The organism is Pseudomonas sp. ACM7 (assembly GCF_004136015.1).
GTDB classification, from domain to species: domain Bacteria; phylum Pseudomonadota; class Gammaproteobacteria; order Pseudomonadales; family Pseudomonadaceae; genus Aquipseudomonas; species Aquipseudomonas frigoris.
Window position 1 is genome coordinate 5,695,211 of record NZ_CP024866.1, and the last position, 56,139, is coordinate 5,751,349.

Here is a 56,139-nt window from a genome sequence, read left to right on the forward strand (position 1 = left end):
ACGATGGAATAGAAGCAAGATCAAGATCAAAGGATCGCTGCCTTCGGCACTCGCCGAATCGGCTGGGCCACACACGTTTTTCAGCCGTTTCCATCACGCCGCCGCCACTGATCAACCGGGTTTTCCAGCCTGCGAAACAGACAATGAGTACCTCTTAACCCTCATTGAATCTGTGCCCATGCAAACCACCAATACCGTTTTGATGATTCGCCCGACACGTTTCTCCTTCAATCAGGACACGGCGGCGAACAACCGTTTCCCCATTCGGAGCTGTGTTCGCTGTTTCTGCATGCCGATCACCGCAGCGGTCTGAACGGGCGTTTGCTGTCCAAGGCGCGGTTCCTGTTTCGGGCGGAATTTCGTCAGCATTTCGGGGAGAAGGTGATCGCCGAGATGCGCGGCTACTCGGACGAAGAGGGCGTTTCACCGTTCTGGGAAGGTCTGGGGCGGCACTTCTTCAAGATGGATTTTGCCGATGCCGACTACCTGACCGGGCTGGGTAACAAGACCTTCACCGCCGAGCTGATGCCCAAGTTTCCGCTGCCGACTTGCCTGTTGCCTGAAGCCGCAAGAACCGTCATCGGTCGCGTTCATCCCAACACCGAACCGGCGCTGGGCATGCTCAAGGCTGCATAACGCGATCCGTAGCAGCTGCCGAGCCTGCGAGGCTGCGTTCGGCGGCGAAGCCGTCGTGAAATCAAGCAGCGTGGTGTATCAGGAAGACCGTGCATGCGGGGTTTACGACGGCTTCGCCGCCGACCGCAGCCTCGCAGGCTCGGCAGCTGCTACAAGGACCGTGGTGTTGTCAGATTCTGCGGCTCAGTACTTCACCAATACTGCGCCGTTTGGCATGCAACTCACTGGCATGGATCAACTGTTCGAGGTCTTCGGGGGTGACGTCGAAGAAGGCTTCCATGTCCGCCAGGGCCAGTTTCAGGTCCTGGGCGGTGATCGCCTGGCTGTCGGTGGGCGGGTGGTCGGCGGGCACCCTGGACAACGGTTCGCTGGCGCGTTTTGGGTAACGAATGCGCGTCAGGTTGTTGTAGGCCAGGGCGCTGAGCAACATGGCCGATGCACCAAGCATCACCGGGCCGAGGGCTTTCCAGCCCAGGGCAATGGTCGCCGGGTCTGCCAATACCAACAGCAACGCCAAGGCCCCGGCCGGTGGATGCAGGCAACGCAGCCAGCACATTAGAATCAGCGCTATGCCAGCCGCCAGGCAAGCGCTGCCGAGGGTTCGTCCGAGAACGTGAGCGACCAGCAGTGAAACCACCCCGGCGCTTAGATAACCGCCAAGAATCGACCAGGGCTGGGCGAGGGCGCCGGAGGATACCGCGAACAGCAACACGGCCGATGCACCCAGCGGACCGATCAAGTGCTGCGCAACCGGCATGCCGAATACCAGGCTGCAGAGCCAGACGCTGAACATCGTGCCCAAGGACATGCCGATCGCGGCGCGGCTCCATTCGGAGGGGCGAGTGTTGATGGCGGCGGGAAACCAGCGAGCAAACATGAGGCAGACGATCCGTTGAAAAAAACCGAGGCAAAAAAAAGGCTTAGCTGGGATACCCAGAAAGCCCTTGAAGTTGTTCCAACTATTGGGGGAGGAACGGGCACAGTGTGCCGTTCATTCCTGATGGTGACAAATTCATATTAATGCAGTTTTAGTGCATTAATTTTGCTGTAATGCCACCCGGCGACCGCTCATGAAACACAGGAAACCGCCCATGGCGGTCAGCGCGCTCAGGGCATAAAACATCGTTGGCGCGGGGGTGTGCATCAGCAGGAAACCGCAAATCACCGGGCTGAGGGCACCGCCGAGGGCCGCGAGGTTTTGCGCGCCGTAATAGCTACCGCGCAGTTCTTCCGGGGCCAGGGTGTCGACGAAGAGGAATTCGGCGGGGTAAATGATCATTTCACCGAAGGTGAAGATGAACATTGCCACGCACCACGACACCAGGCTGTCAGCCAGGCTGAAACCGATCAACCCGACGATGAACAGGCTGGTACCGCCCGCGATCCAGTAACGCAATTGTTCGCGCTTGAGGAAACGGCCGATCTGGTATTGCAGCAGGATCACGCTGATCGCATTGCAGGCGAGCAGGGCGGCCATGGTTTCCAGTGCCCGTTTGGAGTCATGGGTTACCAGCAGATATTGCGACAGGTACAAGGTGAAACGGCCGTGGACCACGGTACTGAGCAGGCAGCCGCAGGTGAACATGATCAGCGTGCGGTCGTTTTTCAGGGTGACCAGCGTCTTGAGAAAACTCGCGGGCTGGCCAATCGCGGGTGCCTGGGCCGAGTCCTTCGGTATCCCGATCATCAGGAAAATACTGAAGAACGCGATGCCACCGGCGATCAGGAACGGTGCAATCGGGTACACGCCGGCAATCACCACGCCCAGCATCGGGCCGGTGGCGTAGCCGATGTTGGTCAAGGTGTAGCGCAGGGAAAACGCCTTGGCGCGCTGGCCCATGGGCAGGTTTTCGCTGAGGATCGCCTTCGAGCCGATCAGGAACAGCGCCGAGGCGGTTTCGGTGATCACCAGGGTGGCGGTGGTCAGGTAGAGGTTTTCGGCGAAGGTCAGCAGCACGAAGCCGATGGCGCTGGAGAGCATCGCGAGGATCAGCAGTCGGCGCTTCTCGAGGCGGTCGATGATGTAACCGCCGTAGAGCGCGAGCAGGGTGGCGATAAACACCGCGATGCCCAGCAGCAAGCCAACATCCTGTTGGTTGAGGCCGAGTTTGTTGCTCAGGAACAACGTCAGCAGCGGGCTGGTGATGGCGCGGCTGACGACGATGGTCAGCGAAACGATCATCAACCGGCGGATAACGAGTGAGTAAGTGGCCACGGTGGGGCAAATATCCTTATTTAGATTCTGCAGTGTTCGACGTAAAACCGAGTCGCTACCATTCGCGAGCAAGCCCGCTCCCACATTTGGAATGCATTCCCCTGTGGGAGCGAGCTTGCTCGCGATGAGGCCGGCTCAGGCAACCCCGTACTCAAGTCAGCCACCGATCCAGCGAACGAACCGATTCAAGCGTTTCCAACCGCCATAACTGCTCAAGCAGTTCTTGCGCCTGATCCCCTCATCCGTCTCGATTGCCCGGCGATGTTGTTCGGCATCGGTCACCTGCGCATCGGCAAGCCAGGCCAGCGAAGGGTCGCAGCGAAACAACTCGGCCGCCGAACGTTCGATAGCGGGGAGGGCAGTGGCGTCGATAGATCGGGCACGGCGCAAGATAATCATCATGTTAATCACGGTTCATGTAGGAGCTGCCGAAGGCTGCGATCTTTTGATCTTATTCTTTTAGCGCCTCAGCTATTGTTGAAGATCAAAATCAAAAGATCGCAGCCTTCGGCAGCTCCTACAGGGGATTGAGGTGCAGCAACACGTAATCGTTTTTATCGAAACGGCCGCTCAAAATGGGCGGCAACGCACCCAACGGCGTGCCCTGCAGGGCGCGGTAGTCGTTTTCATCCATCATCAGCCAATGCGGCCCCTGAAGGTTTTCCAGTTCTTGGGTCGATTCGGTGAAAATCGGCTGTAAGTCCTGCTCGATGTTGACCATGAACTTGATCGCCTTGGCGTCTTTACCCATGACATGCAACACCAGCGGTGCCGGGTCTTTTTGTACGAGCGCAAATGCCGCACGGCTGAAGGTCCGGGTATCGTAGAGTCGGCGTTCGACCGGTTCGAATACCAGAATGTAGACCGACCACAGCGCCAGGACTGCGCAAAACGCAAGTGTTTGCGCCCGCCAGCGCGGTCGTACAAGCACCGCCAGGGCAATGACTTGCAGCACGCCGAGAATGATCAGTATCGAAGTCAGCGTTGTTAGTTCATCGGGAAACCGTCGCTGGGCGACCAGCAGTCCGCCGATCAGCAGGGCAGGGATCACTAGCCACAGCCCTTGCATCAACCCCCGCAACCACTCGAAAACCCGACCTTGCGCCACCTGAAACGGATACGCCGCAATGATCGCCGCCATGGGCAACATCGGCAGCAGGTAGCGGGCCTTTTTTGCCTGGGGGATCGAGAGCCCGACCATCACGATCAGGCCGGCGGCCGTGCAGTACTGCAACAGGCGCAACGCAGGACCCGCCTGCCGAGGCGTTGTCAGCCAGACGGCGGCCAGTACCAGCAACGCCAACGGATACGCGAGCGCATAGTTGCCCACCGAGCCGGTGAAGTAATACAGCGAACCGCTGACACCTTCGCTACCGTCCATGCGCCCCATGAACTGCATGCGCACCACGTCGTGCATGAAGTCCGGGCCGCCGATGGTTTCCGCCAGCCACAGCAGCACGCCAACGCACACGGCCAGCAGCACCGACGCCATCAGGCCAAAACCAAAAAATTTCTGCCATTGTCGATTGAGCAAGAAATAGCTGCACAGCATGCCCGTGGGAATCACCAGCCCGATCGGTCCACGAATCCCGAAGCCCAGCAGCAACAAGGCAAAGATCAGCCACCACCGGCGCTTTGCTGCGAAATGATCGACGGCATAACCCAGGTAGAACACTGAAAAAGCCACCGCCGCGAGCATCAAATCCAGGGACACGGCACGGGTTTCGGTGACAAAGGTGTTGGTCAGTGTCATCAGGGCGATGCTCAGCAACGCCCAGCGCTGGGAGTAGGGCGCCAGTAGCCGGTACATCAACGTGACGATCACCGCCCCGGCTATGGCGCTCGGCAACCAGGCAGTCAAACTGTTGACCTGCCCGAACGGCAGCGACAGCAGCCAGGTGAAAAGCGTCGAAAGCGCCGAATAGTCCGCATACGGCTGGCCATAGGTAGTCGGAAAAAAGGACGGCCCGTGGCGCAACATTTCCTGAGCGAACAGCACAAAACGCGAATCGAAGCCGATCACTGCCTGCTGATACACCCCGGCGCTGAACAGCAGCAGCGCCAACAGCCCTATGCCTAGAGACTGTCGGCGGATACCGGGTGATATCGAAATCAAGCGATGACCGAAGCAGCGGGCCACTGCTGATGCGGAATCGGCAGATTGCGCGATTCACCGCGACCCATCGGGAAGTACTTGAAGCCGGCGCGAGCGAGGCGATCGGCGTCGTAGAGGTTGCGTCCGTCGAAGATCACCGGTGCGTTAAGCCGCTGCTGGATCAGGCTGAAATCCGGGGCCTTGAACTGCTGCCATTCGGTGCAGATGATCAACGCGTCAGCGCCGGACAATACCGATTCCGGTGTGCCCATGAGCATCAACTTGGGTTCATCGGGATACAGTTGCTGGGTTTCCTGCATGGCTTCCGGGTCGAACGCGCGGACGTTGGCCCCGGCGGCCCACAGCGATTCCAGCAGCACCCGACTCGGTGCATCGCGCATGTCGTCGGTGTTCGGTTTGAATGCCAGGCCCCACACGGCAAAGGTCCTGCCGCGCAAATCGCCCTTGTAGAACGCGTTGATGCGTTCGAACAGCTTGTGCTTCTGGCGCTGGTTGATCGCTTCCACCGCTTGCAGCAGATCGCTGGAGCAATGCGCCTCTTCAGCACTGTGGATCAGCGCGCGCATGTCCTTGGGAAAGCACGAGCCGCCATAACCGCAACCGGGGTAGATGAAGTGATAGCCAATGCGCGAATCGGCGCCGATGCCCAGGCGCACCGATTCGATGTCGGCGCCCAGGTGTTCGGCCAGTTCGGCGATCTGGTTGATGAAGCTGATCTTGGTCGCCAGCATGCAGTTGGCGGCGTACTTGGTCAGCTCGGCGCTGCGCAGGTCCATGAACATGACCCGGTCATGGTTGCGGTTGAAGGGCGCGTAGAGGTCACGCATCACGTCACGCACTTCATCGCGTTCGCAGCCGATGATGATCCGGTCCGGGCGCCGGCAATCGGCCACGGCCGAGCCTTCTTTCAAAAATTCCGGGTTGGAGACGATATCGAACTGCAGCAAGCGGCCGACCTTGATCAGGCACTTGTCGATATGCGCGCGCAAGGTGTCACCCGTGCCCACCGGCACCGTGGATTTCTCCACCAGAATCACCGGTTGTTCACGATGACGCGCCACGGCTTCTCCCACCGACAGCACATAACTCAGATCCGCCGAACCGTCGTCCCGGGACGGTGTGCCGACGGCGATAAACAACACCTGACCATGCTGCACTGCGAGTTTTTCGTCGGTGGTGAACTGTAGACGTTTGGCGTCCAGGCCTTCGCGCACCAGGCTGGCCAGCCCCGGTTCGAAAATGCTCACGTGGCCTTGTTGCAACAGCTCGATTTTCTTCTCGTCAATGTCCATGCAGACCACGTCGTGGCCAACTTCTGCCAGGACGGCGGCTTGCACCAGACCAACGTAACCGCTACCAAATACACTGATTTTCATGGGGCACTCCTGAGTTCGCGCGCGCGAGCAGGCCGAGAGTTAATGGTAATGACACCGAGGATGACCAGGGCCACCCCGATGGTTTTTGAAAGGCTGAATGCTTCGTTGAACAGCGGCAGGCTGGCGGCCAGCAAGTACACCAGCGCGTAGCTGATGCTCAGCAGCGAATAAGCCCGGCCCAGCGGTAAATCCCGCAGGGCGGCAAGCCAGCTAAGCATCGACAGGGCGTAAGCAAGAATGGCGACCAGCACCACGGCGACAGCGGACAGATCGATGCTGGTGGTGAACCAGTGCTCGGGCGATGGCAGGCGGCTCATGCTCCAGCGCATGCCCAGTTGCGCAGCACTGACCAGCAGCACGCTGCCCAGCGCGAAGGTAATTCCGCGACGCAGGTTCATGTGTGTTGCCCCAGCAGCACCACGCCACCGATCACCAGCGCAACACCCAACCAGTGGCGACGGTCGATGGTTTCGTGGAAAACGAAGCGGGCGACCAGGGTGATCAGTACGAAATTGAGGCTCAGCATCGGGTAGGCAATGCCGACTTCGAGGCGCTGCAACACCAGCAGCCACACCAGCAAGCCCAATCCCAGAGAGACGAGCGCCAGCCACAGCCACGGCGAACGCAGTTTCTCGCTCCAGAGCGACGCCTTGTCGCGCCAGCTTTCCACAGCGTACTTTTGGGCGATCTGGCCCAGACAGGTCAGCAGGCAGGCGGCCAAGAGCAGTAACAGGCTCATGACGCCTCCTGAGGAAAAATCAGAATCACAATGTTGCCTTGTTCATAACGCTTGCCATCCTTGGGCAGCAGTTCGATTTCGCGCAGTTCGTCGTCACCCTTGATGCGCATGACCACGCCGACCGAACCGCTCTGGCGGGCGTCGCGCATCCAAGCTTGAACCTGGTGCGGGTCGACTTGCTGCTGTGCGCCGTCAGGATAGGCGAGGCCATATTTCAATTCGCCTATCGTGTTGTACAACGCCACGTCCGGGCGTTTCAGGCGCCAGGCCAACGCCCCGGCGGCGCCGAGGTCGTTGCTCAGCAACTGGTCGGTCTGGCCGAGCTCCTGGGCATGCTCGAGGATGAATTGATCGGGCATCTTGTTGGCGACCACCGACTCGGGCATCCCGGCCGGCAACAGGCCGATCAGCAGCAGACTGCCGAAGGCTGGCGCCGCCCAGCATTGCAAAGGTCTGAAGGCTTGCAGCAGGTTGGCCATGATCCAGCCGGTCAGACCGATGAACACCAGCACCAGGTTGTGCAGTTCATGGTTGTAGAGCGGTTTTTTCAGTTGCAGGTAGACCAGGGCCACCAGGATCGTCAGGCCCAGCAGCAGGTTCAGCAGACCATTGATGCCCAGTACCCGGCCTTGCTCAAGCTTCAAGCGGTCCACCAGTGCGTGGCCCAGCAGCAACGCCAGCGGCAGCAGGCACGGCAGGATGTAGCTGGGCAATTTTCCTTTGCTGAGGCTGAAAAAAATCAGCGGCATCAGCAGCCACAGCAGCAGGAAAGCGATGTTGGCCTGGCGTCGTGTGTCCCACGCCTGTTTCAGCGCCGACGGCAGCAACGCCACCCACGGCAGACTGAACGCCACCAGCAACGGCAAATAGAACCACCACGGCGCATCATGCTGGGCGTCATCGCCGGCGAAGCGGCGAATGTGTTCGTGCCAGAAGAAGAACCGCCAGTAATCGGGCTCCTGCGCGTGCACCGCCAAGACCCACGGCAAGCTGACGGCGATGGCCACGACAATCGCCAACGGACCGTAGATCAGCAGTTCACGCCAGCGTTTTTGCCAGATCATCCAGGGCAGGGCGATCAGCACCGGCAGCAGCCAGGCGAGAAAGCCCTTGGTCATGAACCCCATGCCGCAGGCCAGGCCCAACACCGCCCAACCGATCAGGTGCTGGCCACGGCTGACGCTGTCCAGGGCAAACCACAAGGCAACCAGGCTCAAATTGACCCAGAACGTGAATTGCGGATCGAGGTTGGCGTAGCCCGCGGCGCCAGCGATGACGGTGAGACTCATGTACAGCAGCGCGCAGGCAAAACTCTTGCGTGGTTCGTTCCAGAGCCGGCGGGCGATCAGGTAGCACAGCAACACACTCAACCCGGTGCTCATCGCGGAAGCAAACCGCACGCCGAACAGGTTGTCGCCAAACAACGCTTGGCTGGCGGCGATCATCCAGTAACCGGCCACCGGTTTTTCGAAATAGCGCAGGCTCATGAAATGCGGCGACACCCAGTTGCCGCTCAGGAGCATGTCCTGGCTGATCTGGGCGTAGCGGGTTTCGTCGGGAATCCATAAGCCATGGCTGCCCAGCGGCAGCAGGTACGCCAGAGCAAAGATAGCCAGCAACAACGGTAATGCCCAGCGCTTGCTCATACGCCTTGCACTCCCAACCAGCCTTCGCGTCCTTCGAGGGTGCCGCGTAGTACCCGGCCAACCGGCAAGGTGTCGGGGGCCTCGGGCAGCAGATCGCCCAAGGGTTGAAAATGGATGTTTCGCTGGCGCGCATCGGCCAGCAGTTGACGAAAATCGTGGGCCATCAGAATCCCTTCTACTTCGGCATGGATCGTGTAGACGTTGAGTTTTTCGGGGCTGAAGCAATCAAGAATAAAGGCGTTGAAGTCCTTGGCCGCCACGCTGGGGCCGACCACCTCATCGAAGGTCGGCAGGTCCACCGGAATCTGCGGCGCACCCAAACCACCATTGGACAATCTCGGCTGGAACAGGCTCTGGCCCCGGCAATCGCTGTTGTAGCGAAAGCTGAACGCCTGCTTGGCCTCGATCACGCGCTCGTCTGCCCGCCACCCGGCGGACGCCGAGCATTCGACGTTTTGCCCGAGGATGTCGGCAAGGGTGTCGACACCCCGACGAAGGTGCTCGATCAGCTGCTTGTCACTCCAGCGCCCGGCATTGGCCTGCCAGCCGTGATGATCCCAGGCGTGCAGCCCGACTTCATGCCCGGCTGCAATGGTTTGACGCATCAAATGCCCAAGATCACGGCCGATCGGTTTGCCGGGCCACGCGGTGCCGGCCAGCAAGATGTCCCAGCCGTACAGGCCTGCCGCGTTGGAACGGAGCATTTTCCAGAGAAATTGCGGGCGGATCAGGCGCCATAAATGACGCCCCATGTTGTCCGGCCCGACACTGAAGAAAAACGTCGCCTTGACCTGCGCTTCATCGAGGATTTCCAGCAGCCGCGGCACCCCCTCACGGGTGCCTCGGTACGTGTCGACATCAATCCGCAGACCTGCCCGCATCAGCGCTTGTCCGCGATTTCGAGCATGGCCTCGCGCAAGAAGAAATCCAGCGTATTGCCGATGGTCTCGCTCATTTCAACCGTTGGGGTCCAGTCAAGCAGACGTTTGGCATTGGCGATGCTTGGTTTGCGGTGCGACACGTCCTGATAACCGGTGCCGTAGAACGCTTTGCTTTCGACATCGCGGAACCCGGCGAACGGCGGGAAGTTGTCGCGCAACGGGTGCGCTTCGAACTGACGCAACAGCTCTTCGCCCAACTGGCGGATGCTGGCTTCGTTGTCCGGGTTGCCGATGTTGATGATCTGGCCGTTGCAGGCATCGTTGTCGTTGTCGATGATCCGCGCGAGCGCTTCCACGCCATCGGCAATGTCGGTGAAGCAGCGTTTTTGCTCACCGCCATCGAACAGACGAATCGGCGTGCCTTCCACCAGGTTGAGGATCAGCTGGGTGATCGCGCGGGAACTGCCGATACGCGCCGAGTCCAGGCGATCGAGGCGTGGGCCCATCCAGTTGAAGGGACGGAACAACGTGAAGTTCAGGCCTTTCTGGCCGTAGGCCCAGATCACCCGGTCGAGCAGTTGCTTGGAGATCGAGTAGATCCAGCGCTGTTTGTTGATCGGACCGACGATGAGGTTGGAGGTGTCTTCGTCGAAGTTCTGGTCCTGGCACATGCCATACACTTCGGAGGTCGACGGGAAGATCACGCGTTTGTTGTATTTGACGCAGTAGCGAACCAGTTTCAGGTTCTCTTCAAAGTCCAGCTCGAATACGCGCAGCGGGTTGCGGGTGTACTCGATCGGCGTGGCGATCGCCACCAGTGGCAGGATCACGTCGCACTTCTTGATGTGGTATTCGATCCACTCGGAGTGGATGCTGATGTCGCCTTCGACGAAGTGGAAATTCGGGTGACTGCGCAGGCGTTCGATGGCGTCTGAGCCGATGTCCAGGCCATACACCTCGTATCGGTCGTCGCGCAGCAGGCGCTCGGACAGGTGATTGCCGATGAAGCCGTTGACGCCGAGGATCAGCACGCGAGTGCGACGCGGGGCGCGACCGGACTCGGCGCCACGCAGCACGGAACCGTCCACCAGACCCAGTTCGTTGGCCAGTTGCGGGCCACTGAGGTACAAACCGTTGTCGTTACGCTGGCCGGCGGTGATTACCAGGGAGTCTTCGCCGCAGGCGATGCGCAGTGGGTCGACACTGATGACGCGCCCCGGTGCCTGACCTTCATTGCCTTGGGCGACTTCTGCGTTCCAGACAATCAGCTTGTGCTCGCCCACGGCGCAGAAGGCGCCCGGGTAAGGCTGGGTGACGGCGCGAACCAGATTGAACAGTTCTTCCGCCGGTTTGTTCCAGACCAGTTTGCCGTCGGCTGGCGTGCGCCGGCCAAACACCGTGGCTTTGGATTCGTCCTGTGGGGTTTCGTTGACTTTGCCCTGAAGCAACGCCGGTAGCGTGTCACGTAGCAAGTCGGTAGCGGCCAGACGCAGTTTTTCGTGCAGGCTCAGCGCCGTGTCGCTGCGCTCAATCGCCACCGTTTTCTGGGCGAGGATTGCGCCGGCATCGGCCCGTTTGACCATGCGGTGCAGGGTCACGCCGGTTTCGGTTTCACCGTTGACCAGCACCCAGTTGGCCGGCGCACGACCACGGTAGCGCGGCAACAACGAACCGTGCAGGTTGAAGGCGCCTTTGCTGGCGGTGGCCAACAGCGGTTCGCTCAACAGGTTGCGGTAGTAAAACGAGAACAGGTAATCCGGGTTGAGCTTGCTGATGCGCTCGATCCACAACGGGTGGTTGGCATCTTCCGGGGCGTGCACCGGGATGCCCTTGCGTGCGCACAGTTGCGCAACGGAGCCGTAGAACGCGTTTTCCTTGGGATCATCAGGATGAGTAAACACCGCGGCAATATCAAAGCCCGAGTTGAGCAGGGAATCGATGCCGGCACAGCCAATATCGTGATAGGCGAAGACAACAGCTTTTGCACTCATGAGTGAACCTGATCTGAAGAAATGGAGGTGAGACCGTCAACGGTGACAACGGGAGCGGGGGCAGCGGGTTGGTTACGCAGCACTTTTTCAATAAAGAACCGGGGGCGGGCGCGAACGTCGCCATACATGCGACCCAGGTACTCGCCCAACAGGCCCATGCCGATGAACTGGCCACCGGTGAAAATGAACAGCACGGCGAACAGCACGAATGTCCCGTCGCCGGCCCAATGGGCGCCGAAGGCCAGGCGCAGCACGATCAGCGTAATGGCGAACAGCACGCCGAGGGCCGCCATGCCGAAGCCGACGATGCTCAGCAAACGCAGGGGCGTGGTGGTCATGCAGGTGATCAGGTCGAACATCAGATTGATCAGGCGCATGGGGCTGTACTTCGATACCCCGTGTTCGCGCTCGGCGTGGGGCACGAGAATTTCCGTGGTGTGCCGGGCGAAGCTGTTGGCGAGGATCGGGATGAAGGTGCTGCGTTCACGGCAGGCGAGCATGGCATCGACAATGGTTCGCCGGTAAGCGCGGAGCATGCAGCCATAGTCGGTCATGGCAACGCCGGTGGAGCGCTGCACGGCCAGGTTGATCAGCTTCGACGGCCAGCGCCGTAACGCCGAGTCCTGACGGTTGTTGCGCACGGTGGCGACCACGTCATAACCCAGCTCGGCCTGAGCCACTAACCGCGGAATCTCCTCGGGAGGGTTTTGCAGGTCGGCGTCGAGAGTGATGACCACATCGCCTTTAGACTGCTCGAAACCGGCCATGATTGCCGCGTGCTGGCCGTAGTTGCGGTTGAGAATGACCGCTACGAACGGGCTGCCTTTGAGCGATGCTGCCTGTTCCAATATTTGCGCCGATTCGTCCCGACTGCCGTCGTCGACCAGCACAATTTCGTATTTGTGGCGTAATTGCTGACACGCCGCTTCAGTACGCCGGAGCAACTCGGGCAGGCTGTCTTGCTCGTTGTAGACCGGGATGACGATCGACACGCAATGGATCGGGTAAGGTTTCACAGGCTTGCGTCCAAAACGTTTTCAATGGCACCGACCACACGATCGACGTCATCGGTGGTCATGTCGGGGAATAACGGAATCGAGCACAGCCGTGCCGAGTTCCATTCTGTGTTGGGCAGATAGATGTTGGGGAAGCGCTGGCGGTAGTAGGTGTGGAGGTGAGTGGCGATGAAGTGAATACCGGTGCCGATGTTCTGCGCTTGCAGGGCCTTCATGAACGCTTCACGGTCCAGCCCGCAGCGCTCGGTGTCGATACGCAGGATGAACAGGTGCCAGGCGTGCTGCTGCGCATAGGCTGGAAGGGCCAGGGGTTGCACCGGCAAACCTTCCAGTCGCTGCAAATAAGTGCCGGCCAGCTCCGTGCGTTTGGCGTTGATTTCGTCCAGTCGATTCAGCTGCACCAAGGCGATGGCGGCATTGATGTCGGCCAGGTTGTACTTGAAGCCGGGCTCCATTACCTGAGCCTGAGGTTTGCGGCCGTGGGTCAGGCGGTCATAGGCATCGACACCGAGGCCATGGAACTTGAGCATGCGCACACGACTGGCCAGGGCTTCATCGTCACTGACAAACATGGCGCCCTCGGCGCAGGTCATGTTCTTGATCGCATGGAACGAGAAGATTGCCGTGCCTTTCGCGCCGACGTGACGACCTTTGTAGAAGGTGCCTGCGGCGTGAGCGGCGTCTTCGATAACGGGGATGCCGTGTTTGTCGGCCAGCGCATAAAGCGGATCGAGATCGAACGCGGCACCGGCGTAATGCACCGGAATGATGGCTTTGGTGCGCGGCGTGATCGCTGCTTCGATGCTGGCCAGGTCACTCATCAGCGTGTCGCGATCAACGTCGACGAACACCGGTGTCGCGCCCAACAGGCAGATCATGTTGGCGGTGGACACCCAGGTCTGCGACGGTGTAATGACTTCATCGCCCGGACCAATTCCCAATGCCAGTAAAGTGATGTGCATCCCGCCGGTGGCCGAGGACAGTGCCACGGCATGACGGCACCCCACGTAATTGGCGAATCGCTCTTCCAGTTCCTGGTTTTTCGGCCCGGTAGTGATCCAGCCGGAGCGCAATACTTGCTCTACGGCGGCAATTTCTTCATCGCCGATACTGGGGCGGGAGAAGGGGAGAAAAGCCTGACTCATGGGCACCTCGGGGCTGAAGAGTGAATAGCCGGTGAGGCTAAAAAAAAATTGGATCCATTGCAAGCGTAGACGCTAAAAACAAAAGCTGCATCAATTGGTTACTCGAAATACCTGACGATTTAGATAGGTTGACATTTTCTGCCATGGTCGGCAGGTTGGTCCCTCGCAAAGAGACAGGCCGGACTCATTGAGGTTATTCCCGATTTTGTGAAAGGAATATGAAAAACCGGTCGGCGAATCGTTTATCTGGAGGCCATACAGCCACGGTTCAGAATTCTGCCGCTCATCGAGTTTTCCAGTAGAAAGTTCCTACAGAAGTGTCCTGCTTTACAGGAAGGGTGTTTCAATCCTTAGTTGTTTAATGAACTGTTTCCACTGAAGGCCGTTTCGTTTGATCGACTTACCCGCTACCGACTCAACTCCCTCAAAGACCAATCCGTTGACCCTGTATCTGGCGCGTCTGGCACCCTCCAGCCAACTGACCATGCGTTATGTTTTGCAGGACGCCGCTGACCGGTTGGGCTTCGAAGACATGAACGTCGAGGAGATTCCCTGGCACAACCTGCAACCCGAAGATGTCATTGCACTGGTGGCCACCTTGCGCACCGACGGCTACGCGCCGAACACCTCTTCGCTGTACGTCAACGCGGTGCGCGGGGTGATGAACGAGGCGTGGCGCATGAGCCTGATCAGTCAGGAACACTTGCTGAAAATGCGTTCGGTGAAGGGGATTGCCGGCACGCGATTGTCTCAGGGGCGAAACCTCAGGCGCACGCTGATCCAGGAATTGATGGCGGTCTGCGCCGCCGATCCTCGGCCACAGGGGTTGAGGGATGCAGCGATCATCGGGATTTTGTATGGCTCGGGCATGCGCAAATCGGAATCGGTGAACCTGGACCTGAACCAGGTCGATTTCACCGAGCGCAGCCTTCGTGTGACCGCCAAGGGCAATAAGCAATTGATCAAGTACGCTCCGGCCTGGGCGTTCGCCAAACTCAATGACTGGCTGGAACTGCGGCGCTCGCTACTGAAGGAGGGTGAAGTGGACGATTCGTTCCTGTTCAATCGCATCCGCCGCGGCAGTCACATCACCCGCGAGCGCATCACCAAACATGCGATCTATTACATCGCCAGACAGCGGGGCGCGCAGGTCGGGGTGAAAATCATGCCGCATGATTTTCGACGTTCGTTCATTACCCGAGTGATTGAGGAGTACGACTTGTCGATCGCCCAGAAACTCGCCCACCACAGCAACATCCAGACCACGGCCAACTACGATGTGCGCGATGACAACGAACGGCGTCGGGCCGTGGACCGGTTCGATCTTTGATGGACGGGGTTCAAGATTCGCTCAGTACGTGGGCATGGCCGATCGTCGAGACGTGAACCGCACTGCCGGCGGGTGGCGCATACAGGCCCGAACTGCGCACCATCAATGATCGACCAGGCTGTTGCCCGGAAGCCAAAGCCTCCAATTCCACCGTCAATGTGCAGGTATTGCCGCTGAAATCCCTCTCAGTCACAACGGCACGACACCCGGCGGCCTCGGTTGGGCTGGGCTGGATGCTGACGAGTTGCAGTTGCTCGGGACGCAGCATGATCTGCGCCGATTTGTTGTTCCGGTGGTTGTTCACCGGTATGCGACCGAGATCGCAATGGGCCCAGCCGGCTTCGATTCTGGCGGGCATGACCACGGCATCCCCCAGAAACAGCGCGGTTTGTTCATCCTCGGGGTAGCGGTAAAGGTCCAGCGGATGGCCTGACTGCACCAGCCGACCATCGCGCATCACCGCCAGCTGATCGGCAAACGACAAGGCTTCACTCTGGTCATGGGTGACCAGAATGGTGGTCACGCCGGCGTCGGTCAGTAGCCGTGCGACCATTTTGCGCATGGCGCCTCGAAGGCCGGTGTCGAGGGCCGAAAACGGCTCGTCCAGCAACATCAAGCGTGGCTGTTGCGCCAGCGCCCGCGCCAGCGCCACGCGTTGTTGCTGGCCACCGGACAGTTCATGGGGCCAACGGTTGGCCATGTTCGCATCCAGCGCCACGCTGTCCATCAGCTCTGCGACTCGCTCATGTTTTGCACCGCCCTTGATCGAAAGCCCGAAACCGATGTTCGCGGCCACAGTCATGTGCGGGAACAGGGCGCCGTCCTGCGGAACATAACCAATCAAACGCTGATGCGCCGGGACTTCGTGGGTGTCGTCGACGAGCGTTTGGCCATTGAGTGATAGTCGGCCTGCGTCCGGGAATTCGAAGCCGGCGATCATCCGCAACAACGTGGTTTTTCCTGAGCCGGACGGGCCGACGATGACCGTTCGGCTGCCCGTTGGCACCGACAGGTTGATGCTCTCCAGCGCTTGATGGGAGCCGTAGGACTTGGAAATGGAATGGAGTTCAAGAGCGTTCATCGGCCAGCCGTTCGTTTTGATTGGTGATAAAGAAGTCCGGTCAGGGGAAGCGACAGCAAAATCATCAGCAAGGCATAGGGCGCAGCCGCGGCGTAATCGATTTCGCTGGTCATGGCCCAGAATCCGGTGGCCAGGGTGCGTGTGCCGTTGGGGGCGAGCAGCAGGGTGGCGGTCAACTCATTGGTGATCGCCAGAAACACCAGCGCGGCGCCAGCGGCAGCGCCGGGCGCGGCCAGGCGCAGGGTGATCAGCCACAATGCCCGGGCGGGGGAGCGGCCGAGGCTGCGGGCCATGTTTTCCAGCTCCACCGGTGCCTGTGCGATACCTGCGCGCAAACTCACCAGGGCGCGGGGCAAAAACATCAGCAGGTACGCCAGCAGCACCGTGATAGTCGTCTGGTAAATCGGCCGGGCGAAATGGATGGTGGCGGTCACCAATGCCAGGGCCACGACGATCCCCGGCAACGAACTGGTGATGTAGTTGCAGCTTTCCAGCACACGTTGCAACCGGCCCGGAGAGCGAATCGACAGCCAGGCAATCGGGATGGCGGCGCAGGTGGTCAGGACGGCGCCCGCAACGCCGAGCAGCAGCGTCTGTTCCAGCGCCGGCAGAAGCTCGTCCATCTGCCAGACCTGCGTACCGCCGGCGATCAGCCAGTTACCTAAAGTCACCAGTGGCACGCCCAGCGCCAGCGCGCAGGTCGCGACCTGCACAGTCAGCGCGAGGAGGGTGGTTCCAGATTTCAGGCGCACCACCCGCTGTTCGCGAGCGCTTCCCGACCCGACGCGGGCGTAACGCGCCGTGCCGCGAGCGGCCGATTCTGCAGTCAGCATCACCAGGCAACACAGGGCGAGAACGCTGGCCAGCATGTTGGCGGCGGGGCCGTTGAAGGTGGATTTGAACTGATCGAAGATGGCCGTGGTGAAGGTGTCGAAGCGGATCATCGCGTACAGGCCATATTCGGCCAGCAGGTGCAGGCCCACCAGCAAAGCGCCGCCGCAGATAGCCAGGCGCAATTGCGGCAGCACCACGCGGAAAAATATCGCCCAGGGTTTTAGCCCCAGCGATTCGGCAACGTCTTCGATGGCCGGATCGAGCCTGCGCAGGGTCGCAGCAATCGGCAGGTACAGGAACGGGAAGTAGGCGATGACCGAGACCAGAACCCCGGCAAACAGCCCATGAATCGGCGGGACCAGACTCACCCACGCATAGCTGTGCACGAAGGCCGGCACCGCCAACGGCGCGGTCGCCAGCAAAGACCACCAGCGCCGCCCCGGCAGGTTGGTGCGTTCTGTCAGCCAGGCCAGAGACAGGCCTAACGTGACGCACAACGGAATCGTGATCACCACCAGTAAAACGGTGTTGATCAACAGTTCAGCGACCCGCGGCCGGAATACCAGCGGCACAAGGGTCGCCCAGCCTGTCTGAAACGATACGCCGATGACGAAGGCAATCGGCAGCAGCGACAGCAGCGACACCAGCACCGACAAACTGATCACCCGCGCGCCACCACGCCCCGCGAAGAGGCCGCGGGATCGTCGTCGCAAATTCGCGGGTATCGCCTCGGCGACACCCGCTGGTAAGGTTTCAGGCATCAATTAGAGCAGTCCCGCCTGAGTCATCAACTCCACGGCTTTTTTACTGTCGAGTTTTGAAGCATCGACTGTCGGCGCGTCAAGTTGCTGCAAAGGCACCAGTTTTGGGTTGGATTCAGCGTTTTTGCCCACCGCGTATTCAAACGATTTGCCGGTTTTGAGGATGGTTTGGCCATCTTTACCCGTAATCCACTTGAGGAACGCCTGGGCTTGTTCCTTGTGTTTGCTGGACGCCAGAACGCCGCCACCGGAGACGCTGACAAACGCGCCCGGATCCTTGTGCTTGAAGTAGTGCAGGGCGGTGTTCTTGCTGTTTTCGCCGGTCTTGGCCTGGTCGCCGAAGCTGTAATAGTGGTAGATCACGCCGCTGTCGACCTGCCCGGCGTTGACCGCTTTCAGTACCGCACTATTGCCGCGATAGATCGTGGCATTGGCCTTCAACCCTTTGAGCCATTCCAGCGTGGCGGCTTCACCCTTGAGTTCCAGCACGGCGGCGGCGATGGCCTGGAAGTCGGCACCGGCCGGTGAAACGCCCCAGCGACCTTTCCAGCTCGGGCCAGCGAGGTCCATCAGCGACTTGGGCAGTTCGGCTTCGGGCAGTTTGCTCGGGTTATAGACAAACACCGTGGAGCGCGCGGCGATCCCCACCCATTTGCCATGGGCCGGGCGGTAAGCATTGCCGACCTGTTCCAGGGTGGCCGGCGCAACCGGCGCAAAAAGCCCCGCATTGTCGACCAGCACCATGGCCGGGGAGTTTTCGGTCAGGAACACGTCGGCCGGGGAGGCAGCGCCTTCCTGTACGATCTGATTGCCCATCTCGGTGTCGTCGCCATTGCGCACGGTGACCTTGATGCCGGTTTCCTTGGTAAAACCCTCGATCCAGGATTTGGTCAGGCTTTCGTGCTGGGCGTTGTAGACCACGATGCCATCGGCATCCGCGGCATACACGTGACCGGCGCTCAGCAGAGCGGTGGCCAGCAGTGCTGTTTTCAGGAAAGAGGGTAAATGGGCATTCATTCTTCGGGCAGCTCCTGATCTTTTTTAGAAGTCATGCACGCAAACTCGCTGGTAGAACGATGCGAATCATCGGCATGTTTTGAGTTGCAGCGAATGTAGAGAACAAAATGAGAAAAAAACGTTAAAGAAACCGTTAATACATGTCATTTTCATTCAGATTAGCAGCACCTCAGCCCATTGCGCGGTGGATCGGGTATCAAACGATGTCGTCGATCAGGATGTGGCGTTGGCCACGGCTGCATTGCTCGACCCTTGCCTCAACCTCGTAGACATCGCGAAGCATCTTCACCGTAATCACTTGATCGCTGGGCCCGCTGCCCTGGCTGGTGCCATTGGCGATCACTAATACCTGATCGGCAAAGCGTAGCGCCTGATTCAGGTCATGGATCGCGATGAACACAATGACTTCGTGTCTGCGCGCCAGTGCGCGCATGAAGTTCAGCACTTGCACCTGGCGATGCATGTCCAGCGCGCTGGTCGGTTCGTCCATCAGCAGAATTTCCGGCTCGCGCACCAGGGTTTGGGCAATCGACACCAGTTGTTGCTGGCCGCCGCTCAGTTCCCCAAGGTTGCGGAAGGATAGTTCAGTGATCCCCAGGGCGCGAGAGTACCGGCTTATGCCGCATGATGGCGATGGTTACACAAGTGCCCGCCAGCGGCGTACTTTGAATCGACAGGTGCCCACCCAGTCTTTCGATAATCCGTTGGCAGTGGGCAAACCCAAGTCCGAACGACGTCGATTGCGAGCGTGCGGTGTCGGCACGAAAGAACACTTGCCCCAACTGCCGGACCTCGTCGGCAGACATGCCTGCACCGTTATCGGTGATGCAAATGGTAAAGCTGCTGTCCGGCTGTTCTTCCAGCGTGACGTCAATGGCACCACCGATGGAGGTGTACTTGATGGCATTGTCGAGCAAGTTGCCGAAGACCACCTCCCATTGCTCCGGACGTCTTGAGTTCATGGGAGGAGTTGACGATAAACAGCCGTTGGCGCTCCAACACCTCCTGGACTGCGGTTTCCATTTGCGCATAGCTGTCGAACAGCAGTTTTTCTTCCGCCGAATGCGGCTCGAACACCACTCGACGGGTGAACTCCGGCGGCTTCAATGTGCGCAGTTGTCGGGCGAAGCTACGCAGGTTTCGAGTGGAGTACGACACCACGAAAAAGCTGCCGAGCGTGGTCAGCAGCAGTATTCCCGATGCGGCAAGCGCCACCACGCGTTTGAAGGCGGCGACCGCATCAAGTACCGGTTGTGCGTTGGTAGCCACCAGCAGTTTGGCCTTCATCGGCCCCTCGGGGCTATTGCGTTCAAGGTCGCCCACCTGCGCAATCCATTTTTCGTAACCGACGTCGAACAGGAACGTTTCTTCGCCGCCCGCCCGAACCTGATTCATCGCGCGGCGAAGTGCTTCGCGCATGGGTGGAGTCGGGCCTTGAGAGTCTTGCAGCAGCGGGCTGTCGCAATTGCGCTTGGGCAAGCCAGATCCGGCAGCCTGTGCAGAGGCGTTGAAAACCCTGCTGGCGAAGCTGGAAACCAAGCAGAGCAGTGCCGCCCCCTCAGGGGTGGCCGCGACCGCGGGGTCCATGGGCGATTTGTCTTACCTGAAGGTCATTCTGTCCGACACTCAACAGCTGCTCGCCAGCGGCGACATGAAAGGTGCCCGTGCACGGATTACCGACCTGGAGAGTGCCTGGGATCAGGCCGAGGAAAAACTGCGTCCGATCGACCCTGAAGGCTGGACCTCGATCGACAAGTCATTGGACCGGGCGTTGAAGCAGGTCAGGACGGGGTCGCCGGATCTGGCTGCGTGTACCGAGGCGCTGATCACGTTGTCGACGAAAATCGACAGTAAAAATACGCACTGACGGAACATTGAACGCGATTGAATAGAGAGGCCCGTCAGTTAAGCAATTTCAGCCGCGACACTCTTTGCAGCTGCAGATCGCGTTACGGCTTAACTGACTGGCATTGCCCCTCGGGCCTCTTTTTTTTTGAGCGCCGTCCTTGTCAGGGTTGGCGCTGCGGGAAAATCAGAATCTCCAGATTGCCGCGCTGATAACGCTTGCCATCGATGGGCAACAACTCGACTTCTTGCACTTCCTGGACACTGTTGACCCGCATCACCACGCCGACCGCGCCTTTTTTGCGGGCCTCGGTCATCCATTGCCCAATACTTTTCATCGTGACTATTCTTGAGGCCATGGAGGGATCATCGAGACCGTACTTCAACTCGCCGATGGTGTTGTAAAGAGCGATCTGCGGCTGCTTCAGGCGCCAGGACAACGCCGCCGCCGCACCCAAATCGTTACTGAGCAGCGAGGTGGTCTGACTCAAGGCATCCAGATGCTCGGCAATGAACTGATCGGGCATCTTGCTATCGACGATCTGGCCGGGCATCGCCGCCGGCAGCAATGCGACCAGCAGCCAGATGCCCAGCGCTGGCATGGCCCAGAACATCAATGGACGCAAGACTTGCAACGCGTTAGCGATGATCCAGCCAATCAGCACGAAAAACACCAGCGACAGGCTGAACATTTCAGTGTTTTCGTAGATCTCTTTGGTGGTCTGCAGATAGAGCAGGACGATCAGGGCTATGGTAGCAATGACGACATTGAGCATTCCGTTGATACGAATCGCTCGGCCGCGCGCGTTGTTCAGCGACTCGGTCAGAGCATGGCCCATCAGCAACGCCAGGGGTAACAGGCACGGCATGATATAGGTCGGCAGCTTGCCGCTGCTCAGGCTGAAGAACCCCAGTGGCAACAGCAGCCAGAGCAACAGGAAACCGATCGCTGGCTGGCGTTTTTGCTGCCAGGCCTGGACGAATGTCGTGGGCAATAACGCAGCCCATGGCAGGCTCGAGGCAACCAGCAGCGGCAGGTAGAACCACCATGGACGAGCGTGTTGAGCATTATCGGCAGCAAAACGGCGAATGTGTTCGTTCCAGAAAAAAAACCGCCAGAAATCCGGTTCCTGATGGTGGATTGCTAGCGCCCACGGCAGGCAAACCACCACTGCGACAAGCACCGCCAACGGCCCGTAGCGCAACAGCTCACCCATGCGTCGTTGCCAGAGCATCCAGGGCAGGGCGATCAACACAGGGAGTAGCCACGCCAGAAAGCCCTTGGTCATGAAACCCATCCCACAGGCAACGCCCAACAGCGCCCAGGCGCCGAGGCGACGACTCAAAGAACGGCTATCAATGGCGAACCACAGTGAGACCAGACTCAGGTTGGCCCAGAACGTGAATTGCGGATCGAGGTTGGCATATCCAGCCTGACCGGCGATCAGCCCGAAACTCATGTACAGCATTGCGCAGGCAACGCTTTTGCGCCGCTCGCCCCATAAGCGGCTGGCCATCAGGTAAGTCAGCCAGACACTCAGTCCTGTGCTCAGTGCCGAGACGATACGTACCCCAAACAGGTTGTCGCCAAAGATGGCCTGCGCGATGGCGATCATCCAGTACCCGGCGATCGGCTTCTCGAAGTAGCGAATGCCCATGAAATGCGGGGAGGTCCAGTTCCCGCTCAGCAGCATTTCCTGGCTGATCTGGCCATAACGGGTTTCGTCTGGCGTCCACATTCCATGGGACATCAGGGGCAAGAGATAAAACACCAAAAACGCCAGCAGCAACGCAGGTAGGGCCCAGCGTTCGGTGAGGGTGGAGGTCTGGACAGCGGGGCGCAGTAAATCGTCAGCAGCGTAGGACCGCAAGTTATCAGGTGTCATGATTCGACCTTGGCGCAGCAGAGGTTGCTCGGAGGGGGACATGCGCAGTGCATTTCAGCATGCGCGGAACTTAATCTATGTCGCAAATCAATAGTGATCCGAACTGCAAGTATCTGTTAGTTGCGGCGGGCGCTGAGAGCTTTTAGGGAGGGGCCGCTCATCAAGGCTGCAAACTTATTGCTTGTTCCACGGGTCTTTAAACAAGGAGTGCCAATCACCGGCATTAAGTATGCCGAGTACTTGCAGCTGGCCATTGGCATCAATGCGGACAAATAACGAACTACCATACTCACTCGAAACCGCGTGTTTAAAACCGGTCTGGGTTTCGAAATCGCTGATGCAACCGCTGTGCGTCACCAGCACCAGATTGTGCTGGGCACGTTTGTGCGCCACCACATCATTACGCAGGGTTTTGCCACAGCTGGCCAACCATTCCTGGGTCATTGCGTCTTTGCCAAACATGGAATGCGAGGTTTGTGCCGTACGGGTGACCGGGCTGCTCAAGACATCGGTCTGGTCCATACCCAGACGCTGGAACCCTTGACCCACGGCCACGGCGGCATCGCTGCCGACTCGGGTAATGCCGTCGGCCGGGCCCAGGCAAGGATTGGCGGAGCGGTCGCAGCGCTCGGTATGGCGAACCAGTACGATGATCTCGCCCGCTTGCCACTGATTGATCAAGCGCGTGGTAGCGTCGGATCCGGTCGTGCCCAGATTTACCGGCGATCTTGGCCACAAGACAAAACCCGTCACTAACGCTACAGCGATGAGTGCCACCGCCGACAACGTCAGCCTGGTCAGCCGCGGGCTCAAGACTCGCCTGGGTAACTGCTTGCGCAATGAAGATTTAATCACGTTTTATTTATCCGTCAGTACGCAATAGCGAATAACTTACAATACGCCCATGCCGAATAACATATCAGTCAGGCCAGAGCGCGGATTCAAAATTGAGGTGGTATAAGAGAGGCTAGATATCGACAGGTGTGGGGCAAGTGAAATGGATGTGAAAAATTTGCACGGCCTATGGGCAGCTCCTAGATAGTTTATGTTTGCGAACTCTTATCTTTTACACCTTGCTAGTGGAAACAAAGAATGGATTTCAAACAGAGCCTGACGAAAAGGATCGTCATCGTATTCGCCCTGATGAGCGCGTTGGTGGCGGGCGTATTTGCGGTGGGCATCGTCGCAACAGTGCACCTGGTTGACCGAAAGCTCACGACGACGCGATTGGCAGGAGGGATGCACCGTCTGCTGTCGATGGACAATCCCGGTCAGTGGACCCATCAACCGGAAAAAGACGAGCTGTTTTTTACCCAGGGCGGGAAGGGCCTCATGGCGCTTGATTCGCAGCTGGAATCGCTACGTCTTGGATTTCAGGAAATCCTGTATCACGGCGCCGATTTCTACGCGATGGTCGAGGTCGTGGATGGACGCAAGTATGTGTTGCTGCGCGATCAGCAAAGCCTCGAACAGCGCGAGCGGATGTTGTTTGCTGTCGTCATGGTCAGTTTCGTTTTGAGCATTCTGTTGGCGATTTTGCTCGGCCGGTTATTGGCCCGGCGTGTGATGGCTCCGGTGATTCGCCTGGCGCGCCAGGTGCGTCATCGCGATCAACTATTGGACCTCGCGTCGCCGCTTCGTCCCGACTATGCGGCTGATGAGGTGGGAGAGCTGGCGCAGTCCTTTGACCAGACCCTGGGACGTCTGCGCGCAGCACTGGGCCGGGAAAAACTCTTCACCAGTGATGTCAGTCACGAATTGCGTACACCGCTGATGGTACTGGGCAGCTCCTGTGAGCTTTTGCTGAGCAATCCCTCGCTGGACCCTCGTTCCGTGGCTCAGGTCAGCCGAATCGCCCGGGCCACCGACGAAATGCGTCAATTGGTCGAAACGTTTTTGATGCTGGCTCGCGCTCGAGAGGATTCCGCTTCGGAGGCGAATGCCACCCTCAAAGAAGTCGCCGATGCGCTGGTGGATATCTGGGGTCGACTGATCCGGGAGAAGGGCATCGAATTCATTTACGACATCGAGCACGTTTCGTCGGATCGTCATAACCTGACGTTCCTGCAATCGGTCATGGGCAATTTGTTGCGAAATGCCTGGCACTACACGGATCAAGGCCACATCCGACTGACCCTGCGTGAACACGGCTTCATTATCGAAGACAGCGGCATAGGCATCCCGGAAGAAGAACGCGATGCGATATTTCAGCCGTTCGTGCGCGGTGACGAGAGTCGAGGTGAAGGGTTGGGGTTGGGCCTTTCACTGGTACAACGGATCTGCAGCAATCAGAACTGGCGAGTACAACTCAGTAGCCGCCAGCCCAACGGTTGTTGTTTCACCGTTGAGCTGGACCGCGAGTAAACTTTTTACTGGGCCGATGGACAACCTCTCGGTGTTCCGGCGGTGGCCTGACTGATCAACGCGGCCAAGCGTTTGACGTTGCTCTGCTGAGCCGCTACCAGTTCATCGATGGACGGCCCTGAAGGTGTTTGCAACGTACTGCGACAAGTGACGAGCGCGTTATCGCTTTCGCCAAGATTGCGCAGACGCCATTTGACGTCAATCAACCCGTATTGGCCGGGGATCGAGTCAAACCGTTGCACGTCCAGCCGCACCGATACCTTGCGCTGGGGATTGCTGTTGACCAGTTGGTCCGCCAGGGCAGTGCGCAATTCATCCGAAAGGCTCGCGCCCCACCATTGTGTTTCGAGGATGGCCAGGCCGCTGTTGCCCTGACGAATGACGATCTGCGGGCGGTCGACCTGAGGAGGGACGCTGAGGCTCTCGATCTGGATATCCGCAGCGCTGGTCCTTGAATTGCCGCTCGGTTGGGCCGGGGTCAGGGTGTGGAATTGAATCGGATCACTGCGGCAAGCGGCGAGTAGCAACAATGCAGTGACCAAGCTGATCTTCAGCGGATAAACCATAAGTGATGCTCCTGTGGTCATTTTCGCGGCGGCCCCTGCAGGTCCATCGGCGCAGCATTGTCGGGACGACCGCGAATCAGCGATTCCGGATGCCGGCCCAGGTAATCCGAGAGTTCACGCAAGGAGCGCGACATGCGCCCGAGTTCGTCCAGGGTCTGACCTAATTGTTCGCGTTGCGGCGAGTCTTCGGCCAAGGTCGAACTGGCCGATTGCAGGGTCTTGCTGACGTCCGCCAGCGTGGTCTGCACGCCGGGCAGGGTCTTGGCGTTGAACTGTGTGAGGCCTTTACGCAGTTCGACGAGGTTGCTGTCCAGGTTGCCGGCAATGCGCTCGATCGGCAGTTGGTTGATCTTGTTGACCATGCCCTCCAGTTTTTCCTGCAATTGTTCGAGGCTGCCAGGAACGGTTGGGATAGAGACTGGACGGGCGGTCGGATCGAACACGACTTTCTCCGCTTTGGGGTAGAAGTCGAGCGCAATGTAGAGCTGACCGGTCAACAGATTGCCGCTCCGGGCCTGGGCACGCAGACCGTTGTCGATGAAGCTGCCGATCAGGCGTACGCCAGCGGCTTCGTCGTTGGGGTCATGCTTCAAGACCTCGAGCATTTTGATGTGGGCCTGGCCGAGTCGTTGCGGGTAGATCACGATGCCGACATTGACCGGAAAACTGCGTTTTTTCGCGTCGAAATCCAGATTGACCGCCACGACTCTGCCGAACTCAATGCCAAGGAACTCCACCGGTGCACCGACCTTGAGCCCGCGCAAGGCCTGATCGAAACGCAAACTCAAGAATTGCCCCTTGCCACTGGGCGGAGCGAGGGCGGTTAGCTGATCTTCGAACAGGTCGAAGGCTTTGTCCTCGGTGGCCGGTTGATCATTGGGGCTGTATTCCGGAGCGCGGAAGGCGATGCCGCCCACCAGGATCGATGACAGCGACTCGGTTTTCACCGAAAAGCCGTTGGCGCCGACGTTCAGGTCGATCCCGCTGGCGTTCCAGAATCGGGTGTTTTCAGTAACGTAGGCATCATTGGGCGCGTGGATGAACACTTCGATGTTGACCCCTTTACCGTCGGCGTCCAGAGCATAGGCCACCACTTGACCCACCGGAATCTTGCGGTAGTAAACCGGAGAGCCGATGTCCAGCGAGCCGAGGTCTTCGGTGTGCAGGGTGAAGCGCTTGCCCGGCTCGCCATAGGTGATCGGCGGCGGGTTTTCCAGGCCGGTAAAGTTTTTGGCGCGGGCGTTGGCCTGGCCGATGTCGGCGCCAATGTAATCACCGGACAGCAGGGTATCGATACCCGATACCCCGCCGGCGCCAATACGCGGACGCACAACCCAGAATTGCGAGTCTTCGCGGGTGAAACTTTCCGCCTGTTTGGACAGTTTGATGGTGGCGTTGACGCTCTTCTGATCGTTGCTCAGTTCCACGTCCGAGACATGGCCGATCACCACGTTGCGGTATTTGACTTCGGTTTTGTTGGCGGTCAGGCCACTGCCGGTCTTGAACGTGACGGTGATGGTCGGACCTTCCTGCAACATGGTGTGTACAACCAGGGAAATCCCCACCAGCACCGCGACGATCGGTACGATCCACACCAGCGAAACGCTGAAGCGGCGGGTCTTGACAGGGGCCTGCCCGGGGGCTTGCGGCCCATCAGTGGTTTGCGACTTCATCCATGACCTCCTCGTTTGGGTGATTCCGCTCTTCTTTATCCCAGATCAGGCGTGGGTCGAAACTCATGGCCGACAGCATGGTGAACACCACCACCAGGCCAAAAAACAGAATGCCCGGGCGCGGTTCGATATCGGCCAGGGCTTGAAACTTCACCAGTGAGGCCACCAGGGCGACCACGATCACATCGAGCATCGACCAGTAACCGATGAGCTCGACGAAACGGTACAGCGTTGACCGCTGCTTACTCGCCCATTGGCTGTCGCGCTGAACGGTCACCAGTAACAGCGTCAGGGCGACGAACTTGATGCCCGGCACCGCGATGCTGGCGATGAAAATAATCAGGGCAATGTCCCAGGCGCCGTGCTGCCAGAACTCCAGTACACCGCTCATGATCGTGCTATCGGCGCCGTTGCCGACCATCTTTGTGTTCATCACTGGCAGCAGATTAGCCGGGACGTAAAACGCCAGGGCAGTGAACATGTAGGCCCAGGTCCGGGCCAGTGAGTTGGTTTTGCGCCGATGCAGCGGCGCGCTGCACCGTGTGCATTCGTGAGGTTCATCGGTCATGTCACAGGCCAGGCCGCAGCTATGACACAGGCACAGGTTGAGTTCACTCGCCACCGGCGGCCTGTTCATAAGATGTCCCATAGATCACGGATGTCGCGCCCGGCAATGCGGATCATCATCAGACTGAGTATGGCCAGGGCAAACAGGCCGATGCCGGGCAGCACATCCAGCAATCCGGCGAGTTTGATGACCGCGACCATCGCCCCCAGCAGACAGACCTCCAGCATGCTCCAGGGCCTTAGGGTTTCCAGCCAGCGCATGCAGAACCTGAAACCGGGCGAGCGACGGGAGGCGAGGGCAAAGCTCAGTACCCAGATAAGCAGCAACAGCTGGAAAATCGGCGCGATGATCATCGAGATCGCCGCGACCATGGCGATGAAAGTGATCGGCCCCAGACTCAGGGCAAGCACCGAATCCCAGAGTGTTGCGCTGTTTTTAAGGCCTTTGAGGCTGATGCTCATGACGGGATAGAAGTTGGCGAAAATCCACAGCATCAACGCGGTGAAGGTCAACGCCAGACGTTGTTCCACCGTCAGGCCGTTATAGCGCTGAAGCACGCCGCCGCAGCGTGTACACAGGGTTTTCTGATGTTTGGCGAGCGTGACTTTTTCGTACACGCAGTCGCAGTGCTCGCAGATGATCAGTGGGTCAGTCGTAGCCATAGGCTGCACTCGCCAGGACGCAGGGAAGTCAGAGCACCTCCTCAATATAGAAGCGCCGGGCGATTGAGCAAATTAAAAGGCTGTTCAATGGGATGCGGACGGACGGTGATCTCCTGGAGCTGCCGAAGGCTGCGATCTTTTGACCTTGATCTTGAAGATCAAAAGATCGCAGCCTTCGGCAGCTCCAGGGGAATGGCGTTTGATCTAAAGTGGGGGGCGGTCAGCCGAGCAGTTCGCGCAAGCGATACCAGAACATGCCGAGGGCCAGCAGCGGAGAGCGCAGCATCGGCCCACCGGGAAAGGTCATGTGCGGCACCGCGCTGAACACGTCAAAGCCCCGACTGTGTCCGACGTGGATCGCTTCGCCCAATAGCTTTGCGCACCAGTGGGTCACGTTCAGGCCATGACCGGAGTAACCCTGGGCGTAAAACACGTTCGGGTGCTGGCTCAAGCGCCCGACCTGTGGGAAGCGATTGGCGGAAATGCCAATCTTGCCGCCCCATTGATAGTCGATGCGCACGTTGGCCAGTTGCGGGAAGACCTTGAGCATGTGCGGGCGCATGTAAGCTTCGATGTCCGCCGGATCACGCCCGGAATAATGGCAGGCGCCGCCGAACAGCAAGCGTCGGTCCGCCGAGAGCCGGTAGTAATCCAGGCCGACTTTCTGGTCGCAGAGCGCCAGGTTTTGTGGGATCAATTGCGCCGCAACGTCGGGCGCCAATGGTTCGGTGGCGATGATGTAGCTGCCCGCCGGAAGGACCTTGCCGCTAAGCTTCGGTTCGAGCTCTTCCAGGTGAGCGTTGCACGCCAGCACCAGACTGCCGGCGCGCACCGTGCCGCCGGCACAGCGAACCTGCACGGTGCTGCCATGGATCAACTCCAGCACCGGGCTCTGCTCGAAAATCTGCACCCCTAAGGATTGCGCCAATAGCGCTTCACCAAGGACCAGATTGAGCGGGTGCAAGTGACCCGAGCCCATATCGACGAGACCACCGGCATACACGCCGGAGTTCACCACCTGCTGACGGATCTGCTCAGGCCCGACGAGTCGGGTTTCGTGGGCGTAACCCAATTCGGCAAGGCCTTGCTGCTCAGCCTTGAACGCCGCGAACTGCGCTTTAGTATTGGCCAGTTCACAGAACCCCCAGCGCAGGTCGCAATCAATCCCGTGTTCACGAATGCGGTTGCCCACGAGCGCTACCGACTCGACGCCCGCACGCTCAAGGTAGCGCACGCCTTCTTCACCGACATGACGGGCAAAACCGCTGACGTCATGGCCGATGCCGCGGATCAACTGCCCGCCGTTACGCCCGCTGGCGCCCCAGCCTATCCGCCGGCCCTCCAACAGAATGACCGAGAGCCCGCGCTGCGCCAGTTCGATCGCCGTGTTAACGCCGGTAAAGCCGCCGCCGATCACACAGACATCGGCTTCAAGGTCCGCGGCCAGTGTAGGGTAGGGCGCCATTCCATTGGCCGACGCCGCGTAATAGGAGCGAGCATGTTCGTTGCTGTACTGGTTCATTGGTTGGACTTCACTTTGCTCCAGGAACGGGTCATCAAACGCATGATTGCCTGGGGCGGGGTGGTCGAAATGTAGAGCTTGTCGAGGACTGCCTGAGGCGGATAAACCTCAGGATTGTTGACCAGTTCAGGGTCCATATCTTGCTTGGACGCCGGGTTCGGGTTGGCGTAACCGACTGACGCACTGACCTTGGCAATCACTTGCGGATCGAGCAGGTAATTGATGAAAGCATGCGCTTCTTTCTGGTTGCTGGCGTCTGCGGGAACCGCCAACAGGTCGAACCACAAGTTACTGCCTTCCTTGGGGATCGCGTAGGCGATGTTCACGCCGTTCTTGGCTTCCTTGGCCCGGTTCGCGGCCTGGAACACGTCACCCGAGTAACCGAACGCCACGCAGATGTCGCCGTTGGCCAAATCTGAAACGTACTTCGAGGAGTGGAAGTAGGTGACGTATGGGCGGATGCTCAACAGCTTGGCTTCAGCCTTTTTGTAATCCTCAGGATTTTCGCTGCGCGGGTCCATGCCCATGTAATTGAGGACCGCCGGGAACACTTCATCGGCCGAATCCATCATCGACACGCCGCACTGACTGAGTTTCTTCAGGTTCTCAGGTTCGAAAAACACGGCCCAGGAATCGATACGATCAATGCCCAGCACTTGCTTGACCTTGTCGACGTTGTAGCCAATGCCGTTGGTGCCCCACAGGTACGGGACCGAGTGTTCGTTGCCCGGATCGTTTTTCTCCAGCAGCGCCAACAGTTTCGGGTCGAGGTTCTTGAAGTTGGGCAGCTGCGAACGATCGAGCTTCAGGAACGCGCCGGCTTTCACTTGGCGAGCGAGGAAGTGGTTGGACGGTACCACCACGTCATACCCGGTGCGGCCAGCGAGCAATTTGCCCTCCAGGGTTTCGTTGGAATCGAACACGTCGTAGATCACCTTGATCCCGCTTTTCGCCTGGAAGTCGGCGAGGGTGGTCTCGCCGATGTAGTCGGTCCAGTTGTAGACGCTGACCGTTGGTTGAGCCTGCGCAACAGCGCTGAACAATAACGCCAAAGCGACTGGAGCCACGGATTTCAATAGACGCATATCGACACCTCTTTGAGTTATTGGATTTTTCAGGTGATTGTTTGGTGTTCTCTATCCCTGTGGGAGCGGGCTTGCCCGCGAAGAGGCCGGCACATTCAACATCTCGGTTGACTGACAGGCCGCCATCGCGGGCAAGCCCGCTCCCACAGGGGATGTGTGATGCCATGGGGGAGCGAGGTTTCTAAACGCTGAGCAGCAGGAACTCACGCTCCCAGGAGCTGATCACGCGCTTGAAGTTCTCATGTTCGGCGCGCTTGACCGCGACATATCCGCGGACGAATTTGCTGCCCAGATAACGCTCGACGGTTTCGCATTCTTCCATCTGCGTCAGGGCGTCTTCGATGGTGATCGGCAGGCGCAGATTACGGCGCTCATAGGCACGACCCTGGACCGCAGCACTCGGTTCGATGCGTTCGACCATCCCCAGATACCCACACAACAGGCTTGCTGCGATCGCCAGATAAGGGTTGGCGTCGGCGCCCGGCAAACGGTTTTCCACGCGCATTGCATCCGGTGTGGAGGTCGGCACACGCAGCCCCACAGTACGGTTTTCTTCGCCCCATTCGACGTTCACCGGCGCCGAAGTGTCCGGCAGGAAGCGGCGGAACGAATTGACGTTCGGTGCAAACATCGGCAGTACTTTGGGGATGTACTTTTGCAGGCCGCCGATGTGGTGCAGGAACAGCTCGCTCATCTGCCCGTCTGCATCGGCAAAGATCGGCTGGCCGGTGGCGATGTCCACGACGCTCTGGTGGATATGCATGGCGCTGCCGGGTTCATCGCCAATCGGTTTGGCCATGAAGGTCGCGGTGACGTTGTGCTTGAGCGCCGCTTCGCGCAGGGTGCGTTTGAACACAGTGATCTGGTCGGCCAGATCCAGTGCGTCGCCATGACGGAAGTTGATTTCCATCTGCGCCGGGCCGTCTTCGTGGATCAAGGTATCGAGGTCCAGGCCTTGAAGCTCGCACCAGTCGTACACGTCTTCAAACAGCGGATCGAATTCGTTGGCAGCGTCGATGGAAAACGACTGTCGACCACTTTCCGCACGGCCCGAACGCCCCAGCGGTGCCTTGAGCGGCAAGTCCGGGTCTTCGCAGCGCTGGGTCAGGTAGAACTCCATTTCCGGCGCGACAATCGGCCGCCAGCCTTTGTCGGTGTACAGCTGCAGGACTTTTTTCAGCACGTTGCGCGGCGACAGCTCGATAGGGTTGCCGAACTTGTCGAAGGTGTCGTGAATCACGATAGCGGTGGGCTCGATGGCCCATGGAATCACGTACACCGCGTCGGAAACGGGCTTGCACACCATGTCGATGTCGGCCGGGTCGAGCAGGTCGTAGTAGATGTCGTCGTCGACAAAGTCCCCGGTTACCGTTTGCAAAAGCACACTTTCCGGCAGGCGCATGCCTCGCTCATGCAGGAACTTGTTGGTGGGTGCAATTTTGCCGCGTGCGATGCCGGTCAAGTCGCTGACCACACACTCGACTTCGGTAATCTTGTGATCTTTCAGCCACGTGAGCAGCTGATCGAAAGGGACATTCATAAAGACCTCGTTATTGGTTTTATTAACGCCGGGGAGGCTGGTTTCATCCACCACACACTTCCCCTGTGGCGCGTTGACGACTATCTTGGGCGAGCCTTGACGTTCCATCTATCCACTTTCAGCAGCACCAAAACGCACCAAACGAGTGCGCAAGGTCACCCATGACAACGTGCAACCCCCTGCAAGTCCAAGCGTTCAACACCGCCGATGTAGCCGAGCAAATCCGCGCCACACCGGGTTGGGTGCAGCATTACCAGCAAATGTCACCGGGGCATTTCGCCGGGCGCGTGCGCTACCTGGACCTGCATGGCGTGGAAATTTACGAGGAACAGATGAACACCCGGGTCGAGCAGAATTTCAGCGCGCCCGAAGGCTCGCTGGCGTTCTGTTTCGATCGAAGCGACAACGCGCTGTATGTGTTGAATGGCGAAAGCCGCAACATCTGGATCACCCCGGAGAACTACCAGGAAATCGCCGTGGTGTTCGGTCCGGCGTTCGTGCAGCGTCACGGTTTGAATGTGGCCAGGCTCGAAGGCCTGTTCATGGCGCCACTGAACTCGGAACAGAACGCGTTGTTCAGTCGCTGGCTCAGCGGGACGTTGACCCGATTGGCGCAGACGCTTGATCCGCCGAGTAAAGAGGCGTTGACCCAGCAGTTGCTGGAAGACTGCCTGTACATCCTCGACAACGCGTGTGTTTGCCTTGATCGCGGAGGTTTACAGCGCCGCGCCGAAGAGCGTGCAGTGATGAAACGCATCGGTGAATGGGCGGCTGATACCCCGGAAGACACCCTGAATCTGCTGGAACTTTCGCAGGTCGCCGGGGTTTCACTGCGTCAGTTGCAGCATGCGTTCAAGGCTTATACCGAGATGACCCCGACCCATTGGCTGCGCTTGCGCCGACTCAATAGCGCACGCCGCGAATTGCTCAGCCGCACAGCGATGGACACCACCGTTGCCGAAGTGGCGATGCACTGGTCGTTCTGGCATTTAGGGCGATTTTCCAGCAGCTATCGGGCGTTGTTCAACGAACTTCCCAGTCAGACGCTCGCCCGTAAACCCTGTGGCCCAACAGGTCGCGGGTAAGCCTGGGACACGTCAGCGCGGCTTTGTGGCTTTCGCCGATTTGCTGTTGCCCGGCATGTGCAGGTAAGCCATCACGCTTTCGGTCAGTTCGGTCGCCAGTTTGACGGCTTCCTTGTTGCGCGCCATGACGCCCGCCACCAAGCCTTCGATCAACGCGAGCACCGCGATGTTGGAACTGGTCAATACCGGATGGTCGGCGGGAGCAAACAACACATGTTCGGCAATGCTGGTGAGCGGTGAGGCGGGTGAATCGGTGATTGCCAGTACCGAGGCACCCCGCTCATTGGCGAAACGGGCGAGTTGCAGGGTATCGAGGGAATAGCGCGGCAGGGAGATCGCCAGCAACACATCCTGATCGGTAATCGCGGCCAGACGGTAAGCGGCGTTTTCGTTGCCGCCTTCCATGCTGATGGCGGTGGCATCCGCGCAGAAGGGCATCAGGGTCGAGGCGGCGAGGCCGGCGAACGCCAGGACGATGTGCCAGTTCGTTGCGCAGTTTGTCGACCGGCGACACTATTTACGCGGGGGGAACAGGCTTGGCCAGTTCGATGCCGGCCGCACCCAATCGCTTCAGGATCTCAAAGAGCAGATCGCTCTTGGTCGTACTGACAATCCTTGGGCTGCTGACATAGCCGGTGATGGTTAGGGTGATGCCTTCAGGACTCAGATTGCTGAATCGGACAACGGGGGAGGGTTTGTCGAGGATGGTTTCATGTTCGCAATAGGTGGTGTACAGCAGGGTTTTGACTTGTTCGGGGTCGATATCCAGAGGGAACACCAGTTCGAGTGTGGCCACCCCTTGGGCGCTGCCGCCCATGGTCACATTGCGCAGGTTCTGGGAAATAAGCTGCGAGTTGGGCACGATCACGATCGAACGGTCACTGAGCTGTATCTCGGTGGCCCTGACATTGATCCGCCGGATATCACCTTCGACCCCGCTGATGCTGATCAAGTCGCCGACCTTGACCGGACGCTCGGTGAGCAGGATTAACCCGGATACGAAGTTCTTGACGATCTCTTGCAGGCCGAAGCCGATCCCCACCGACAACGCACTGACGATCCAGGCCAGGTTCGTCCATTTGACGCCCAAAGAAGACAACGCCAGCAGAATGACCAGCGCGTACCCGATATTACTGAACAGGGTGCTCAGCGACGCCCCCATGCCGGGGTCCATATCGGTTTTCGGCAGGAATTCGTTATCCAGCCATCTGCGCAGCGATCGAATCAGGTAAATACCGATCAACAGTGCGAGGACCGCATTCAACAGATTGCCCGGAATGATGTTCAGCTTGCGCAAGCCATCGCCGCCGAGGATCGCTGAAACCCTGTCAGTCAGCTGTCCAAAGGTCGCTCCAACCCCCCCCACAAACGTTGTAATCGCGGCAATCAACAGTAAGGCCGCTCTGCCAATACCCGACACAACAACCTCGATTTGTTCAAGCCGTACGTCGCCGATACCCAGCAACTGTTTGATCGCCTTGCCGCTGGAGTGCTTGGGCGAAAACAGGTAATCACACAGGTCCCTGAACAACTGCGTCAGCAAATAGAAGCTGGCAAGAACGATATAGAGCCAGACAATTTCGTAAGTGATGAACCGGGCCAGGGAGATGTAACCGACCAGCAGGCCAAAAATCGAGATCAACATGGCGATACTGACGCCGGTATAAATCAGCCCCGCCAGCGTAGTACCTGACTCAGGGTGTTCCCCGGCAATGACCATCGCTCGGCGGGTTTTACTGACGCGTAGCAATAACGCACCCATTATCAAGATGACGACTAATGACACGACGCCCCGGCTGAAGAGAACCACCTGCGAACTCATGCCCGTCGCATTGGTGACTTGTACCAGTGAGATGAGTATCAACATTGAACCGGCCAGCAGCGCCGGAAAAGGGCTGATCGAAAGTGCGACTTCATCGGCGATGCCAGGTAACCGCCATGAGGGATTGCGTTTAGACAGCAGGGCCCGACTCAGACCGATAATCAGGGCGCAGGCGTAAGCGACTTTCTCGACATCGTCGAAGTAGCCTTGCAGTGGCTGCGGCAATGGTTGAAGGCGGGTAGCCGCCGCGGAGATGAGCTGTATTGCGAAACCTGCGCTCAGCATCGTGGCAACTACCGTCGCTATCGCCAATGAACTTCTGCGCAGGCGACCTTCCGGTACTCGATGAATGCAGATCCATGTCAAGCCACGCTCAGCCAGTCTTCGCCCCGGCGTCCAGAAGGCCAGGGCCAGCAATAACAACGTGACGGTCACGGCACGCCGGCCGGGTTGCCAGACGGACTGAATGACACTGTTGGACTGGTCAATCAAAAACGTCAGACGGTTCTTATCCTCCGGCAGTGGAGAAAACAGCGGTAACCAGAAACGGGGGTTGAGGAGGCTGGCGGTTCGCTGGGCGAGTTCGGTTTCCAGTTGTGTGCGCCGAATGCTGGCGATCTGAGCGATGAGGTTAGTAGCGCCTTCTTTGATGGCCAGCAGTATGTTGAGATCGGCATCCACCTTGTCTTTTTGTTCGGTGAGATAGGACCTCTGTTTCACGAGATCGGACTTTTCGATGGCAACGCTGGTGGCGGATGCCGTCCCGAGCACACTGAGTTGTGCTTGCAACTGCGCCTGCTCGGGAAGTAACACGGCCGCCAACTTGTCCGCATCACTGAAGAGCAACTGAACGTTGTCCTGAAAGCCTATCAACTGGGTGTAGTTACTGGTCAGTGACACCTGCTGTTTAAGGTTGTCCAGCCTTAATTGCAGTGCTTCGAGATCGCTTTTTGACACAGTAGCGGTAGCGCTGGCCGCACCGTTGCTTGACGTGTTGGGTAGTTCATCCGCCGACAGCTCGCCGATGTTCGCCCCCATCAGCGCGAACACAACGAATATGAGTAATTTCAATGCAGGACGCATAGACATGCCTCCAGCGGCTTTAGCCATTCAGGTTAGGTCATGGCGTGTGCAGGCGCGAAAAATAGTTCCGCACGCCGGCCACGAATAGAGAAGGGGGGCGGGTGAGAAGGGGGGATCTACAATCTTTTATGCTGAACCACGCTCAGGATCACGAGGTGTGACGTATTGAGCGGTCTGTCTACCGACCCAGTGTGCTTGCAGAGTGCCGGGCCCTGTCGGAGGTCATTATGAAAAGGTTGTCATCCATTAGCCTGTGCATCGCACTGTCGGTTTCCGGGACCCAAGGGTGGGCGGAAACGGTCGTGCCGATGAAAGGGCAGAGTTCGCAACAAACCCAAACGGACATTACCGAATGCCACAACATCGCGGCCAGTCAGAGCGCCTCGACTGCACCGCCTCCTTCCGGTGGAAGGCTGAAGGGGGCCGCCGTGGGCGCTGCGGCAGGGGCTGCGGGGGCGCAGGTGCGGGGACGTCAGCATGACGAGTTTTATGATCGCGTCGATGATGACGTTAAGCAGGACTATCGCCAGAATCGCGCCAAGGAAACCGCCGCGGCAGGAGCGGTCGTCGGAGGCTCGCGTCAGCGTCAGGAACGCCGGGCGCAAGAGAAAACCAGTGCTTCGACCAGTTCTACCGCCTATACCAGCTGCTTGCAGGGTAAGGGGTATCAGGCTAACCCTTGAACGTCATTTTGCCGCCCTTGATCGAGCAGATGAACCATCAGGCAGGCATACAGCGTCACGAGGATGAACAAGCCCATGCGGATGGCGAACGCTGTGTAAACGTCCTTGCCTGCTGCGCTATCCTGTACTGACTGACCCAACAGGATGATCAGCGTGATCAGGGTATTGAGCCAAAACCCCGGGGTAAACCGCGTCGGGCTCAGGGCATACAGCTTGCGCGCCAGCACCAGGCCGAACAGCAGCATCCACAGAAAGAACATCCACAGATGCACAAACAGACTGAGGGCACTCCAGAAGAGGATCGCCAACAGGCCTGCGAGCAAGGTTGAGCCGAGCAGCTCGCGACCGGCGTTGCGGGCATTCGTCGCGGAGCTTTGCTGTCCCAGGCCGACGGCCTTCAGGATGATCGGCAGATAACCGGCCGGGTCGATCAGCGCCAGCAGGAATGCCGGTAACACGATCAGGGTTGCACGCAGCGCAATCCGACTGACTTCTTCTGCCGGCAGGAGTGGGGCAGCCGGCGGGGAAGGGGCATTGGGTGGATCCGGGAATATCCCATGACTGAACGCCACGACGACAACGGCGAGTAGCAAACCCTTGACCAGTGCGCCGATGACCATCGCCGCCAGATCGAATTCGGCGATACCGGCCGAGGAAATCATGGTCAGGCCAATCACCAGGAAGGTCATGATCAAGGTGTTGCCGCCCCGCAGGCCAAAGCGGAACGCCAGGAACAGACCGACGCTGATCAACAGCACGCCGCTGACGGGGTAATAACGCAGGACCGGGATCAATAGTAGGCCGATGCCGGTGGTCAACATGGCGGCCAGCGCGAGAACCAGTCCGGCCTTGAACGGCAGCGGGCGATTGACCGAGGCCAGCAACAGCAGGCAAAGCACCGGCGCCATAAAAGGAATCGGCAAGCCCAGGCCGAAACTGGCGGTGAGGCTCAACGCCGTGCCGGTGGCCAGGCGCAGTGCGCGTTGATCCCGCGGCGTGCGCCGAGTAGACATGCCCTTAATAGGCATAGCTCAGCCAGCTCATGAACCCCACAAACACGCGGCCGAGTGGGTTCAGCGGATTGCCTTCGATGGGGAAGGCCATGACTTCGGCCTGCCCACCGGCACGGATCCCCCGACTGTCACGCAACGTGTTCAACGAGTCTGGCGAAAACTCGATAATGACCGGAAATCGCTGAGCCGGACGCAACCAATCGCGGCTGTTCTGCACGCTGGGCAAGGTGCCAGGCGCGGGTGTCTGCCCCACGCTGACGCCGTAACCGACGCTGCGCACGCGCCCCTCGAAGACCTCGCCCGGCAGAGCATCCAGAACAATCGAAACCGGCGTGTCGAGCTTCATCAGACCGAGGTTGTTCTCGGTCATGTCCGCACTGATCCACACATCATGAATGGCGATCAGTGTCATGACGGGGCTGCCGGCAGCGGCGAATTGCCCTGCGTCAGTACGCAGATCCGTAATCAGCCCGGCCGAGCGAGCGCGAATCTGCGTGTTGGACAGATCCAGTTCAGCTTTGGACAACGCCGTGGCGGCACTGCGCAGCAAAGCGTTGTCTTCCTCGCTGCCACCTTCCTGTTCACGCGCGCGCTGCACTTCGGCGCGGGCAGCGGCGACCTGACTCACAGCCTGTTCGCGGTTGGCGCGAGACACTTCGAGCAGACGTACAGAAATGGTGCCGGGGTCTTCGCGATACAAACCCTCAAGACGCTGATTGTCCTGGCGCGCCTTGAGCTCATTGGCCTGGGCTGCCCGCAAGTTGGCTTGCGCCGAGGCAATGCCGGCGGTGCTCGCACCGATCTGTCGGCGGGTCGATTCAAGGTCGGCGCGCGCACGGTCGACGGCAATCTGGTACGGCTGAGGGTCCACCTCGAAAAGGATTTCGCCGGCCTTGACGTCCTGGTTGTTGCGCACGTTCACCCGGGTCACGCGGCCTGCCACTTCCGAGGCGACCGGAATCACAAAGGCACCCACCCGGGCCTGTTGTGTGTAGGGGGTGAAACGATCCGCCAACAGGTACCAGGACAGGCTCAAGAGGATCAGTAGCAGAACCCACTTGATGCCTTTTTTTGCCGGGTCGGCGGCCGGTGCTGGCACCTGGGTGACAGGTGTCTCGGGCGTGGGCTGGGCGGCTTCACTCATTGGTCTTTTACCTTGTAAGACATTGGAATGGCAGGCTGTGCAGTGGCGGGTTCTTCCAGCAGATCGCCCCAGTCGGTACGTTTTTCCATTTGCTGGCGGGTGGTTGGATCAACTTTCGGCTGCGCGCTGTACCAGCCACCGCCCACGGCTTTGTACAACGCAATGACATTACTGACGGCATTGCTGCGGGCGACCAGATAATTGTCCTGTTGTTCGAGCAAGGCACGCTGCGCATCCAGCACCCGCTGGAAGTCCGAATAACCTTCGCGATACTGCGCGCTGGCCAGCACCAGCGAGCGTTTGGCGGCTACTTCGGCCTCGCGCAGGATGCGTTCGCGCTCCAGGGATTTGATCAGGCCATAGGCCGCATCGTCTGCCTCGCGTGCCGCCTGGCGAACCTTGTCGCGGTAGACCTCGATCAGCTGCTGCAACCGCGCATCCTGCACGCGCACGTTGTCGCTGATCTGGCCGTGATCAAACAGATTCCAGCGCAGACTGGGGCCGCCGATCAAATCCAGATTCCGGGGCGTGCCACTGAGCGTGTCGGTGGACCAGACGATGCTGCCCAGTAAGGTCAGCGACGGATAGAAATCGCTCTCGGCCACACCGATCAGCGCTGACTGGGCGGCGACATTAAGCTCGGCGGCGCGCACATCAGGCCGACGCAGGAGCAGGTTGGCCGGTACATCTTGCAACACGGCACGGTCGACCAGCGGTATCAATCCCACGTTCTCGAGCAGTTGCGGCAGTGCGCCGGGTGGCTGACCAATCAACACCGCCAACGCATTGCGGGTCCTTTGCAACTGGTCTTCGAAGTTGGGGATGGTGCTCAACGTGCCCAGGTATTGTGTCCTGGCTTGTTGCAGGTCGAGTTCGGCAGTTTGGCCGCGATTAAACAGCTTCTCGGTGATCTCGAAGTTGCGCTTTTGCTGTTTGGCGTTTTCCCGGGCGACGCGTAAACGGGCTTCGGTGGTGCGCAGCGAAAAATAGGTATCGGCCACTTGCGCGCGCAGCAGGACGAGCACGTCTTCATAGTTGGCCTGAGCGGCGAAGTAGCTGGCATCGGATGACTCGATGGCGCGACTGAAGCGGCCCCAGAAGTCCAGTTCCCAACCCACGTCGAACCCCGCGCTGTGTTGCCAGAAATGGCTGTCTTGCGGGTTGGTTCCGCCGGATTGTCTGCGGTTAAAGTAAAGACTGTCGACACTGGCTTGCTGCAGTTGCGGGTAAAGACCACTTTGAGCAATGCCGAGTTGGGCGCGGGCTTCCATGACGCGCAGGCCGGCGATTTTGAGGCTGGAGTTGCGTGCATCCGACTCGGCAATCAAATGATTGAGGACCGGATCGGCAAAGACTTGCCACCACTGACGGATGTCCGGGTTAAGGCTGCGCTGGCTGGATTGCTCGAGGGCAGGGGTGCTCCAGTGTTTGACCCATTCTTCGCCGGGCGGCTGGAAATCCGGCCCAAGCCGTACGCAACCACTGAGGCCGAATACGCCAAGCAACACGAACCGGCCAGGCCAATTCAGCAGGGTTGTACCTGGATGCATTACGCATTTCCCGACCAACAAAGATCACTGGAGCATAGCCGTCCAAATGGGCACACGGCTGCTACGCTTTTTTAAGCGCCATCAAATCTACTGTGATCCGCTAGAAAGGTACGACGATTATGAATAACACCCCGGGTGTTGTTGAACCCCATTCAGCCGGTTGGCGCTTTAAGTTGGGAATAGTCATTATCTGCTTGATGCTGGGTTCCTGGCTGTTGGTGCCACTCGCAGCGGCAGCCGATGTGCCGGGGTCAAAGATCGCTGCACTGACCGGCGTGCTGTTCATCAGCAACAAAATCCTGCTGATTCTCGCCATTGCCATCATGGGCAAGTCCGGATTCCAACAGTTAAAGCGCAGCCTGTTCGGTTATGTGTCCTCACTTGCACCCAGCACGGAAGTCGAAGTGGGCCCATTGCGTCATAGAGTTGGCATCGTGATGTTTTTTGTGCCGCTGATTTCCTCCTTTCTTGAACCCTACATCGACAGCATTTGGCCGGGGCTCAGACCCAACCTCTGGCAAGTTCAAGCGCTGGGTGACCTCATGCTGATCGGTAGCTTTTTTGTATTGGGGGGGAATTTCTGGGAGAAAGTGCGCGCCTTGTTTATTCGCACTGCTCGTGTCGCAAACACAAGTGCAGCGTGAATAACAATAGTGGGCGAGGGTAGTGAGTACTCGTGTGCTCAAGCTCTAATGGCTAGCTCTACTAAAGAGCTATTTAGCATAGTTATTATTAATCATATGCGTAGCCATAATAGAGTTAGCGCATTAATTGCGCGCTATTTCAAAGGCTGGAGGGCTCAATCAACATGACTACCAACACCTTTGATAAACACATTCCCAGCGCTGAGGCTGTAGTTGCAGCACTGAACCTGGAACCCCACATGGAAGGCGGTTTCTACCGCAGAACCTTTCAAACCGATCACCACGCGATGGTTGAGACCGCTGGGGGCCAGCGCTACCTGATGACATCCATTTACTACTTGCTGACCAAGGATTCGCCGACAGGTCATTTCCATCTGAACCAATCGGACATCGTGCATTACTACCATCTGGGAGATGCGATTCAGTACAGCCTGATTTTTCCGGACGGCACATTAAAAACGGTTGTGATGGGCAGCGATATAATCGCCGGACAATGTTTACAGTTGCATGTACCGGGTGGTGTCTGGAAAGCTTCGCCGCTTACAAATGGATTGGCGGGATACGGCCTGATCAGCGAAGCGGTTACACCAGGGTTTGATTTTGCAGATATGGAATTGGGCAGTCAGCAAAAGCTTAGCGAGCAATTTCCCGAACATTCGCAGCTGTTTGAGAAGCTGACGGGAGAATGAGTGGCTGAGGCGATTTGATCGCTGCCAAATCTGCGTGCAACCGGGCTAATCTCGAAACACCTTGTTACGCGTAATGTATATTATGTTAAACGAGGTGCTATGTTAATAATGTTCATGAACCTCGTAAGGCACTGATTCGACAAATCCTGCGCCAATCGGGAAATCATGAGAATCCTTCGTCGGCCTACCATAACCACTTGTTTTAAAACGATAGAAAACTCAATTGGAGACTTTTAGCGTTCCTCTCTTAACGAATTGGTGAGAATTTGACGCTCTGTCGGATTGCCATAAGGTATTGATTTGTATGTAAATAAAATCACGAACATCAAAATGGTTGCAAGTTAAGTGTTTTGAGGGAATCGTGAGAAATCCCAAGAGCAAAAATCCCTCTTTCTAGGCTTAAGTCTATATAAATCAATGATAAACGCAGATTTGCGCCTATCGTGAGAAAACCCAGTCAGTTGCTGGATTATGCTAAATCCTGAGAAAAACCCGGAGCACAGCATATGATCTACGCAGCGATTGCGGTATTGGATTAGACCGGCATCACCGGGCCCCAGATATTGAGCCTCTGATGATTACGCTGCACGCCTATGTACTCGCTAAGCCCTCGGCTCCGGTCATAGAGTGGGAAACACTGAAAACAGCATATGAGCTGTAGTTGACGCCGGAATGAAACAGTTTTTCAACTCAATAATACGAAGTAAGTTGTTCACGTATCATAAGAAAATCATTGATTTCAGAGTGATGAATATAAAATTAGTACCGTTAGGATTTAATTTGTGTGTCGAAGTGAATGTCTGTAACACCAATCAGACTTGTATTTGTCCGCTGTAAATGAATGAATAAGAGTTGCGTTGCTTTGTGCCAAGCGATAACCTCGAAGGTCAATGATCGTGACCAATAGCTGGGGGATTTATTATGAGGCGAATGTATCGAACTTCCAGTTACTGTCATAATCGGAAGTTAAAGACGTGTGCGTCGAGTACCCGGTGAACCTGTAATGTCTGATATCCCTAAACCACTATTTAATACCGTGTCTGAGGGGGCCGAAACACTCACTTCCGCCGCACGCCGCAGTAGGTAATTCTCATCCAGCAACTGTCTTACCGGAACCTTGTAGAAGTCGGGATCGCCCAGGTACTGCGCTCGGTCGGCAAACACTCGCTTTTCGATTTCTGCGACCAGATGAATGTACTCTGGCGAGTTCAGCGGCACGCCACTAAAATCCGCGTTGCGCGCTTCTTTCATCTTCAATAACTGAACCAGCGCGATACCACCGGAACTGGGCGGTGGCGCGGTCACCACCTGGAAACCATTCCAGTTTGCCTGTATCGGCTCTCGCCAAATTGCCTTGTAGTTCCGCAGGTCGGCTTCGCTGATAAGTCCGCCATGCTCCGTCATATCAGCAACGATCAGTTCGGCTGTTTTGCCGGAATAAAAACCTGCAGTGCCGTGCTTCGCGATTCGTTTCAATACCGCTGCCAGTTCAGGCTGCTTAAAGATCCTGCCCGACTGCAACCTACCAAAATGCTCAGAGAAATTGGTTTTTCCAGCGAATCGCTGTTTGTTTTCCGCTGCCGCCAAACCGGCTAGCATTTCATCAACTCGAAAGCCCGCATCTGCATAGCGGATTGCCGGCTCGACCAGCACCTGCCAGCTGAGTTTGCCAAGACGCTGATGGGCTTCCCACAGGCCGGCGACCGTACCTGGCACGCCCACGGCCTTGTAACCAAGCACGCTGCTCTGAGTGCTATCAGCAGGGATCACTCGTCCATTGCCGGCGACGAACATGTCCCTGGTCGCCTTGAGTGGTGCCCGCTCGCGGTAGTCAAGGAAATAAGGCTTACCCTCGTGATAGATCGTCATGAACCCACCACCGCCGATGTTGCCGGCTTCCGGGTAGGTAACGGCTAAAGTGAATGCAATGGCCACCGCCGCATCGATGGCATTGCCACCTTTGGCAAAGATGGCTCTAGCTGTTTCAGCCGCATAACGATCAGGTACTGCCACCGCAGAATGAGTCAACAGTTGCGATTTAACAGTGTTGCCTGAAGCGGCCTGAGCATTTCCCACGGTCAGGAAGCTGGCGAGTAAAACCGCACACAACAAAGCAAACTTACGATGTGAATCGGGAAAGGATTCTTTGCGCATAAAGTACCTTATTTTTTATTAGTAATCGGCAGCAAAACGCGGTAATCCGAATTGATGCAGTTAAGGAAAAACTTAACTGCACAGATCAGAACCCGGCAAAGAGAACACACATAACAACTATTGTTGAACGACGAAAACAAGAAGAGCCAAAGGCTTTTGATGGCCGATGGCTCCCCCTGAATAGCTATGCTTTCTGTGTTACCAACTCAGCTCTTGAAGGCTCAAGGGCCGCCTTTTCCCATTTGGCAATTACCAAGGGGGCGATGGCATTACCCAGCACGTTCAGCGTGGTGGTTCCGCTATCGATAATCCTGAAGATCCCCGCGATAAGCGCCACCCCTTCCAATGGAAGACCGGCAGAAGCCAATGTCGCAGACAGAATAATGATGGCAAATCCAGGTACCCCAGCAGCACCTTTGGAGGTCAGCACCATTGTGACCACCAGCAGAATCTGTTGAGAAAGCGACAGGTCGATACCATAGAGTTGAGCGACAAAAATCGTAGCAACCCCAAGGAAAATTGATGCTCCATCCAAATTGAACGCATAACCGACTGGAACCACAAAACTGACGATACGGCGTGGAACACCATAGCTCTCCAATTTTGTCATCAACTGCGGCATAACCGCCGCCGATGCGGCACTCGAGAAGGCAAGGATCAGCTCATTTCGGAAATATTTGATCAGCTTGAAAACGTTCTCGCCGATCAGATAGCAAATTCCGCCGAGTACCACCAACGCGAAGACAATGAGTGCCAGGTAAACCACACCAATCAGCTTGAGTAAGGGCAAGAGCGAGGCAAAGCCAAAGGTCGCGACGGTAGCGCCAATCATGCCAAATACGCCTATTGGCGCGTAGGCCATGACGATTGAGACAACTTTGAACATCGCATCAGAAATGCCCTGAACCACCGCGACCACTGGCGCGCTTTTTTCTCGAGGTAGCGAGTTCAAAGCCAGACCGAACAGCACCGCGAAGAAAAGCACCGACAACAGCTTCGCTTCTGACATCGCTACGATGACGTTGTCAGGTACGATATTTTGCAAGATAACGAGTGCCCCTTTCGAAGGCTCCATGGTTATCGACGCGGCGCTGTGGGAGATTCCTGAAATATCAGTGCCCGTTCCAGGTTCGAAAATATTCGCAAAACACAGCCCTAATACGATGGCTAAGCCCGTGATCGCAAAAAAGTAAGTCAGCGACTTCACTCCCATTCGGCCAAAGGATTTGTTATCTCCACCTCCAGCGATGCCAAGAATCATGCAGCAGAACACAATAGGAACAACAACCATCTTCATCATTTTGATGAAGATATCTCCAAGCGGTTTCAGGATTTCAGCACTGACCCACGATTGATATTGCGGATTGGTATTAAAGTACCAACCGACGAGCACGCCAAGCAAAAGCCCGGCAACTATTTGCCACACCAAGGGAATACGTTTCATGTCTAGCCTTCTTGTTGGAATGAAAGGACTGCGTTACAGAGCAGTTGCTAGAGTCATGAGCTTCCAGCTCACTTGAATAAAAATGGCACAACATAGTTATGCCAAGTGTCATTGTTATTTTGCAAATAGCTGGCTCATATCCTTGAAAGCTTTGAATTCAAGCGCGTTACCGCATGGGTCGAACAGGAACATCGTCGCTTGCTCGCCAACCTGCCCCTTGAAACGAATGTACGGTTCAATCACAAACTCGGTGCCAAAAGACTTCAAGCGTTCTGCCAGTGCCTCCCATTGCTCCCAGCCCAAAATAATGCCGAAGTGAGGAACCGGCACGTCGTGTCCGTCTACCGGGTTGCTATGGACACTCTCTTGCGAAGCAGTTTTTGGATGTTCATGAATAACCAGTTGGTGACCGTAAAAGTTGAAGTCGACCCACTGTGTGCTGGAACGACCTTCTTCCAGTCCAAAAACTTCACCATAAAAGGTGCGTGCGCCAGCGAGGTTGTAAACAGGGATTGCGAGGTGGAAAGGAGAGAGGCTCATTAGAACTCCAATTACAGTATTTTTGTTTGTGAAAAAAGGAACAGCGTATTAATGCCGCCCGACGGTTCTGCGCACCGCCCACAACCTTTTAGCGTTTTGGGCGGAAGTGAATTTCAATAATTAGCTCAGTTGTTCGCACGCCAAACGTATGCGCATGCACGCCTGCTCAAGTTGTTCAGTAGATGTCGCAAATGACATCCGAAAATATCCTTCGAGACCAAATGCGCTGCCAGGCACCACAGCGACTCGCGCTTGCTCAAGTAAATAGCGGCAAACATCCGTGTCATCGCTTAGCAACCTCTTGGCAGGTGTTTGGCGATTGATCAGGCCCTCACAGGAAGGGAACAGGTAGAACGCACCCTCTGGTCGACGACAGGTCAAACCTGGAATGGATTCGAAAGCACCTAGGCAGAGATCGCGCCGCTGGCTGAAAATTTGATTTCGGCTCTCTAAAAAATCTAAAGGCCCGTCCAGCGCTGCCTGCGCCGCCGCTTGTGCGATGGAGCAGGGGTTGCTCGTGCTTTGCGACTGCAAAGTGGACATTGCGGCAATAAGCTCTCTCGGGCCTCCCGCAAAGCCGATACGCCAGCCCGTCATGGAGTACGCCTTCGAAACACCGTTGACTGTCAGCGTCCGGTTGCGCAGTGCCGGCACCTGAGCCGCGATGGTGTTGAACTCCCAGCCGTCGTACCGCAGATGCTCATAGATGTCGTCAGAGAGCACATACACCTGCGGATGCCCCAACAAGACGGCACCTAGTTGCTTCAGTTCGATTGCGGAATAGCCAGCACCAGTCGGGTTGCTCGGCGAGTTCAAAATGACCCATTTCGTGCGGGGGGTTATTGCGCGTTTAAGCTGAGCGGCTGTGATCTTGAAGCTCTGGTTTTCCGGGCAGCTCACTTCCACTGGAATGCCACCGGCTAGCCGCACCATGTCCGGATAGGAGACCCAGTAAGGCGCGGGGATGATCACCTCATCGCCATGGTTCAGGGTCGCCAGCAAAGCATTGAAGATGATCTGTTTGGCGCCCGTGCCGACACTGATTTCTGACGAGTCATAAACAAGGCCATTCTCGCGTTCGAACTTGCGAACAATGGCGGCTTTCAGTTCCGGCGTACCATCGACATCAGTGTATCGGGTCAGGCCTTTGTCGATCGCAAGCTTGGCAGCCGCGTTGATATGATCGGGCGTTGGGAAGTCCGGTTCGCCTTGCGACAGGCCGATGATATCCACGCCTTGGCGCTTCAGATCCGCCGCTTTTCGAGTGATAGCAAGCGTCGGTGATGGCTTCACAGCTTGCAGAAGATTCCCCAGCAGTTGCATACCCTGACCCTTATTGTTTTTGAGGATGGGGCCATCGTAGAGCTGCAAGCCGAGTAAAAAAATCAATATATATTTCTTAGAAACACAATTATTATTTGTGAATGATCAAAGAACTCAAAACACTGATTGCCGTAGCACGGGAAGGCACTTTCGCCGCCGCCGGCAACAAGATCGGTCTCACCCAGGCTGCAGTAAGTGCCCAGATTCAGCGTCTGGAGGCTGAGCTCGGCTTCGAGATATTCGACAGAAAGGGACGCTCGGCCCACCTCAATAGAATGGGCCACCAGACACTCCTGCAAGCGCAAGAGCTGCTTCGCCTTTACGACAACCTTGGCTCCACCACAGTGGGACTTCCTGCCAGCGTCCTGGTGAATATCGGCGCTATCGCTTCCGTACAGCGCTCCTATTTACCGGACGCCTTAGCAAAGTTTCACCAACAATGCCCACAGTGCCGAACACGCGTAATTCCAGGCTTGTCGATGGGACTGGTCAACCTTGTAGATGCCGGCGAAATTGACATGGCAGTCATCATTCGCCCGCCCTTCTCTCTGCAAAGCGATCTGCGGTGGACGACCTTGGCGCTTGAGCCCTATCGCTTGATCGTTCCGCGCGATGTACCGGGAGAAGATTGGTCAAAACTACTTTCCAGCCAACCGTTCATTCGGTACGACCGATCATCCTTCGGGGGAAGGCAGGTAGATCGCTTCCTGCGGCAGATGCATTTCACCTTACGTGAAGTCTGTGAGCTGGATGAACTGGAGGCCATCATCAAGCTGGTGGAAAATGGTGTAGGTGTAGCGCTAGTGCCGCAGACAGCACCCCATCAGGAATGGCCAGCAGGTGTACGAGCGCTCGACCTTGGTCAGCACACCTTCCACCGTGATATCGGGCTTGTGCATAGATCTCGGCAGACCTTTACCGAACCGGTGCGGATACTTGCCCAGCTTATAAGCGATCAAGTAAAGATCGGTTCCGAATAAATTCCTGGCAAAAAAAGGCCCTCAAAGGGCCCTTTTGTACTCAAACCAGAATCACTTGGTCAGCCAGGACTCAACGGTCGCAGAAGGGATTAAAAAAGTCTTAATAAGCTTTGTTCTCCACCAAGCAATTGCCTCCATCCACCACGAGCAACTCACCTGTGATGTAACTCGCTTCAGGTGAAGCCAAGAATACAACGGCAGCGGCCACTTCCTCTGGCCGACCCGCTCTCCCAAGAGGTGTAGAGCGTGCTGCTTTGACTTCATCAGGAGTGCTCGACCCTGTAGCTATCCAACCAGGGGCAACTGAATTCACAGTGATACCTAGATGAGCAACCTCAAGAGCAAGACTCATGTTCATCCCTACCATTCCGGCCTTTGCTGCACTATAAGCAGCCTCTCCTGGATTACTGGCTCGTGTGCCTGTGGTTGAGCTGATGTTCACTATGCGGCCATATCCTCTAGCCCGCATCCCAGGCAACACCCCTTGAGTTAACAGGAACGCAGTTGTCAGATTTCTAGCGATGGAAAGATTCCAGGTTTCGAGGCTCGTATTCGTGAACTCGGCGAACGGTTCTGGACTCCCTTGCATCGCCATACCGGCATTATTTACAAGAATATCGATGCGGCCCCAGACGGCCTCAGCCCAAGCGACGAACTCACTAACCTGAGTTTCCTGAGTTAAGTCTACCGGTCGACCCTCTGCTTCGAAGCCGGCGGCGCGTAACTCCGCAACCCGCTCATTGATGCGTGCGCTGCTTGCCGTGACGATCAGCTTGGCCCCTTGAGCCCCAAGACGATGGGCAATAGCCATACCGATTCCAAGCTCACTGCCCGCTCCACTCACAAGCGCCACCTGATCTGCCCAGCTTGAATTCATCATCCTTGCCTCTGTTGAAGGTTTGCCAAGCACACGAATGGAGGTGTAGCAGATAGCCGGAAACGCCGGTTGAGGATTTGGTCGCTGACTTCGATAAACTGCAAATAAAAAGGGCCTTCGAAGGGCCCTGTTGTACTCAAACCGCGCGCGGTATCGAGGGCGCAGGGGGCGTACAGCGCAGCAGTTGTTCCCGGATTTTCGGTGGAATGGGTTGGGTGCCGGCGGTGGCGGCTTCAGCGCGGGCTTGGCTTAGCCACAGCGCCAGGACAGGTGCCGCAATCTTGTAGATACGATCAGGCCGGGGGCCGAGCACCTGTCCCAGGTCTGGCAGACAGATGCAGTCGTCCAGGCACACTTGTTTTTCGCCAGCTGGGCAGGCGTTGGCCTGGGCTGGCACTACAAGAGTCAGGCAAAGAACAAACAGCGCCACCAGGCGCGTGGAAATGGGCGGCATTGGGCGCTCCAGGTGCAGTCGCATTTGAAGAGCGCGAAATCGAGGCGTTGTAGCGCCCTAAAAATCCGTGATAGTTGTGCCTGCAATCGTCTCGGCGAATCCGACGCCAAACGCTCGTGCGGGCGTTTCAAAGCCTGGTCGGCGCTCACCGCCCAACACCCGCCGTGCTGCCTCCACAGCAGCTAACGGTGTGTAGGTGTAGCCGTTGACGGTCTCAATGACCGAGCGCGCAATTGTGCCGTCAGCGCCTATGACTTCAGCCACGGCACGGGCGCGATAGACTTCACGCTGCTGAGCACTTGGGCCGTCGGGAAGTAGTGAGAGATCGCCTTCCGGGAAAGCATCGCCAGTGATGTGCACGAACATGGAAATGTTGGGGATGCCGGTGGTATGCCAGCCGGTGACCAGATCACCGAAAGACAGCGGCGCACACAGTACCGGCCCTTCGCCAAAATCGAAGAGTTGCGGCTGCGCATCGGGGGCTGCAACCAGTAGCCCTTCAACTCTCGCCAAAAGGCCCGCGCCAATGATCTCGCTGACACTTAAGGCCGATCCCCGCGACATGGAGCCGGCGACTTGTAGCGCCACTTTCAGCGACTGCGGATCCTGCACACGGCGAGCGACGTGCATTGCCAGGCAATCTGTCGGCACCACGTCCCAGCCGACACAGGGCAACAGCATGACGCCCGCCTCGGCAGCCTGCGCGCCGAGCCGTTCCGCCAGCCTATAGACATTGATCTCCGCCGTGATGTCCAGATAGTCGACTCCAGCCTTGATACAGGCCTGCATCAAGGCGTCCGCCGTCTGTGCGAAAGGCCCGGCAAAATTCAGCAGCACGCCGATGCCGTCCAGGGATTCTGTTGCCAGGGCATCAGGCGCGAAGATCCGGTAAGCAACGCCCAGTTTCGCGGCGAGCGGCACCAACCTTTCGGCATTGCGCCCAGCGATGACAACGTCCAGCCCCAGCTCCGTGGCATGCTCGGCAGCCATGCGACCGGTGTAGCCCGTCGCGCCGTAGATCATCAACGTATTCATTGAGTGTGCTGCCAGTTTTTGTAGACAAATTCGAGTCTGTAACCGTCCGGGTCAAGGACATTGGCAGCGTAGTAATTGGGGTCGTAATGCAGGCGTGTACTCGGCGGGCCGTTGTCGACAGCTCCATTTCCCATAGCCGCCGTATAGGCTGCTTTGACCTCGGCCTTGCTGTTGGCCACGAAGCCGACATGAACTGCCCGCCCCTGCGCTACGCCCTCGCGCAACCAGAAGAACACCCGCCCATTGGCGCCGAAGCCCTTGAGATCAGAATGGCCTGGCGGCCCGTCCTTGCCGTCGTAGTCAAGCCGCGCGGTAATGCCAAGCGGGGTCAGTGTTGCGGTGTAGAAAAGGATGGAACGTTCAACGTCGCTTACGGAGATAAAAATATGATCAAGCATTGCGGTTGCCTCACTGTTCAGATGCGGATTCAGATGAAATAGCCGCCTGCAACTTCGATAGTCTGGGCATTGATCCAGCTTCCTTCTTCGGACAGCAACATGGCGATCACGCGAGCGACGTCCTGGGGCTCGCCTACTCGGCCAAGCGCGGTTTGCGATGCGAGTAACGCCTCGAACTCGTCATTCAAACCGCCACCCAGTTCGGTGCGAATCGCCCCCGGCGAGACAGCATTGGCACGTATGCGTCGATCAGCGAATTCTTTGGCCATGTACCGGGTCAGCACGTCGAGACCGCCCTTGAAGGCCGCATAAGGCGCGACACCCGCCGTGGCGATGCGGGTGGAGACGCTGGCACAACGGGCTGCGATGAGCGTGTCAGCCTTTCACCGTCATTTCAAAGCCGTCACCGCACTAAGCCCGTTGCAGTATCAAAAAAGAGTTCGCTTACTTCACGCGAGGACGCTGCTGGTGGCCAACGCCAAAAGTGTGACCAGCGCGGCACTCGAGGTCGGATATGAAAGCACTACGCAATTCAGCCGCGACTACGCACGAGTGTTTGGCTTACTGCCGGCGCGAGACGCGGCAAGAATTCTTGGGGAAACCCGCAGCAATGCAAGGTAGATAAACTGGTTTTTTAGCCTATTAAGTATTGAGCCAGTTTGTCAGCCGTTCCCATGCACATCTCGTTAAGATCTAAGGGATCAATTTTCGGTATGGGTCGGTTGCAGTCCATTGTGACAGGCAGCAATCGGCCAAGATCATCCCTTTAAATCTGCCAAGGCGCGCGCTGCAGGTCGCTGCACCTTAAATCAACCGGGTTGATCGACGACCTTAATCTGCGTCAGCCCTACCAGCTCAGCCTGCTTTAAAATCTCCTCCGGTGTCGCGTCCGCAGTGGGCATGATCAGGCTGTTCTCTCCATCCCCAAAATGCAGCTGTAGCAGGTGCATCGCCGCCTCATGTGCGGGCAGCTGAGGCTGCTTCAATTCGAAAATGTGGGTGCGGGGCTCGCCGTTAAACAGGTATTCCAGAGTGTAGTTGTGCACGGTGAGATCCTTGTAATGTGGGATCAGCCTACGATATTGAATTATTGGTCAGCTTTTCGTTCAGCTGCTCCGCTTGGGCCTTCTTATGCAAACGCCACTCTTGGCAATCGAGTAACCGATGGGTTTCGGTACGTCGGCTAGCACTTGCACTGTTGCGCATCTAAGGCGTCACCCCGGTTGACCGTCTACCGAGACAGTTCACTCCTGACCGAGCCTTTGGATACTGCCTACAAGAGCGTGATTAGCCACGCCTCCGAATTGCTCATTCACGAGTCATTTGCACGGCACTACCATCTTGGTGTCCACAATTCGCAGTTCTTACATCTATTTCGTCTCAGCGATTTGGTTAGCGAATGAGACTCACGGCAGTGGCGCGGATTAGAATTTCTTCCTAGTGAAAACGCTCTTCTAGATCGCGCTTGTAGCTTTGCCACCAAAGCCGATCAACAGCTTCAACCATGACCTCACAGACGATGACGTCGTCCTCTGCTCTCTCGTTACCTTCCTGCAGCGAAAAACCTTTCGCCGGATTGCGGGTGAACGCCGTGCCCCCTCCGAACTGATCGGCCATCTGTTCCCCTACACGGCGAAAAAGCTCAACGGGCTGAGGTGTGCCATCGTTAGTGTTGAGCGGCAAAAAAATTTCGACCAGGTGCATTTGGATAACCTCGACATCTTAAGAGGTAGTTTCGTGAATAAGGCCGATACCTCTTCATAGGATCACTTGTGCCGCCTCTTGCGTAAAAATTTCGATGGTTTTGGGGCAATCCCTTCGAAAGCGCTAGAGCAATTCTTAAAATTCTGGCGATCGGCACTCGCCTCTACGAGATATTGTTCCCCCCAAACATATTCGTCGCTGAGTTTTGAGCCAAGGCTCGGATCTCAGTATTGGCCGGGAATATCGAAATCAAGCCCCGAAAGATTCGGGGCTTGATAGGGTCAGACGTCATCAGGGTTTGCGTCCTCCGCCTCCGCTCATCCCATCATCCTTGCGTCCCGTTTCAGAGGACTTATCGCGGTCATCGGCGACATTGCTGCCGCGTCCGCTTCCTTGCCCACCGCTGGACGATTGATCAGCCTTGTTGGATTGTTGTCCGCCTGAAGCTTGGCCGCCTTTTTGGCCTGGTTTGGACATGTTTTCTTTATCGTCGGCAAATTCGCCTCCGCGATTCGTACCCTGCCCGCCTCCGGACATGCGATCGCTATCGCGAGATTGTTGTCCGCCGGAAGCTTGACCACCTTTTTGGCCTTCTTCAGACGCGCGTTGTGGATCTTTGGCAAAATTTCCGCCAGAGGCTTCTCCACCTTTCTTACCGGCTACAGAAGCCTTGTCCTGGTCATTAGAAAAATTGCCTGGATTTTTGTTTCCTGTATTGGCCATTTTTGTTCACCTCTACATCGTTAGCACGAGCATGGGCTCGTCTAATTGGGAGGACGCACAAAACAGAAAGTTTGAACGGAAATATTGGGCTCGCGACGAGTGGATAGGGGTATTTGGTTCCATCGAAAATGAGCGCGTTCGATGGACGGCGTATGCGTCATAGAGGGGGCATCCTTCGTCGAATTTCAGATTAAAACGATCGATGTTTACTAGACTTAATAACTCGTAGAAGCCCTCCGTGCATCACACTCAGGCGGTCAATCGATGACTGAACACATCGTGCATTTTCATTGCCAGATCGATCAGGGAACGACTGAGCGCTTCCGGGATTGTTGCCTCGAAGCCATCGATCAAGGCGCCACCTCCTTGCTCCTCAATCTTTCTACAAGCGGGGGTAGCACGAACTTTGGCTTCACCCTCTACACGTTCCTGAAGTCATTGCCGGTGCCGCTATGCGCGATCAACGCGGGCAACATCGAATCAATGGGCATCATCATGTTTTTGGCGGCAGGCCGCCGTATCACCTCGCCCCACTCACGCTTCCTGATTCACCCGATGAATTGGTACTTCAGCCAAAAATCAGTCGACCATCAGCGCCTGCGTGAATACCTGTCGAGCCTCGACAACGACCTTGCACGTTACGTGCAAATTTTCACACTCGAAACGGCTGATGCAGAGACCAAGCTCGATATTTTTCATTGCCTTTCAGCGGAAGAAAAAGTCATCGCCGCTCATGAGTCTCTTGCATACGGGATTGCGCATGAGATGAAGCAAATGATGTTCGCTGATAATGTCAAACATTGGAAAGTCAGCGGTGGATGAGCCTAGCCCGCTCCGCGATATATAGCTGTGTATCAAAGACTAATCACGAGAGAGCAATCGTTGCTGCCATCATGGAATTGGCGCTTTGGGGAAATAGCCTAGAAAAAAGCACGCCAAGCAATGGGCCTCGAAATACACCGTTGGGCCTTGGCGTTGAACTCAAGCGTCACACCCTCCGTCTAGCGCATAGATGGGGCAAAAGCTTCAGCCCTTAGCCCTCAACCCTTGTATGTTCAAGGAGATTGCCATGGCCACCACTGCCGCACGCTTGAATTACTTCCACGACACTCTTTTCGGCCCTATAGCGAAAAGCGTTGATTGCGACCTTGTCATTACGCCTATCACCCCCGGCGCTTTTCAGGTGCAGGTGCTTTCTCCAGTACCAGATGACCTACACAAGGCACATTCCTTGACAATAATCCTTTCCCCCAAAGAACATCTGACAGGCACGGTGGCTCAGACGCACAAGTTAGACAACGGTGATCTGGAGTTCCAAATCGATGTATGAGTTTTCGCTAGACGTTGAAGCCATCCTCAACATCGATGCTGTGCCAGCATCATTCTCAGAGTAGGCGGGCACGCTGATGGGCGCGGCTGTTGAACCGTGCGAGATCGTTGTAACGGTCACCAATCAGCGCGCCCCGATTCCCTCAATAGATGCCATTGCTTTTCGCCCTTACCCGGTCAGAAGCAGGTCAGCGTTGCAGTCAATCGCGAGCAGCACGAACCTTCCCGCTAAAGATGCTAAAGCCGTAGGTGTTGTAGATGAGGGTCACTGGGATCAGCACGGCGAAACCGACCAACATGAAAATTTGACTGGTCGGACTGGAGGCGGCGGCTTGCAACGTCAAATGCGGCGGGACAATCAGCGGATAAAGCGCTGCGATCATCAATGCGAAGGCCAAGACGAAGATTCCCAACGCAGCGAACAGCGGTAGATATTCTCGGCGGCTTCGAAATCCCAAGATGAAGCCAATTAGCAGTGCAATGAGCAGCGTTGAGGCCAGCAGACAGACAAGAGGATCTGAAAGCCGATGCGCATAGCGAGTATCGAGTGTCGCTGTCCAGGCCACCAACACGACCAATAGCACCACAGTTACGATTGCCAGCGTCCTCGCCTGACGGCTTGATCTCCTTTGGAGATCGTCCTGAGTACGCCAATAAAGCCAGCAGGCGCCCAGCCATGTGTAGCCCACGACAAGCACCGCGCCACAGTACAGCGGGAACATAGCCAGCCATTCCCAACCGTTACCATTGTATTGCCCGCCGTCATTAGATACGCCTTGTACCAGCGTGCCCAACACCACGCCCTGAGAACCGCCGGCGAGCAGTGAACCGACCAGCAGCAAGCCATCGACCATGCGCTTGATTCCGTCACTGGGCCAGTAATCACGAAATTCCAGCGCTACCGCTCGAAGAATCAACGCCAAAAACATCAGAATAAAGGGCAAATAAAGCGCCGGCAGCAGGATGGCGT

52 protein-coding genes and 6 pseudogenes (2 of these 58 only partly in view) are annotated in these 56,139 nt (G+C 57.4%); 13 read left to right on the top strand and 45 right to left on the bottom strand.

The genetic code is table 11. The features are described from left to right. Together CUN63_RS27110 and CUN63_RS27115 are read left to right on the top strand one after the other, a co-directional pair. Positions 1-12, top strand: partial view of an Lrp/AsnC family transcriptional regulator gene (locus CUN63_RS27110; protein ID WP_129443949.1) — the end only. Its footprint begins 474 nt before the window's first position; only the last 12 of its 486 coding nucleotides appear in the window; the start codon falls outside the window, past its left edge; the stop codon is at positions 10-12. Between the two features lie 249 nt (positions 13-261). Beyond that, positions 262-630 (top strand): annotated as a pseudogene (locus CUN63_RS27115) (arginine N-succinyltransferase); the annotation flags it as partial. Positions 631-805: 175 nt separating this feature from the next. Here the strand turns inward: CUN63_RS27115 and CUN63_RS27120 are convergent. The 12 genes and pseudogenes from CUN63_RS27120 to arnB form a co-directional block, all read right to left on the bottom strand. Beyond that, a complete protein-coding gene (locus CUN63_RS27120) occupies positions 806-1,513 on the bottom strand; it encodes an HPP family protein (RefSeq protein WP_129443951.1) in 708 nt (235 codons plus the stop codon). Between the two features lie 159 nt (positions 1,514-1,672). After that, complete coding sequence (locus CUN63_RS27125; protein WP_129443953.1) at positions 1,673-2,851, bottom strand: MFS transporter; 1,179 nt, start codon at positions 2,849-2,851, stop codon at positions 1,673-1,675. Between the two features lie 249 nt (positions 2,852-3,100). Continuing rightward, positions 3,101-3,253: pseudogene (locus CUN63_RS32445) on the bottom strand (GNAT family N-acetyltransferase); the annotation flags it as partial. Positions 3,254-3,368: 115 nt separating this feature from the next. Further along, positions 3,369-4,967 (bottom strand): glycosyltransferase family 39 protein, encoded by a 1,599-nt coding sequence (locus tag CUN63_RS27135; RefSeq protein WP_129443955.1) that lies wholly within the window; start codon positions 4,965-4,967, stop codon positions 3,369-3,371. Further along, on the bottom strand, positions 4,964-6,343 hold the full coding sequence (locus CUN63_RS27140) for a UDP-glucose/GDP-mannose dehydrogenase family protein (RefSeq protein WP_129443957.1): 1,380 nt from the start codon (positions 6,341-6,343) through the stop codon (positions 4,964-4,966). The genes CUN63_RS27135 and CUN63_RS27140 overlap by 4 nt, the downstream gene beginning before the upstream one ends. Beyond that, positions 6,340-6,741 carry a 4-amino-4-deoxy-L-arabinose-phosphoundecaprenol flippase subunit ArnF gene (gene arnF / locus CUN63_RS27145; protein WP_129443959.1) on the bottom strand — a complete coding sequence of 134 codons (402 nt, stop codon included), beginning with the start codon at positions 6,739-6,741 and terminating at the stop codon, positions 6,340-6,342. Before arnF ends, CUN63_RS27140 begins: the two co-directional genes overlap by 4 nt. Next, positions 6,738-7,082: a 4-amino-4-deoxy-L-arabinose-phosphoundecaprenol flippase subunit ArnE gene (gene arnE, locus CUN63_RS27150; protein ID WP_129443961.1), complete on the bottom strand. Its 345-nt coding sequence runs from the start codon at positions 7,080-7,082 to the stop codon at positions 6,738-6,740. Before arnE ends, arnF begins: the two co-directional genes overlap by 4 nt. Continuing rightward, a complete protein-coding gene (gene arnT / locus CUN63_RS27155; RefSeq protein ID WP_129443963.1) occupies positions 7,079-8,728 on the bottom strand; it encodes a lipid IV(A) 4-amino-4-deoxy-L-arabinosyltransferase in 1,650 nt (549 codons plus the stop codon). Before arnT (CUN63_RS27155) ends, arnE begins: the two co-directional genes overlap by 4 nt. Next, positions 8,725-9,609, bottom strand: coding sequence for a 4-deoxy-4-formamido-L-arabinose-phosphoundecaprenol deformylase (arnD, locus tag CUN63_RS27160; RefSeq protein WP_129443965.1), 885 nt, complete (start codon positions 9,607-9,609; stop codon positions 8,725-8,727). The genes arnT (CUN63_RS27155) and arnD overlap by 4 nt, the downstream gene beginning before the upstream one ends. Then, a complete protein-coding gene (gene arnA / locus CUN63_RS27165) occupies positions 9,609-11,600 on the bottom strand; it encodes a bifunctional UDP-4-amino-4-deoxy-L-arabinose formyltransferase/UDP-glucuronic acid oxidase ArnA (protein WP_129443967.1) in 1,992 nt (663 codons plus the stop codon). The genes arnD and arnA overlap by 1 nt, the downstream gene beginning before the upstream one ends. Next, positions 11,597-12,616 (bottom strand): undecaprenyl-phosphate 4-deoxy-4-formamido-L-arabinose transferase, encoded by a 1,020-nt coding sequence (gene arnC, locus CUN63_RS27170; protein ID WP_129443969.1) that lies wholly within the window; start codon positions 12,614-12,616, stop codon positions 11,597-11,599. Before arnC ends, arnA begins: the two co-directional genes overlap by 4 nt. Next, the gene (gene arnB, locus CUN63_RS27175; protein ID WP_129443971.1) at positions 12,613-13,761 is read right to left on the bottom strand and encodes a UDP-4-amino-4-deoxy-L-arabinose aminotransferase; all 1,149 of its coding nucleotides are present in this window, start codon (positions 13,759-13,761) and stop codon (positions 12,613-12,615) included. Before arnB ends, arnC begins: the two co-directional genes overlap by 4 nt. Positions 13,762-14,152: 391 nt before the next feature. Here arnB and xerC point away from each other — a divergent pair, with 391 nt between their 5' ends. Then, positions 14,153-15,091 carry a tyrosine recombinase XerC gene (gene xerC / locus CUN63_RS27180; protein ID WP_371928194.1) on the top strand — a complete coding sequence of 313 codons (939 nt, stop codon included), beginning with the start codon at positions 14,153-14,155 and terminating at the stop codon, positions 15,089-15,091. Positions 15,092-15,101: 10 nt separating this feature from the next. Here the strand turns inward: xerC and CUN63_RS27185 are convergent, their stop codons facing one another. The 6 genes and pseudogenes from CUN63_RS27185 to CUN63_RS31870 form a co-directional block, all read right to left on the bottom strand. After that, positions 15,102-16,172, bottom strand: coding sequence for an ABC transporter ATP-binding protein (locus tag CUN63_RS27185; protein WP_129443975.1), 1,071 nt, complete (start codon positions 16,170-16,172; stop codon positions 15,102-15,104). Next, positions 16,169-17,767 carry an iron ABC transporter permease gene (locus tag CUN63_RS27190; protein ID WP_129443977.1) on the bottom strand — a complete coding sequence of 533 codons (1,599 nt, stop codon included), beginning with the start codon at positions 17,765-17,767 and terminating at the stop codon, positions 16,169-16,171. Before CUN63_RS27190 ends, CUN63_RS27185 begins: the two co-directional genes overlap by 4 nt. 3 nt (positions 17,768-17,770) lie before the next feature. Further along, positions 17,771-18,784 (bottom strand): iron ABC transporter substrate-binding protein, encoded by a 1,014-nt coding sequence (locus CUN63_RS27195; protein WP_129443979.1) that lies wholly within the window; start codon positions 18,782-18,784, stop codon positions 17,771-17,773. 196 nt (positions 18,785-18,980) lie between these two features. After that, a pseudogene (locus CUN63_RS27200) lies at positions 18,981-19,385 on the bottom strand (ABC transporter ATP-binding protein); the annotation flags it as partial. Continuing rightward, a complete protein-coding gene (locus CUN63_RS31865; RefSeq protein WP_256657602.1) occupies positions 19,369-19,746 on the bottom strand; it encodes a sensor histidine kinase KdpD in 378 nt (125 codons plus the stop codon). The pseudogene CUN63_RS27200 and the gene CUN63_RS31865, both read right to left, overlap by 17 nt. Further along, positions 19,655-20,203 carry a hypothetical protein gene (locus CUN63_RS31870; protein ID WP_178082680.1) on the bottom strand — a complete coding sequence of 183 codons (549 nt, stop codon included), beginning with the start codon at positions 20,201-20,203 and terminating at the stop codon, positions 19,655-19,657. Before CUN63_RS31870 ends, CUN63_RS31865 begins: the two co-directional genes overlap by 92 nt. A gap of 52 nt (positions 20,204-20,255) precedes the next feature. Between CUN63_RS31870 and CUN63_RS27210 the strand changes: the two genes are divergently transcribed. Beyond that, positions 20,256-20,651: a histidine kinase gene (locus CUN63_RS27210; protein ID WP_178082681.1), complete on the top strand. Its 396-nt coding sequence runs from the start codon at positions 20,256-20,258 to the stop codon at positions 20,649-20,651. 142 nt (positions 20,652-20,793) lie between these two features. Here the strand turns inward: CUN63_RS27210 and arnT (CUN63_RS27215) are convergent, their stop codons facing one another. Together arnT (CUN63_RS27215) and CUN63_RS27220 are read right to left on the bottom strand one after the other, a co-directional pair. Next, positions 20,794-22,515: a lipid IV(A) 4-amino-4-deoxy-L-arabinosyltransferase gene (arnT, locus tag CUN63_RS27215; RefSeq protein ID WP_129443981.1), complete on the bottom strand. Its 1,722-nt coding sequence runs from the start codon at positions 22,513-22,515 to the stop codon at positions 20,794-20,796. A gap of 174 nt (positions 22,516-22,689) precedes the next feature. After that, on the bottom strand, positions 22,690-23,370 hold the full coding sequence (locus CUN63_RS27220; RefSeq protein WP_129443983.1) for a histidine phosphatase family protein: 681 nt from the start codon (positions 23,368-23,370) through the stop codon (positions 22,690-22,692). 237 nt (positions 23,371-23,607) lie between these two features. On the opposite strand from CUN63_RS27220, the gene CUN63_RS27225 reads away from it, so the two are divergent. After that, complete coding sequence (locus tag CUN63_RS27225; protein ID WP_129443985.1) at positions 23,608-24,879, top strand: HAMP domain-containing sensor histidine kinase; 1,272 nt, start codon at positions 23,608-23,610, stop codon at positions 24,877-24,879. 5 nt (positions 24,880-24,884) lie between these two features. Here the strand turns inward: CUN63_RS27225 and CUN63_RS27230 are convergent, their stop codons facing one another. The 7 genes from CUN63_RS27230 to CUN63_RS27265 form a co-directional block, all read right to left on the bottom strand. Then, a complete protein-coding gene (locus tag CUN63_RS27230; RefSeq protein WP_129443987.1) occupies positions 24,885-25,445 on the bottom strand; it encodes a membrane integrity-associated transporter subunit PqiC in 561 nt (186 codons plus the stop codon). A gap of 17 nt (positions 25,446-25,462) precedes the next feature. Next, complete coding sequence (locus tag CUN63_RS27235; protein ID WP_129443989.1) at positions 25,463-27,118, bottom strand: intermembrane transport protein PqiB; 1,656 nt, start codon at positions 27,116-27,118, stop codon at positions 25,463-25,465. Then, positions 27,099-27,755 (bottom strand): paraquat-inducible protein A, encoded by a 657-nt coding sequence (locus tag CUN63_RS27240; RefSeq protein ID WP_129443991.1) that lies wholly within the window; start codon positions 27,753-27,755, stop codon positions 27,099-27,101. Before CUN63_RS27240 ends, CUN63_RS27235 begins: the two co-directional genes overlap by 20 nt. Then, complete coding sequence (locus tag CUN63_RS27245) at positions 27,752-28,348, bottom strand: paraquat-inducible protein A (protein WP_129443993.1); 597 nt, start codon at positions 28,346-28,348, stop codon at positions 27,752-27,754. Before CUN63_RS27245 ends, CUN63_RS27240 begins: the two co-directional genes overlap by 4 nt. 220 nt (positions 28,349-28,568) lie before the next feature. Further along, on the bottom strand, positions 28,569-29,870 hold the full coding sequence (locus tag CUN63_RS27250; protein ID WP_129443995.1) for an FAD-binding oxidoreductase: 1,302 nt from the start codon (positions 29,868-29,870) through the stop codon (positions 28,569-28,571). Beyond that, the gene (locus CUN63_RS27255) at positions 29,867-30,955 is read right to left on the bottom strand and encodes a polyamine ABC transporter substrate-binding protein (protein WP_129443997.1); all 1,089 of its coding nucleotides are present in this window, start codon (positions 30,953-30,955) and stop codon (positions 29,867-29,869) included. Before CUN63_RS27255 ends, CUN63_RS27250 begins: the two co-directional genes overlap by 4 nt. A gap of 181 nt (positions 30,956-31,136) precedes the next feature. After that, entirely contained in the window at positions 31,137-32,495 is a 1,359-nt protein-coding gene (locus CUN63_RS27265; protein WP_129443999.1) for a glutamine synthetase family protein, read from the bottom strand. A gap of 161 nt (positions 32,496-32,656) precedes the next feature. Here CUN63_RS27265 and CUN63_RS27270 point away from each other — a divergent pair, with 161 nt between their 5' ends. Further along, positions 32,657-33,580 carry a helix-turn-helix domain-containing protein gene (locus CUN63_RS27270; RefSeq protein ID WP_129444001.1) on the top strand — a complete coding sequence of 308 codons (924 nt, stop codon included), beginning with the start codon at positions 32,657-32,659 and terminating at the stop codon, positions 33,578-33,580. A gap of 12 nt (positions 33,581-33,592) precedes the next feature. On the opposite strand, the pseudogene CUN63_RS27275 reads toward CUN63_RS27270, so the two are convergent. Both CUN63_RS27275 and CUN63_RS27280 read right to left on the bottom strand, forming a co-directional pair. Beyond that, positions 33,593-34,097, bottom strand: a pseudogene (locus tag CUN63_RS27275) (MurR/RpiR family transcriptional regulator); the annotation flags it as partial. Then, positions 34,098-36,485, bottom strand: coding sequence for a DUF3772 domain-containing protein (locus CUN63_RS27280; protein ID WP_129444003.1), 2,388 nt, complete (start codon positions 36,483-36,485; stop codon positions 34,098-34,100). Positions 36,486-36,712: 227 nt separating this feature from the next. Here CUN63_RS27280 and CUN63_RS27285 point away from each other — a divergent pair, with 227 nt between their 5' ends. After that, complete coding sequence (locus tag CUN63_RS27285) at positions 36,713-37,168, top strand: YMGG-like glycine zipper-containing protein (RefSeq protein ID WP_129444005.1); 456 nt, start codon at positions 36,713-36,715, stop codon at positions 37,166-37,168. On the opposite strand, the gene CUN63_RS27290 is transcribed toward CUN63_RS27285, so the two are convergent. Genes CUN63_RS27290 through CUN63_RS27300 form a run of 3 tightly spaced genes read right to left on the bottom strand, consistent with a single transcriptional unit; the run spans position 37,153 to position 40,875 of the window. Then, entirely contained in the window at positions 37,153-38,181 is a 1,029-nt protein-coding gene (locus CUN63_RS27290; protein WP_129445172.1) for a DUF2955 domain-containing protein, read from the bottom strand. The genes CUN63_RS27285 and CUN63_RS27290 overlap by 16 nt on opposite strands. Positions 38,182-38,185: 4 nt before the next feature. Continuing rightward, positions 38,186-39,325 carry an HlyD family secretion protein gene (locus tag CUN63_RS27295; protein WP_129444007.1) on the bottom strand — a complete coding sequence of 380 codons (1,140 nt, stop codon included), beginning with the start codon at positions 39,323-39,325 and terminating at the stop codon, positions 38,186-38,188. Beyond that, positions 39,322-40,875, bottom strand: a complete 1,554-nt coding sequence (locus CUN63_RS27300; protein ID WP_129444009.1) for an efflux transporter outer membrane subunit — start codon at positions 40,873-40,875, stop codon at positions 39,322-39,324. The genes CUN63_RS27295 and CUN63_RS27300 overlap by 4 nt, the downstream gene beginning before the upstream one ends. Before the next feature lie 119 nt (positions 40,876-40,994). On the opposite strand from CUN63_RS27300, the gene CUN63_RS27305 reads away from it, so the two are divergent. After that, positions 40,995-41,519, top strand: a complete 525-nt coding sequence (locus tag CUN63_RS27305; RefSeq protein ID WP_129444011.1) for a transporter suffix domain-containing protein — start codon at positions 40,995-40,997, stop codon at positions 41,517-41,519. Between the two features lie 164 nt (positions 41,520-41,683). Beyond that, a complete protein-coding gene (locus tag CUN63_RS27310) occupies positions 41,684-42,208 on the top strand; it encodes a cupin domain-containing protein (RefSeq protein WP_129444013.1) in 525 nt (174 codons plus the stop codon). Between the two features lie 966 nt (positions 42,209-43,174). Here the strand turns inward: CUN63_RS27310 and CUN63_RS27315 are convergent. The 4 genes from CUN63_RS27315 to CUN63_RS27330 form a co-directional block, all read right to left on the bottom strand. Continuing rightward, complete coding sequence (locus CUN63_RS27315) at positions 43,175-44,362, bottom strand: gamma-glutamyltransferase family protein (protein ID WP_129444015.1); 1,188 nt, start codon at positions 44,360-44,362, stop codon at positions 43,175-43,177. Positions 44,363-44,546: 184 nt separating this feature from the next. Continuing rightward, positions 44,547-45,806, bottom strand: a complete 1,260-nt coding sequence (locus tag CUN63_RS27320) for a cation:dicarboxylate symporter family transporter (RefSeq protein WP_129444017.1) — start codon at positions 45,804-45,806, stop codon at positions 44,547-44,549. A 114-nt stretch (positions 45,807-45,920) separates the two neighbouring features. Beyond that, positions 45,921-46,346, bottom strand: coding sequence for a VOC family protein (locus tag CUN63_RS27325; RefSeq protein ID WP_123364336.1), 426 nt, complete (start codon positions 46,344-46,346; stop codon positions 45,921-45,923). Between the two features lie 120 nt (positions 46,347-46,466). After that, positions 46,467-47,669, bottom strand: a complete 1,203-nt coding sequence (locus CUN63_RS27330; RefSeq protein ID WP_129445173.1) for a pyridoxal phosphate-dependent aminotransferase — start codon at positions 47,667-47,669, stop codon at positions 46,467-46,469. A gap of 101 nt (positions 47,670-47,770) precedes the next feature. Here CUN63_RS27330 and CUN63_RS27335 point away from each other — a divergent pair, with 101 nt between their 5' ends. After that, on the top strand, positions 47,771-48,649 hold the full coding sequence (locus CUN63_RS27335) for a LysR substrate-binding domain-containing protein (RefSeq protein ID WP_129444019.1): 879 nt from the start codon (positions 47,771-47,773) through the stop codon (positions 48,647-48,649). A 100-nt stretch (positions 48,650-48,749) separates the two neighbouring features. Here CUN63_RS27335 and CUN63_RS27340 read toward each other — a convergent pair whose 3' ends face one another. From CUN63_RS27340 to CUN63_RS27360, 5 genes and pseudogenes are all read right to left on the bottom strand, one after another. Then, positions 48,750-49,526, bottom strand: a complete 777-nt coding sequence (locus CUN63_RS27340; protein WP_129445174.1) for an SDR family NAD(P)-dependent oxidoreductase — start codon at positions 49,524-49,526, stop codon at positions 48,750-48,752. Positions 49,527-49,662: 136 nt separating this feature from the next. Continuing rightward, positions 49,663-49,980 carry a hypothetical protein gene (locus tag CUN63_RS27345; RefSeq protein ID WP_371928195.1) on the bottom strand — a complete coding sequence of 106 codons (318 nt, stop codon included), beginning with the start codon at positions 49,978-49,980 and terminating at the stop codon, positions 49,663-49,665. 57 nt (positions 49,981-50,037) lie between these two features. Next, positions 50,038-51,015: a trans-acting enoyl reductase family protein gene (locus tag CUN63_RS27350; RefSeq protein ID WP_129444021.1), complete on the bottom strand. Its 978-nt coding sequence runs from the start codon at positions 51,013-51,015 to the stop codon at positions 50,038-50,040. Further along, positions 51,012-51,413 (bottom strand): VOC family protein, encoded by a 402-nt coding sequence (locus tag CUN63_RS27355; protein WP_129444023.1) that lies wholly within the window; start codon positions 51,411-51,413, stop codon positions 51,012-51,014. Before CUN63_RS27355 ends, CUN63_RS27350 begins: the two co-directional genes overlap by 4 nt. Before the next feature lie 29 nt (positions 51,414-51,442). Beyond that, positions 51,443-51,763: pseudogene (locus CUN63_RS27360) on the bottom strand (SDR family NAD(P)-dependent oxidoreductase); the annotation flags it as partial. Here CUN63_RS27360 and CUN63_RS27365 point away from each other — a divergent pair. After that, positions 51,738-52,034: pseudogene (locus CUN63_RS27365) on the top strand (helix-turn-helix transcriptional regulator); the annotation flags it as partial. The pseudogenes CUN63_RS27360 and CUN63_RS27365 sit on opposite strands and share 26 nt — an antisense overlap. 188 nt (positions 52,035-52,222) lie before the next feature. On the opposite strand, the gene CUN63_RS27370 reads toward CUN63_RS27365, so the two are convergent. From CUN63_RS27370 to CUN63_RS27380, 3 genes are all read right to left on the bottom strand, one after another. Beyond that, the gene (locus CUN63_RS27370; RefSeq protein WP_129444025.1) at positions 52,223-52,459 is read right to left on the bottom strand and encodes a hypothetical protein; all 237 of its coding nucleotides are present in this window, start codon (positions 52,457-52,459) and stop codon (positions 52,223-52,225) included. Positions 52,460-52,850: 391 nt separating this feature from the next. Beyond that, positions 52,851-53,117, bottom strand: a complete 267-nt coding sequence (locus tag CUN63_RS27375) for a hypothetical protein (RefSeq protein ID WP_129444027.1) — start codon at positions 53,115-53,117, stop codon at positions 52,851-52,853. 291 nt (positions 53,118-53,408) lie between these two features. Continuing rightward, positions 53,409-53,840, bottom strand: a complete 432-nt coding sequence (locus tag CUN63_RS27380) for a general stress protein (RefSeq protein WP_129444029.1) — start codon at positions 53,838-53,840, stop codon at positions 53,409-53,411. Between the two features lie 264 nt (positions 53,841-54,104). Here CUN63_RS27380 and CUN63_RS27385 point away from each other — a divergent pair, with 264 nt between their 5' ends. Continuing rightward, the gene (locus tag CUN63_RS27385; protein WP_129444031.1) at positions 54,105-54,662 is read left to right on the top strand and encodes an ATP-dependent Clp protease proteolytic subunit; all 558 of its coding nucleotides are present in this window, start codon (positions 54,105-54,107) and stop codon (positions 54,660-54,662) included. Between the two features lie 247 nt (positions 54,663-54,909). After that, on the top strand, positions 54,910-55,170 hold the full coding sequence (locus CUN63_RS27390) for a hypothetical protein (RefSeq protein WP_129444033.1): 261 nt from the start codon (positions 54,910-54,912) through the stop codon (positions 55,168-55,170). 199 nt (positions 55,171-55,369) lie between these two features. On the opposite strand, the gene cydB is transcribed toward CUN63_RS27390, so the two are convergent. Next, positions 55,370-56,139 carry the 3' portion of a cytochrome d ubiquinol oxidase subunit II gene (cydB, locus tag CUN63_RS27395; protein WP_129444035.1) on the bottom strand. 232 nt of this gene lie beyond the right edge of the window, so 770 of the gene's 1,002 nt are visible here — the last part of the coding sequence; the start codon falls outside the window, past its right edge; its stop codon occupies positions 55,370-55,372.

What these genes read in the sequence shown, in the direction of transcription:
- CUN63_RS27280 (WP_129444003.1), bottom strand. Translation starts at nt 36,485, where the DNA reads ATGCGTCCTGCATTGAAATTACTCATATTCGTTGTGTTCGCGCTGATG.
- CUN63_RS27140 (WP_129443957.1), bottom strand. Translation starts at nt 6,343, where the DNA reads ATGAAAATCAGTGTATTTGGTAGCGGTTACGTTGGTCTGGTGCAAGCC.
- CUN63_RS27385 (WP_129444031.1), top strand. Translation starts at nt 54,105, where the DNA reads ATGACTGAACACATCGTGCATTTTCATTGCCAGATCGATCAGGGAACG.
- CUN63_RS27390 (WP_129444033.1), top strand. Translation starts at nt 54,910, where the DNA reads ATGGCCACCACTGCCGCACGCTTGAATTACTTCCACGACACTCTTTTC.
- arnF (WP_129443959.1), bottom strand. Translation starts at nt 6,741, where the DNA reads ATGAACCTGCGTCGCGGAATTACCTTCGCGCTGGGCAGCGTGCTGCTG.
- CUN63_RS27340 (WP_129445174.1), bottom strand. Translation starts at nt 49,526, where the DNA reads ATGAATTCAAGCTGGGCAGATCAGGTGGCGCTTGTGAGTGGAGCGGGC.
- CUN63_RS27330 (WP_129445173.1), bottom strand. Translation starts at nt 47,669, where the DNA reads ATGCAACTGCTGGGGAATCTTCTGCAAGCTGTGAAGCCATCACCGACG.
- CUN63_RS27295 (WP_129444007.1), bottom strand. Translation starts at nt 39,325, where the DNA reads ATGAGTGAAGCCGCCCAGCCCACGCCCGAGACACCTGTCACCCAGGTG.
- arnD (WP_129443965.1), bottom strand. Translation starts at nt 9,609, where the DNA reads ATGCGGGCAGGTCTGCGGATTGATGTCGACACGTACCGAGGCACCCGT.
- arnB (WP_129443971.1), bottom strand. Translation starts at nt 13,761, where the DNA reads ATGAGTCAGGCTTTTCTCCCCTTCTCCCGCCCCAGTATCGGCGATGAA.
- CUN63_RS31870 (WP_178082680.1), bottom strand. Translation starts at nt 20,203, where the DNA reads ATGCGCGAAGCACTTCGCCGCGCGATGAATCAGGTTCGGGCGGGCGGC.
- CUN63_RS27265 (WP_129443999.1), bottom strand. Translation starts at nt 32,495, where the DNA reads ATGAATGTCCCTTTCGATCAGCTGCTCACGTGGCTGAAAGATCACAAG.
- CUN63_RS27290 (WP_129445172.1), bottom strand. Translation starts at nt 38,181, where the DNA reads ATGTCTACTCGGCGCACGCCGCGGGATCAACGCGCACTGCGCCTGGCC.
- CUN63_RS31865 (WP_256657602.1), bottom strand. Translation starts at nt 19,746, where the DNA reads ATGAACTCAAGACGTCCGGAGCAATGGGAGGTGGTCTTCGGCAACTTG.
- CUN63_RS27120 (WP_129443951.1), bottom strand. Translation starts at nt 1,513, where the DNA reads ATGTTTGCTCGCTGGTTTCCCGCCGCCATCAACACTCGCCCCTCCGAA.
- CUN63_RS27350 (WP_129444021.1), bottom strand. Translation starts at nt 51,015, where the DNA reads ATGAATACGTTGATGATCTACGGCGCGACGGGCTACACCGGTCGCATG.
- CUN63_RS27240 (WP_129443991.1), bottom strand. Translation starts at nt 27,755, where the DNA reads ATGAACAGGCCGCCGGTGGCGAGTGAACTCAACCTGTGCCTGTGTCAT.
- CUN63_RS27230 (WP_129443987.1), bottom strand. Translation starts at nt 25,445, where the DNA reads ATGGTTTATCCGCTGAAGATCAGCTTGGTCACTGCATTGTTGCTACTC.
- CUN63_RS27320 (WP_129444017.1), bottom strand. Translation starts at nt 45,806, where the DNA reads ATGAAACGTATTCCCTTGGTGTGGCAAATAGTTGCCGGGCTTTTGCTT.
- CUN63_RS27225 (WP_129443985.1), top strand. Translation starts at nt 23,608, where the DNA reads ATGGATTTCAAACAGAGCCTGACGAAAAGGATCGTCATCGTATTCGCC.
- CUN63_RS27235 (WP_129443989.1), bottom strand. Translation starts at nt 27,118, where the DNA reads ATGAAGTCGCAAACCACTGATGGGCCGCAAGCCCCCGGGCAGGCCCCT.
- CUN63_RS27325 (WP_123364336.1), bottom strand. Translation starts at nt 46,346, where the DNA reads ATGAGCCTCTCTCCTTTCCACCTCGCAATCCCTGTTTACAACCTCGCT.
- CUN63_RS27335 (WP_129444019.1), top strand. Translation starts at nt 47,771, where the DNA reads ATGATCAAAGAACTCAAAACACTGATTGCCGTAGCACGGGAAGGCACT.
- CUN63_RS27250 (WP_129443995.1), bottom strand. Translation starts at nt 29,870, where the DNA reads ATGAACCAGTACAGCAACGAACATGCTCGCTCCTATTACGCGGCGTCG.
- CUN63_RS27245 (WP_129443993.1), bottom strand. Translation starts at nt 28,348, where the DNA reads ATGGCTACGACTGACCCACTGATCATCTGCGAGCACTGCGACTGCGTG.
- CUN63_RS27345 (WP_371928195.1), bottom strand. Translation starts at nt 49,980, where the DNA reads ATGCCGCCCATTTCCACGCGCCTGGTGGCGCTGTTTGTTCTTTGCCTG.
- CUN63_RS27285 (WP_129444005.1), top strand. Translation starts at nt 36,713, where the DNA reads ATGAAAAGGTTGTCATCCATTAGCCTGTGCATCGCACTGTCGGTTTCC.
- CUN63_RS27270 (WP_129444001.1), top strand. Translation starts at nt 32,657, where the DNA reads ATGACAACGTGCAACCCCCTGCAAGTCCAAGCGTTCAACACCGCCGAT.
- CUN63_RS27355 (WP_129444023.1), bottom strand. Translation starts at nt 51,413, where the DNA reads ATGCTTGATCATATTTTTATCTCCGTAAGCGACGTTGAACGTTCCATC.
- CUN63_RS27315 (WP_129444015.1), bottom strand. Translation starts at nt 44,362, where the DNA reads ATGCGCAAAGAATCCTTTCCCGATTCACATCGTAAGTTTGCTTTGTTG.
- CUN63_RS27305 (WP_129444011.1), top strand. Translation starts at nt 40,995, where the DNA reads ATGAATAACACCCCGGGTGTTGTTGAACCCCATTCAGCCGGTTGGCGC.
- CUN63_RS27255 (WP_129443997.1), bottom strand. Translation starts at nt 30,955, where the DNA reads ATGCGTCTATTGAAATCCGTGGCTCCAGTCGCTTTGGCGTTATTGTTC.
- CUN63_RS27310 (WP_129444013.1), top strand. Translation starts at nt 41,684, where the DNA reads ATGACTACCAACACCTTTGATAAACACATTCCCAGCGCTGAGGCTGTA.
- CUN63_RS27380 (WP_129444029.1), bottom strand. Translation starts at nt 53,840, where the DNA reads ATGGCCAATACAGGAAACAAAAATCCAGGCAATTTTTCTAATGACCAG.
- arnE (WP_129443961.1), bottom strand. Translation starts at nt 7,082, where the DNA reads ATGAGCCTGTTACTGCTCTTGGCCGCCTGCCTGCTGACCTGTCTGGGC.
- arnA (WP_129443967.1), bottom strand. Translation starts at nt 11,600, where the DNA reads ATGAGTGCAAAAGCTGTTGTCTTCGCCTATCACGATATTGGCTGTGCC.
- CUN63_RS27300 (WP_129444009.1), bottom strand. Translation starts at nt 40,875, where the DNA reads ATGCATCCAGGTACAACCCTGCTGAATTGGCCTGGCCGGTTCGTGTTG.
- arnT (WP_129443981.1), bottom strand. Translation starts at nt 22,515, where the DNA reads ATGACACCTGATAACTTGCGGTCCTACGCTGCTGACGATTTACTGCGC.
- CUN63_RS27185 (WP_129443975.1), bottom strand. Translation starts at nt 16,172, where the DNA reads ATGAACGCTCTTGAACTCCATTCCATTTCCAAGTCCTACGGCTCCCAT.
- arnT (WP_129443963.1), bottom strand. Translation starts at nt 8,728, where the DNA reads ATGAGCAAGCGCTGGGCATTACCGTTGTTGCTGGCTATCTTTGCTCTG.
- CUN63_RS27375 (WP_129444027.1), bottom strand. Translation starts at nt 53,117, where the DNA reads ATGCACCTGGTCGAAATTTTTTTGCCGCTCAACACTAACGATGGCACA.
- CUN63_RS27195 (WP_129443979.1), bottom strand. Translation starts at nt 18,784, where the DNA reads ATGAATGCCCATTTACCCTCTTTCCTGAAAACAGCACTGCTGGCCACC.
- CUN63_RS27190 (WP_129443977.1), bottom strand. Translation starts at nt 17,767, where the DNA reads ATGCCTGAAACCTTACCAGCGGGTGTCGCCGAGGCGATACCCGCGAAT.